The sequence below is a fragment of the Trueperaceae bacterium genome, assembly GCA_036381595.1.
Taxonomy (GTDB): Bacteria; Deinococcota; Deinococci; order Deinococcales; family Trueperaceae; genus DASVCN01.
Map to the genome: position 1 here is coordinate 1 of DASVCN010000006.1, position 54,026 is coordinate 54,026.

A 54,026-nucleotide genomic window follows, 5' to 3' on the forward strand; every position below is an offset into this window, starting at 1 on the left:
AATCATATTCTTCACATAATCCGCATGACCCGGACAATCAACATGCGAATAATGCCGCTCCGGAGTCTGATACTCAACATGCGAAGTATTAATCGTAATACCCCGCGCCTTCTCCTCCGGCGCCTTATCGATCTGATCATACGACTGCGTCTCCACAGACGGATCCGCCGCCGCAGCCGCAAACGTAATAGCAGCCGTCAACGTCGTCTTCCCATGATCAACATGACCAATAGTCCCAACATTCACATGCGGCTTCGTACGCTCGAACGTCGCTTTCGCCATCCTGCCTCATCCTTTCAGGCGCGCGCCTGTCTTGCAGGCGAACGCCGATCGGCGCGCATTCCCGCAACCGATCGTCGCTGCATATAGCGGTTGGATTTGGAGCTCGTGGACGGGATTGAACCGTCGACCTCTCCCTTACCAAGGGAGTGCTCTACCACTGAGCTACACGAGCCTACCCCAACCGTCATCTTCCATCCGAAGCTCCGCCTCCGCGCACGACCGAACCCGTTCGCTGGGCAACAGAACCACGTTTGGAGCGGGAGACGGGATTCGAACCCGCGACATTCAGCTTGGGAAGCTGACGCTCTACCAACTGAGCTACTCCCGCATGTTCGGGCGTCCCGAGAGAACGACCCGAGCCGGAACTTACCCGGCGGAGAACCGCTGGCGGATCTCCTCTTGGTGGGCAGGGCTGGATTCGAACCAGCGTAGGCGTAAGCCAACGGATTTACAGTCCGTCCCCTTTAACCACTCGGGCACCTACCCGTAATCGACCACTCGTCCGACCGTCGTTGGAGCCACCCATCGGAATCGAACCGACAACCTTCCGATTACAAGTCGGATGCTCTACCTGTTGAGCTAGGGTGGCAGGTCGTCATCCCGGGCGGCTGACGGGCGCTCTCGCGTCCGGCTAGATAGCCTAGCATGGGCCCCAGGGGGTGTCAACAAGGACGACGACGGCGGTTTAGCCCGTGCAGGACGTGCTTTCTCCGGTCAGCGGCGATGCCCTTGCTGGCCGCCCTCCCGTGTCCGGATCGGGGCCGAGATCCGCCCGGCTGCCACGCTCTCGGTGGGCGTTCAGAGGTCTTCCACCAGCAACGGGGCCGAGGGGTGTTCGCTGCCGCCGACCGGCTCGAGGGTTATGGCCAGGCTCGACGCCTCGGTCACCGGCTCGGTCAGCATGGTGCGGCCTTCGACCACGGCCAGGGAGAACGGGCCGTCTTCGCGCAGGGCCCAGAGCTGGTAGACGCCTTCCGGCGGGCGTTCGTCGAACGCGACGAAGAGACGGCCATCCGGCAGCCGCACCAGGGTTCCCAATTCCCGGCCATCCTCGTCTATGAGGCGGCTCGACAACGCCCCCGGACGCGCCTGGTACCTCTCGACCAGCCGCTCGACTCGGTCCGGACGCAGCAGCGGGCCGAGCACGAGCCAGGCAGCGACCCCGAGAGCGACTGCGATGCCGAATGCGGCCCAGCGCGAGCTGCGCTTGGCGGCGCCACGCGTGAGCCGATCGTGAGACCGCGGCGGTATTGGCGAAGCGCGCAACCGCTCTACCAGCAGCTCCACCGACCTTTCGTCGGTCCGCGCGGGCGGCAGGGTCATCACCAACCACGACAGGTCGTCCTGGATGCGCCGCACCCGCCTCGCAGCCTCCGAGTCCACCCTCAGGAAGCTCTCCACCTCGCGGGCCTGCTCGGACGACACCGTGCCGAGGGCGTAATCGATGAGCAGCGCCTCGTCGATCGTCACCGGCGCACCTCAACAGCCGCATCGTGCAGCGACGCCAACGCGCGCTTCAGGGCGGTGTGCACCGTTGCCGGCGAACGCCCGCTCCTCTCGACCAACTGACGGTGATCGTGGCCTCCGAAGAAGGCCAGTTCGAGCAGCTGCCGGGCGAGCGGGTCGAGCCGGTCCAGCGCATCGGACAAGTAAAGCGGCTCACCCGCCAGGTCGTCCGGCTGCGGAGATCCACCGCGCAGGTCCAGCGGCCCGTACCCTCCGAGGCGACGGATCGCCATCCGGTGAGCGGTCGTGACGATCCAGGTTCTGGCCCCGGCCTTCATCCGGTCGAACCGTCGCGCGCCCTCCCAGAGCCGGATGAACACCTCCTGGGTGAACTCCTGCGCTTCTCCGTCCAAGCCCATCCGTTCGGCCATCGAGACTATGAAGGGGGCGTAGCGGCGGAAGGTCTCACGAAGCGCCGCCTCGTCACGCTCGGCCATGAGCTCCACCAGATCCTCGTCGCTCGAGATCCTGATGTCGCTGGCAGGCTGCTGTTCGGCACGGCCCATGGTTGCAATCTACCCGCTCGGACCGACGTTCACCGCGGCGCGGGCACGACTCAGGGCTACCGCCGGGTCGAGTGGCTGCGAACGGGCAGGACTGGCTGCCGGTGGTACAATCGAGCCCACTGGAGGTATTCCATGCCGCGAATCGGTCCGCTCGGTATCTGGGAGATTCTGATCATCCTCGTGGTGATCCTGCTCATTTTCGGTCCACGTCGCCTGCCCGAGATGGCGAAGGGCATCGGCCAGTCGGTGAGAGAGTTCCGCAAAGGCATCCGTGACATGAAGGACGACTTCGAAGCCGGGGCCAACGAGAAGCCCGCCAAGGCGCAGGCCAGCGAGAGCAGGGCGGCGACCGTCGGCGACAGCGCGGCCAAGCAGGAGAAGGGCGCCGATGACGACGCCAAGGCCAAGGTAGAAAGCAAGACCGCCGACCAGTCGGCCTGATCCGAGAAACGTCCTGTCCCACGCCCCTGCTGCAACCATGACAGGTCGCGCCCGATGGGCGCCGGGCACCTGTCGCCACGGATGATCGCGTGACGCTGATCGATCACTTCGAAGAGCTGCGCACGCGGCTCTTCATCGCCCTGGGCGCCTGGATCGTCGGCTCCGGCGTCGCCTTCTACTTCCTGGACAGACTACTCGGGTGGATCCAGGAGCCGTTGCCTCCGAACATGTCGCTCACGGCGTTCGGCTTCCTCGAGCCGTTCCTGGTGGCGATGCAGATCGCCTCCTTCTTCGGCCTGGTCCTGGCCGCGCCGATAATCGGAGGCCAGATCTGGGGCTTCGTAGCGCCCGGCCTCTATCCGGAGGAGCGGCGCTGGGCCGTCCCGTTCATACTCCTTACCGCGATCGCGTTCAGCGGCGGAGTCGTATTCGCCCGCTACGTGGTCCTGCCGTTCTCGATCCCCATAATCCTCGGTTTCCTGGGACCCGAAGTCGCCGTCCTCCCGTCGATCGGCGACTACATCTCCAAGGTGCTCCTGATAATGGCGGTCTTCGGACTGATATTCGAGATGCCGGTGGTCGGTTTCCTGCTCGCCAGGCTGGGGATCGTGAGAGCGCGCCAGCTGACCTCCAACCGCAAGTGGGCAGTCGTAGTGGGCCTCCTGGTCGCCGCGATAATCACCCCTACCGCCGATCCGTTCAACTTCGGGCTGGTGGCCATCCCCCTGGTGGTACTCTACGAAGTCACCGTGATAGTCGTCCGGCTGTCGCAGAAGAAGGAATTCGATGAGAGAGAAGATCCAGAACCTACGAGCTAAGATCGACGGCCTCAACCTCCAGATCCTGGAGCTCCTCTCGGAACGAGCGCAGCTGGCCGAGAGCATCGGCGAGATCCAGACGACGCTGGGGCTGAGTCATTACGATCCGGTGCGCGAGCAGCAGATGCTCGACGCCCTCCTCGCAGCCAACCGAGGACCGTTCGACGACGCCACCGTGAAGAGCCTCTTCAAGCAGATCTTCCAGGCGTCCATGCACCTCGAGCAGCAGCAGGAGAAGGGCCGCTACCTCACCTCGCGCTCGAGCGGCGCCGGCGATACGGTGGTGCGCATCGGAGATCTACACGTGGGTTCTGACCACTCCCCGGTGCTCGTCGCAGGCCCGTGCGCCATAGAGTCGAGGGAACAGGTGATGGTTACCGCAGAGCGGGTCGCCTCGCGCGGCGTGACGCTCTTCCGCGGAGGGGCGTTCAAGCCCCGCACCGACCCCTACTCGTTCCAGGGGCTCGGAATCGACGGACTGAAGCTCGGACGAGAGGCGTGCGATCGGTTCGGCCTCAAGTTCGTCTCCGAGATCATGGACGCGCGCGACGTGGACGCCTTCGTCGAGTACGCCGACGTACTCCAGATCGGGGCTCGCAACATGCAGAACTTCACCCTGCTCAGGGCGGTTGGCCGTAGCGGCAAGCCGGCCCTCCTGAAGCGGGGACTCTCGGCCACCATCGAGGAGTGGCTGATGGCCGCCGAGTACCTGCTCAGCGAAGGCAACCGGAACGTGATCCTCTGCGAACGGGGGATCAGGACCTACGAACGCTATACCCGCAACACCCTCGATGTCTCCGCTGTGGCGCTCGCCAAGCTCGAGACGCACCTGCCCGTGCTGGTCGACGTCACCCACTCGGGCGGCCGCCGCGACCTGCTGGTGCCGCTGACCAAGGCTGCGCTCGCCACGGGCGCCGACGGGATCATGATCGAAGTCCACCCGAACCCCGCGGTCGCTCTTTCAGACCAGAAGCAACAGGTCGACTTCGACGCGTTCGACAGCTACCTCGAGGAAACCGGCTACCACAACAAGCTGTCGCAGAAGAGGCACGAGGTCTACGGCTTCTAGGGCGCCAGGGCCTGGCGGCCCGCCCCGCCGCGGGCGGGCGACCCGAATCGGCGGGCTTGGGAGGAAGCTGGATGGATAACCTCCTGAACCTGATCTTCAAGACGACGAGCGTAGAGCCGAGCTACGACAAGGGACTCTGCCTGGCCGCGAACAGGGCCACCCACTGCACCCGTTGCCGTGAGGTGTGCCCTCACGAGGCGATATCGATACGTCGGCAGGTCGAGATCGACGAGGTCGACTGCACCGGCTGCGGTCTCTGCATCCAGGTCTGCCCCACCCAGGCGCTTGAGCCCAAGGTCTCCTACGACTCGGGCGCATCGGTACGCTGCTCCCGCGTGAAGGGCAGTGCCCAGTCGATCCTCTGCCTGGGAAGGCTGCAGGCGTCCGACCTGCTTCGTCTGGTGGGATCCCGGGAAGGCGCGACGTTGGCGCGCGGCGATTGCGCCACCTGCCCCATCGGCAGCGCGGCCATCGCCGATGCAGTCGAGGTGGTGCGCGAGGAGGCCCTGGAACTGGCGAAGCTTCACGACCGTGAGGTGAAGATCGAAGTCATCGAGACCGAGACCTTCGACGACGACAGCCGAGGGCAAACCTTGAGCCGTCGGCAACTTCTCAGAGGCGGCTGGCGCTCACTGCAGGAGCGGGCGGGTGAGGCACTCGCGCCCCTCGACCCGGGGCCTCAACCGGGGGAAGCGGGGCACGGCCAACCGTTGGAACTGCGTCGGCGCTTCCGGATCCTGGCGGCGGCCGATCCGGCGCCGTCCGCGAAGGTGCCGTGGGTCCTGCCACGCGTGAACGACGACTGCATCATGTGCCCGGCCTGCACAAAAGCCTGCCCCACGGGCGCCTTCGATCGGGTCTTCGAGGCCGATGGCGACGGCGTTCTCCTCCTCCAGCCGGAACTGTGCGTCGGGTGCGAGGCGTGCGTGAGCGCCTGCCCGGTTGGGGCCATCGGCATGGACGCCGAGGTAAGCTGGGGCGAACTCTCGGCAGGCCAGCAGGAGGCTTACCGGCGCGACCCCGAGCGGGAGCGACCGGGAACCTTCGCCCGCTGAAGACAGGGAGCACCTTCGCCCGGTGAAGACGATGTCCCGGGAGCGCATGTCACTGCTCTCGCGGATCGCGTTGCGCCGCGCTGCACGAGACGCTCACCTGCCTCGACCCTCGAGCGCTTAGACTGTCGCATGACCGTCGATCAGTGGGTGTACGAGGCCGTCGAGTCGCAAGCGAAGACCGGCGCCACCCTTAGGGAGATCCAGCGCTACATCGACGAGCACCATTACGAGGAGTTGGCCGTAGACACGATCGAAACCTCCCTCGAGAAACTACGTTCCGACGGCAAGCTCGAACTGGACGGAACGCGCTGGCGGTTGGCCAACAGGACCAGCAAAGAGGACGCCCTCAAGAAACTCTTCGGAGACCTCTGAACGACCTGGGCAGCGACTAGGCCGGAATCTGGCTGAAGTAGGCCAGCAGGAAGAGCAGGACGGCGAAGGCCGCGCGCACCAGGTGATGGTGCCACTTCACCCGGCCGATGATGAGCCGCCCGTAGAGCAGCGACGAGACCGAGGCCAGCACCAGACCGATCGCCAACAGAACCATCGTGAAGGGCAGGGCCGAGACCATCGCAGCCGCCGAAACTATGAGGACGCTTGCGGCCAGCATGAAGAGGGCGGCAAGCCAACCCTTGCGCCTGATCACCGCCCACGCTCCCACGGCGTTCACAACTGCGTAGAGCGCGGTCAGGATGAAAGCGGCGATGAGCACGCTGCATCCTACCGTGTCGCCGCGGCCGGGCGAAATCCGGCCGAGCGCGGCTCAGAGCCCAACTAGCAACTCTTCAGGGCCGCTCACCAGTTCGGTCAGGGGACGCACGACGATCTCCCTGGCCGACTGCTTAAGTGCTCGCTCACGTAGCCAGATGTCGGCCCCTGAGGTCTCGTCGATGACCAGGTGGAGCTCCGAGACGGAGCCACGACGCGAGAAGTGGCGCACCGCGCCCAACACCTCACGGTCGGTGGGGATCATGCGAGGGTCGATCCGCTCGCCCTCCTCCCGCAGGAGCAACGGATCGAGCCGATGCTGACCTATGGCCGTGACACCCTCGGGCGCTACCCGCTCCACCAACTGCGAGCGAAGCAGCCACGGCTGACCCACGACTCCGATAGTCTTCCGGCCCGCAACCGTGGTCCAGGAAGGAGGTGGGACCGGTTCGTGACGCAGTGCCGCCCGGTGTCGGTCCCATACCCGCCGTACCCGACCAGGGTCACGGATCAGCTGCTGGAGCGTCTCCACCACGAGCGTTTGCTGCTCGGGAGCTAGCAGTGCCGGTACCCCCAGTACGGGCGGCAACCCGCCGATGGTACCGAGTGCCGCAGGGAAGTCGGAGACCCACGGGTCCTGCCCGCCGCCGCGCCGGGCCTCACTGGCCGGATTGAGCGACGGCGCCACCAGCAGGTCGACTTGCGCGAGCGACAAAGCCTGGGCGACAGCCAATCGGAAAGATGCACCCGATACCGAGCGCACCCTGTCGTCGTCCAGGCTGGCGAGCGCTTTCTCCTCATCCGGGAAGAGGACCTCGACGCCCGCCTCCTCGAAGAGTCTCTGCCAGAAGGGTCCGTAACGCTCCCACAGGAGTTGGGTGACGAAGCCGATGCGCATAGGCGTGACACTCTAGCATGGGCCCGAACGCCCCCACTGTCCGCTTCCATGACCCCGTCGGGCGCGTCCTGCCGGGTCTATCACTCACCCTTCGACTGCCGCCAGGGAAGGTCAGGCGAGGATCTCGCGGGGCCCAACCGGTAACGCCTCTAGCAGTTCCACGGCCAGGATCAGGGCCGCCGACTTGTCCAGGTACTGGTTGCCGTTGCCGCACTTGGGCGAGAGCACGCAGCGAGGGCAGCCGCTCTTACAGGGGCAGTCGCGCAGCAGGTCTCGGGCAGCGCCGAGCCACTCGCTGAAGCGGCCCGCGCCGCCGCGGCTGTAGCCTACGCCACCCGGGTAACCGTCGTAGATGAAGATCGTCGGGGCTCCGGTTGGCGGATAGACCGGGTAGGAGACGCCGCCCACGTCGGCCCGTTCGCAGAGCACGAAGGCGGGCAGCAAACCGATGAGGGTGTGTTCGAGGGCGTGCAGTGCACCCGGTCGGTCCGCAGGTGCGATCCTGCCCAGGAGGTCCGCGGCCTCGAACCAGAGGGCCTGCGTCGTGTACGAGAGGGGCGGTAGATCGAGCAGCCGTTCGTCGAGTACCGCTTCGGTTATATAGCGTTTCTTGACGTAACCGGTCACGGTGGTGGTCACCCGCACCCGCCCCGTCTCGACGAGGCTGCTGGCCGCGTCCGCCTCGAGGATATCGATGTCGGTTTCGGATCGAGCCTGAGTGTAGAACTCCTCTATGTGGGGCAGCAGCACCGCTCGCGACCGCTCGAGATCGAGTGAGGCTACCAGGTAGGTTTCGCCCCGATGAAGGTAGACGGCGCCGGGGTGAAGGTCGCGCAAGGCCGAGGAGAGGTCGCTCTCCCCCAAGGTCTTGCCGAAGCCGTCCACGAGGCGGACCCGCTTGCCGCTTCCGCCTCTTATCTGCACGCGGCGGTGTGGGTAGCGGCCACCGTGGCACCACCTGAGCCCGCAGCGGTAGAGGTGCGGCCGGGTGGCGGGATCGAACCAGGGAGCGAGGAACTCCTCGCCAGCGGCGAACGGCAGTTCGGCGGCGGCGCAGTCGACATGAGGCGGGTGGATCTCGCTGTTGAACGGGTCAGCGACTGCGTCCTCGGGAGCGCCCTCGGTAAGCAGGTCAGGATGATGCAGATAGTACTCGTCGAGAGGATCGTTGCCCGGGATGAGCAGCGTGAGGGCGCGTCCGCCTCCCCGGCCGGCGCGTCCGGAGCGTTGCCACAGCGCCATGTGAGACCCGGGGTACCCCACCAGCACGACCGCGTCCACCCCACCGATGTCGATGCCCAACTCCAACGCGCTGGTGGCCGCCAGCACGCGGATGTCCCCGTTGCGGAACCCCTCTTCGATGAGTCGACGATCCTCGCTCGTGTATCCGGCCCGGTACGTCTGCAGTTGTGGCGCCGAAACCGGATCGAGCTGGGCGGCCGCGTAGCGCCGCAACAGTTCGGCCGACTTCCGCGAGTTGCAGAAGAAGATGCTCTTGAGGCCGGCCCGCACGAACCGGGCGGCCAGCCAGGCCGCCTCGGTGTTGCTGCTGCGGCGGCGGCCATCGCTCCCTTCCAGCAACGGTGGTTGCCAGAAGATGAACTCTCGCGCGGGGGCGGGGCTGTCGTCCTCGGCAACCTCGACGAACGGAGCCCCGGCAAGCCGCCCTGCATGCTCGGCCGGATTGCCAACCGTGGCGCTGGCCCCGATGAACTGCGGTTCCCCGCCGTAATGGCGGGCGACCCGTAGCAGCCTCCGTAGGACGTTGGCAACGTGGGCGCCCATCACCCCCCTGTAGTTGTGCAGCTCGTCGAGCACCACGAAGCGCAGCGAGCCGAGGAACCGCGACCAGCGCTGATGGTGCGGCAGTATGCCGTAGTGCAACATGTCGGGATTGGTGAGGATGATCGCGCCCTCGGAACGAAGCCTCGTTCGCTCCTCTCCGGGGGTATCGCCGTCGTAGCTGCCTACGGGCGCCTTCACCGCCAGTTGCTCGGTCAACGCCCTCAGCTTGTGCAGCTGGTCGGCCGCCAGCGCCTTCGTGGGCGCAAGGTAGAGAACGGTCCCCCCCTCCCGGGCGGCAGCGACGGAAGGAAGCTGGTAGATCAGGCTCTTGCCTGACGCGGTGCCGGTGGCAGCAACCACGTTCCGCCCCTCTCGCAGCAGCTCGAAAGCGCGAGACTGGTGCCGATAAGGGGTGATGCCGAGTTGGGTGAGGTAGGCGCCCACGTCACCGCTGGTCTCGCCGAACACCGCATTCCTGGGCGGATAGAAGCGGAACGAGGAGATCTGCCCCTCGTAGCCTTCGAGCGAGCCGAGCCAGGCGTGGAAGCTCCTCTGATCACCGGGTATCGCGTCCACGATCCAGCCTACCGTTTCACCCCCGACATACCTCATGCGGGGCCGACCGTTTCTAGTCTGGACGGGGATTAACCGTCGCCTCAGGTGCTAGACTCGGCGAGTCCCTGGGCCGGCGCCTCCGTGAGCCCTTGCGAAACACTGCTCATGGTGATGTTCCTGATCCTCCTCTACATACTCGTTCTGGCCTATATAGGCCTCATGCTGCTCGTCGTAGCGGGAATGTTGCGGCGCGACCCACGACCGTACTCCCCGGACCGGCCTTCCGTGAGCGTGGTGATACCCGCTCACAACGAAGAGGAGACGCTCGGCGCGACCCTCGCTTCGCTCTCCCGTCAGTCCTATCCCGGCGACGTGGAGTTCGTGGTCGTCGACGACCGCTCGACCGATTCGACGGCGGCCGTCATCGAGCGGGCAGCGTCGGCCGACAGCCGCTTCAGGATGGTCCGGGTGACCGAACCCAGCCACCGGCTGGCACCGAAGGTCAACGCGGTAAACGAAGGGATCCGGGCCTCGAGCGGAGAACTGATCGTCACCAGCGACGCCGACTGCGAGTACCCCGCCGGTTGGCTCGAGGGGATGGTGAGCCACTTCGAGGACGACGTCGTGATGGTCGTCGGCTACGTCGAGTGCACACGGGCGATGGACCGGAAGAGCCCGATCGGATACTTCGAGACGATCGACTGGTTCTCGCTCATGCTCACTTCGCGTAGCCTCACCCGTTTCGGCTGGAAGTTCGCATCGAGCGCCAACAACCAGGCCTACCGGCGGAGCGCCTTCGAAGCGAGCGGCGGCTTCGGCTCCGGTGGACGAGCACCCAGCGGCGACGAGGACCTGCTCACCCAGCGACTCGGACGGTTGCCGGGTGCTCGCGTCGTCTTCGCGAGCACGCCGGAGGTGCGGGTGTTGACCCGGCCGATGGGCGGGCTCCTGGCCCTGTTGCGGCAGCGGAAGCGGTGGGTCTCGCGCTACCACCACCCGATGCACTACCACCCTGGGTTCATCGCATCCATCGCAATCCTTGGCGCGCAGAGCGCCGCGCTGACGGTTGCGGTCCCGCTGGCCGTCCTCGTGCCCTGGAGCGCTCCCTGGATCGCGGGCCTTTGGGGGGTCAAGCTGGCGGTCGAACTGGTGGGCATGAGGATCGGCACGAGGCAGTTGCAGAGGCCCGACCTGTGGGGGCTGCCGGTCTTCGGCTGGGCTCTCTTGCACCCTTTCTTCATCGCCACGGTCTGCATCTGGTCGTTCCTTCGACCGGGCGAGTGGAAGGCAGGCGCCCCCGGATACAGGCGGCGGTTCTGGCGCCGCTGGCTGCGCGAGAACGGACGGCGGTTACGCGGACTGGTAGTGGGTGGGCGCCGGGCTTCCTGAGGTCCCCGGGGGGCTGGTGATAAACTGCTGTGCTACCGCGTGAGGGGGCTTCTCACGTATTTGGAGGATCTCAGATGAAAGTATTCGTCCTTGGCGGTGACGGCTTCTGCGGCTGGCCCACCAGTCTCCACCTGAGCAAACTGGGATTCGATGTCACCATCATCGACAACCTTTCCCGCCGCAACATCGACAACGAGCTGGAGGTCGGCAGCCTCACCCCCATCCGCCCCATGGGCGAACGCATCAGGGTCTGGAAGGAGCTGACCGGCAGGACGATCGAGTTCGAACGGCTCGACATCGCCGACAACTACCACCGGCTCCTCACCCTCCTGCTCGAGAAGCAGCCCGACGCCGTCGTCCACTTCGCCGAACAGCGCGCCGCCCCCTACAGCATGAAGTCGGCCTGGCACAAGCGCTACACCGTCGACAACAACGTCAACGCCACCCACAACGTCCTCGCCGCCATCGTCGAGAGCGGCCTCGACATCCACCTCGCCCACCTGGGCACCATGGGCGTCTACGGCTACGGCACCGCCGGCATGAAGATCCCCGAAGGCTACCTCCCCGTCGAAGTAACCGGCGAAGACGGCCAGAAGATCCGCCAGGAGATCCTCTACCCCGCCAACCCCGGGTCCGTCTACCACATGACCAAAACCCTCGACCAACTCCTCTTCGCCTACTACGCCAAGAACGACGGGCTCCGCATCACCGACCTCCACCAGGGCATCGTCTGGGGAACCAACACCAGCGACACCAACCGCGACGAAAGACTCATCAACCGCTTCGACTACGACGGCGACTACGGCACCGTCCTCAACCGCTTCCTCATGCAGGCAGCCGTCGACTACCCCCTCACCGTGCACGGCACCGGCGGCCAGACCCGCGCCTTCATCCACATCCAGGACACCGTCCGCTGCATCCAACTCGCCCTCGAGAACCCACCCGCCAAAGGCGAAAGGGTCCGCATCCTCAACCAGATGACCGAAACCCACCGGGTACGCGACCTCGCCCAGATCGTCGCGAGGATCGCCGGCGCAGAGGTCGCCAACGTCCCCAACCCCCGCAAGGAAGACCCCGAGAACGAACTCCACGTTCGCAACGATCTCTTCCTCGACCTCGGCCTGGAGCCCACCACCCTCGAAGAAGGCCTCCTCGAAGAGGTCACCGAGATCGCCCGCAAGTACGCCCACCGCGCCGACAAGAGCAAGATCCCCGCGCGCAGCACCTGGACCAGGAACCAGAAACCCGGCGTGCCGGAGGAAGCCGGAAAGAGGATCGGAACGAGCTAGTCGCCGGAGCGCGGCAAGCCACTACGTTCTCGCTCGATGCGCATCGCGTTCTTCACCGAGACCTTCCTGCCGAAGATCGACGGCGTAGTGACCCGGGTGGTGCGGACCCTGGAGCAACTCCGGGACCTCGGTCACGAAGCGCTAGTGTTCGCACCCCACCACCCGCCTGCCGAGTACGCCGGGCACAAGGTAGTGAGGGTGCCGGGAGTGCCGTTCAAGCCCTGGTACCCGGAACTGGTGCTGGGGATGCCGCGGCCGCGGCTCGGGCGTGAACTCGACGCCTTCGCTCCCGACCTGGTCCACGTGGTGAACCCGGTGATCCTGGGCCTCTGGGGCACCGCGATCGCCAAGCAACGGAACCTCCCGTTGTTGGCCAGCTTCCATACCGACATCACCCAGTACTCGCAGCACCTGAAACTCTGGTTCCTGACGCCCTTCTCCCGTGGCTTCCTCCGCGACGTCCACAACCAGGCGCACCTGAACCTGTGCACCAGCATGCCAATGGTCGAAGCGGCGCGCGGACTTGGGATCCAGCGGGTTCGGCTCTGGCCGAAAGCGGTCGACACCGAGCGGTACCATCCGGACAACCGATCCCGAGCCATGCGAGAGCGGCTGAGCGGGGGTCACCCAGAAGCGCCCCTGATGATCTACGTAGGCAGGTTGTCGTTCGAGAAGCGCCTAGAGTGGCTGCTGGAGCCGATCGAGCGACTCGATGGCGTGCGCCTCGCCTTCGTCGGGTCCGGTCCCGCCGAGGCGTTCCTCCGCAAACGTTTCGAAGGCACCCGGACCGTCTTCACCGGCTACATGAGCGGTGACGAGCTCGCGCAGGCGTACGCCAGCGCCGACGTCTTCGCTTTCCCCTCCGACACGGAGACCCTCGGGTTCGTTGCGATGGAGGCGATGGCCTCGGGCGTGCCCGCTGTGGGCGCAAGAGCGGGAGGCATCCCGGACGTGATCGAGGAAGGCGTCAACGGTCTGCTCTTCGAACCGGGCAACACCGATGAGCTGACCGAGAAGCTGGGGTTGCTGCTGCGGGACGATCAACTCCGGTTGCGTCTGGCGCGCGAGGCCCGGGCGTCGATGGAGGGGTGGAGCTGGCGCGCCGCCACCGAGAAGCTGGTCGAGTTCTACGAGTTGGCCCTCACCATCCACCGGCGCTACGATCCGCCGAGCGTCCACTGAATCCGCGTTTCACCGGGGTACACGGACATCACGACGACTCCGCCTGGGGCTGCTCACGATGACGGCAAACCGAAGCTGAAGTGAAGCTCCCGAGATGCCGCCTCGAGGTTCCAGGTCAGCGAGGAAGTCCGGCCAGAACTGCCCTCGCTCTCGCGCGATCTCTAGAGTGCACCATCAGCGAGGTGTTCAGGTCGCTGCTGGGACCGCCGAAATTCGCGCCGCCACCGGAGGTACGCGTTCGGTAGCGGACGCCGTTCGCCCTGAGCAGAGAGCAGATCGGCCCCAGGCCCACCGAACTGTTGCAGGCCGCGTTGGCGATCACTATCCAGTGCCTCGATTCGAACGCCCAGTAGAGGACGGCTGCTACCGCTGCGATTCCAAAGAGAAGACCTACCCACGGCTCCACGGCGGCCTCACCTCCAGTCACCCTCGACGACCAGGTATAGGTAGGCGTCGCCAAGGTGGCGGAAGACTAGCGCTCCCGGTCCCGTCATGCAACTGCCGAAACTACAGGCTCGAACCGAACCGTGACGACCGAACCCGAGGGCCCGGTCTCCTACTGCCCGCAATAAGCTCCACGCTCAGGGCTTCCCGGCAGCGGCCGATCTGGAGGCGATCTTAGTGTTCGAGAGCGTGCAGTGGGAGAGACCTCAGGGCTTGCTCGCGCCTACCAACGAGGAACGTTCTGATACCCTGCGTGGCGTGCCCACGGCCTTCGATACCCGTGTAGCCGCCTACGGCGTCATCGTGCGCAGCGGGCAGATCCTGCTGGCGCACTGGAACGCCTATGGCACGACCAACTGGACATTACCGGGCGGAGGGCTCGAGTTCGGCGAGGACCCGGCCACCGCTGCCCGCCGGGAGATCCTCGAGGAAACCGGCTATCACGTGTGCCTGGAGCGTCTGCTGGGCGTCGACAACGCTTTCTACCCGGCTGGGAAGCGCATGCGGAGCCGCGGCCATCACTCCTTCCGCGTGATCTACGAGGCACGGATAGACAGCGGCGAGCTTGCCAACGAAGCGAACGGCACCACCGACGAGGCTCGCTGGTTCCCTTTGGACGAGGTGCCCGGGCTCGAACGGGTGAAGTTGGTCGACGTAGCGATCGATATGTGGCGCAGGCAAACCGTGCCGCACGAAGAGGCTGTCTGAACGAGACGCCTGGTCCCTCCCTGAACGCGCCGCGTCCGCACTGACAGCCCGCCTACAGATGATGTTCCCTGCGATCGAGTAATCCGGAGGGCAGGTTATATGGTGCGCGACACGAGTTGCGGCAACGCCGCCGCCCGACCTATCCCCCTGGAAGGAAGCCAAGTGAAACCAGCACGAATTCTTCTGCTAATCTCCTCTGCCCTGTTCCTCGCATTCGCAGCCGCACAACAACCCGACACCGAGACCGTCCCGGGTCAGGTAGCCGGTGAGTGGCACGGGAACATCGAGCTGCCCGGCATGCCTCTGGAAGTGATCGTCACGTTGGAGCAGGCGGGCGAGGAGTGGCGCGGCAGCATCGACATCCCGGCGCAGGGCGCTGAAGATCTGGCGCTGGACGAGATCAACGTGCAGGGCGACGTCGTGTCCTTCCGGATATCCGGGGTTCCCGGCGAACCGACCTTCCAGGCCACGCTGGCGGAAGGCGAGTTGACCGGCATATTCATCCAATCCGGTCAGGAGTTCCCGTTCGTTCTCGAGCGTGCCCGAACCAGCGCGCCCCTCGCCGGTCCCGCGGAAGCGTCCGAATACACCGATCCTCGTGGACGCTTCACCTTTCCGGTGCCCACCGGCTGGACTACAGCACGGAGGGACGGTTTCGTCGAGGTCGCCAGTCCTGAAGAAGGCATCCGCATCTACGTGTACGTCACCGATACCGATGACCTCGAAGCAGCCATCCGGGAAGCCTGGTCGGTCGCAGATCCGAGCTTCGATCTCGAACCGCAGGAGATCCTGCAGCCACCGTCGGAACCCGGTGTGGAGGAGACGGTGCTCGCCAACTACGACGCCGGTGACGACGAACAGATCTACCAGGCGATAGCCCAGCTGCGAGACGGTACGGCCTACGTGATGCTCTTCGACGCGGAGCTCGCGGCCGTCCAGCGTCGCGGGGCCCAGCTCCAGATAGTGGCAAGCGGGTTCGAGATCACCGGCGTCGAACAGGTCGACCTGGGTGGCGCCCAACCCCTCGAAGTCGATGCGATCGCCGACGAACTCGAGGTGTTCATCGAGGAGACGATGGCGGCGTTCGGGATCCCCGGAGCAGCCGTTGCCGTGGTGCAGGGTGGTGAAGTGGTCTACAGCAACGGCTTCGGCACCCGCGAAGCGGGCGGCAGCGAACCGGTGACCCCGGACACCCACATGATGATCGGTTCGGTAGGCAAGACGATGACCTCGATGGCCATCGCCACGATGGTCGACGACGGCATCGTCGACTGGGATACGCCGGTGGTCGAGGTACTGCCGGAGTTCGAGGTCGCCGATGCCCAGCTGACCCAGGAGATAACGATCCGCAATCTGCTCTGCGCCTGCACCGGCGTTCCCCGCCGGGACCTCGAGCTCTTCTTCAACGCCGAGGAGTTGTCGGCCGAGGACATCGTCGAGTCACTCGCGACCTTCGAGTTCTTCACGGCCTTCGGCGAGGCGTTCCAGTACAGCAATCAGCTTGTCGCTACCGCGGGTTACGCCGCCGCCGCGGCTGCCGGCGCCGAGTTCGGCGACCTGCTCGAAGGCTACATCCGCGTCCTCGACGAGCGCGTCCTCACGCCCATCGCCATGGATAGAACGACGCTTTCGTTCGAAGAGGTCACCTCGCGAAGCGAGTTCGCTCTCCCCCACCAGCAGAATCTGGAAACGGGCGTCTACGAGCCGGTGAGCCTCGCGTTCGAGAAGCTGCTCCTGCCGGTCGCACCAGCCGGAGCACACTGGTCGACTGCGGAAGACATGGCCCGCTATCTGATCACCCAGCTCGACACCGGAGTGGCACCCGACGGTGACCGGGTGGTGTCGAGAGAGAACCTGCTGGAGACGTGGGAGCCGCAAGTGCCGCTCTCGGCGACCGAGAGCTACGGCCTGGGCTGGTTCGTGGGCGAGTACAAGGGGCTCGAGCACATCTACCACGGGGGCAACACGCTCGGTTTCACCTCCCAGTTGTCGTTCATCCCGGCTGCCGACACCGGCATCGTGGTGCTCACCAACGCTCAGGCCACCAACGCGTTCAACACCGCGGTTTCGACCCGTCTCTACGAGCTCGTCTACGAGCAACCGTCGGAGGTCGACGCCCAGGTCGAGTTCCTCGTCACGCAGAGCGAAACCGCGCTCGCCGAAGCGCGCGAGCAGGTTCAGGATGCGGTCGAACCGGACGAGGTCTCACCGTTCCTGGGCAGGTACGAGAACGAGGCGCTGGGCGAGATCAGCCTCGAGATGGTGGGAACGCAGCTCTTCCTCGACGCCGGTTCATTCCGCAGCGAGATACGCCCCGCCTTCGATCGTGAGGGCGAGTTCGACACGTACATCACCTACGGGGCCCCGATCGTCGGCCTGCCGATCGCTCTCGAGACCGGTGAAGCGGGCGAACAGACGGTCGTGCTGGGCTCCGGCGCGATCGAGTACACGTTCGAGCGGGTACTGGGGACAGGCGATTCGACTTCGCCCTGATCGAGCAACTGCTCAGAGACGCCGCCGGGTCGAACGAGGATACCCGCTGGCGCCCACTCCTACCAAAGGATGAGGACCGGCTCATCGGCCGGGAATATGCTCGCGTCATGGATGACACCGAGCGCGAGAACGCACAGACGAACGGTCAGGAGTCTACTCAGGACGCCCGGAAGGAAACCTTCCAGGAGGAGTTCAAGGTAACCAGCGACCGGGTAGTGGCCAAGGTGAAGGAACTGATCCGCGAGGGCAACGTTCGCCGGATCATCATCAAGAACGAGAAGGGAAAAGTGCTGCTGGAGTTCCCGCTCCTCATCGGCGTCGCGGGCGCAGTCCTGCTGCACGTGTGGGCCGCGCTCGCGGTGATCGCGGCGCTGGTCTCGAATCTGAGCATCACGGTCGAACGGCAGGTAGATTCCCAGAACGGCGCCGGCTCCGCACCGGTCCCGCCCTCCGAACGAAGCTAGCCGCCCGGATGGCGTGCCGCGGGGACACCGAGTCCGTGCTTCACGCTCAGGGCACCTGACTAACCGGCGAAGGCGCTGAGGTCGGCCCCGATCAGCAGCTGCAGCCCCGTGATGGCCAGGAGTACCGTCACCAACCGGGTGAAGAGTCGCTCGTCGAGGGCGCCCAGCAGGCGCACTCCCAGCCAGGCTCCCAACCAGGCGACGGGCAGCAGGGCCAGCGCCAGCGAGAGTCGCCGCACGGAGAGCAGTCCCAGCCAGCCGTAGGGGATGAGTTTGACCAGATTGAGGATGAAGAAGAACCAGGCGATGGTGCCAACGAACTGGCGCCGGTCCAGCCCCCGTGGGAGCAGGTAGACGGTGAGCGGCGGTCCACCGGCGTGAGCCAGCGTCGAGCCGAACCCTGCGATAGCGCCCAGCAACCCTCCCCACGCTGGCGACGGCGCCGCTACTTCGTGCAGGCGCTCGAGGAGTCGTGGCGCCACGAGCCGCCAGCCCACGAAGGAGAGCGCCAGGATCCCAACCGCGATCTCCAGTGCCCGCTCGTGTTCGGTGAACAGGTCGAAGGCCAGCGCGCCGGCGATCACTCCAACGACCGCGGCGGGCAGAAGCAGCCTGAGGTCTGGAAGGCTGAGGTTGCGGCGATACTGGCCCACGGTGAACACGTCGGTGCCGATGAGGATCGGAAGCATCAGAGCGGCCGCCTCCGGCACCGGCATCGCCAGCGCCACCAGCGGTGTCGCGACGACGCCTACTCCTCCTCCGAAGCCGGCCTTGGCGACGCCCACCAGCAGCGTCGCCAGCACGACCAGGACGAAGGCGTCGGGGGCGAGTCCGAAGAACATTCGCGAGGTATAACACGCCCCGGCTGCTTCCCTCGGGAACGGCTAGTGTCGCAGCAGACCGGCGAGCCGCTCCGCCGCTCGGTGGGCTGCCCGGCTGCGAGCCGCCGGTACTTTGCCGGGCCGGAGGGCATCAGTCACCGCTGAGGGCATCTCCCGACTGCTGGCTGCGCCTTACCCGCTGCAACAGGGCCCGCAGGCCGAAAAGGGTCGCCAGCGCGATCGCGCCGAATACCGCGAAGCCGAGCGGCTGAACGTACGGCGGTACCTCCCCGGCGAAGCCGCTGGCCAGCCTCACGATGGTGCTGGACGACTCTCCCGGCGGGGGTACCGCGAGACGCCCGTAGCCGGCGTAACCCGCCTGGGCCACCCCGTAGCGCAGGTAGACTCCCCACTCACCCCCCTCGGGGATCGTCACCTGGGACCGGTAGCTCCCGTCGGTTTGCGGCCTGATGCCCTTGCGCTCACGGAACTCCCCCCGGTATAGCGAAACGAAGACGTCCCGCCGCCACGAGCCCTCGGGCAGCAGCTCGATCTCGAGGACGCCTCGATCATCGTCGTGCCGCTCGAGCGTCACCTGGGCCGAGCGGGAGTCCTGGGCCCGGTTCTGGGCGAGCGTCGGGAAAGCGATCACGAGCGCCAGAACGACCATCGTGAGAACGCGCATCATCACGCCCCTCTCGGGGCGACCGACTTTCTGGCTCGTACATCCGGCTCCAGTTCCCCACGCAGCGCGCGAGCCACCCAGCCGGCGAGCTGCGCCAGGAGAGCGGAGAGCAGGAGTGCCGGCACCACAGCGAGGGCGACACGATCAGCATCCCACACCATCCCCTCCCCCACCGCGAGCAGAGCCCAGTTCACCGGCATGCAGATCGCTGCCGAGGCCACACCCAGCAGCCACTCCGGCGCCCCTCGCCGTGCCAACAGGTCGACCGCCAGGGCGCTCAGGAGCAGCAGCGGGATCATGGGCCGCGAGTAACCGGCGAGTTCGAGCGAAGCGGTCAGCATCAGCATCCCACTGAGGAGGAAGCGCAGGCAGGTGAAAGCTAGAGCCGTCGAGGTGGCCGCGAAGCGCCCCAGGTCCAGCCTCACGGCAAGGACCAGGGCGAAGGCGGGAAGCGCCGCCAGCAACAGGGGATGGAGAACGACAGGGAACTGGATCACGGAGTACTCGTACTCGGCCGTAAGTAGGATCGACCAGCCGAGAAGAAGCGCGCAGTACGCCCCACAGATGAGGGTGAACAGCCGCCCGCGCCCCGGGTCCCCGCTCAGATCGCGTTCGATCCAGGCGCTCACCAGGCCGCCGAAATTGGCCACGCCCATGGCGAGCAGGCCCACGAGGTGCATCGGCGCCCAGAGCGAGACGTCCGAGCCGAAGAGCCTGTGCCACAGATCGTCCAGAGGCGCGAAAGCGAGTTCCAGTGCTGCCGCCACGACGATCATCAGCACTCCCGGGTGAAGCCGGAAGCGGCCTAGAGGCAGGTGGAAGCGGGTGTCGCGACGGTCGAACCAGAGCCCAAGGAGTGCAACCAGCAACACGGTGAGGATGCTCGAGTAGACGAGGTTGTGGGGCAGGGTGAAGAAGGTATCCCGACCGATGTCGACGTGCCAGGCGATGTCCCAGTAGATGCCGAGCAGACCGAGCACGCCACCTGCGAGCAGGATCGGCAATACCCCGAGCGACCAGAGGTCGCGGACCGGTTCGACCTCCCTCGACTTCCGCGGTGCCACGACGGAAGCATACTGCGGAACCGAACTCCCACGAGGGTCAACTATCCCGTTCATGCGACCCCGGCTCGAACTTCGGAATGAGCGCCGGAACGCCCTCCCCCACCAGTTCGACTGCCGCCCCGTACACGTGTCGAAGCAGTTCGGCATCGAGCACCTGGGCGGGCGGGCCGTGAGCGACCACCTTGCCCCGGGCCAGCATCACCAGCCGGTCGCAACCGCGAGCCGCGAGGTTGAGGTCGTGCAGGACTACGAGCGCCCCCACGCCTGCCTTCGCCTGATCGCGCACGTGTTGCACGATCTCCACCTGGTAACGCAGATCGAGGTGCGTGGTGGGCTCGTCGAGGAGGAGGTAGGTCGGCTCCTGGGCGAGCGCCCGGGCGAGCACGACCCGCTGGCGCTCTCCTCCCGACAGCTCCCATACCCGGCGCTCACGCAGCTCCCACACGCCGGTCCGCCTCATAGACCGCTCGATGATCGCGCGGTCGGCATCGCTCTCCCGCGCCAAGGGCCGAAGGTGGGGCGAGCGTCCCATGGCAACTATCTCGATCGTCCGGAAGGCTTCCGGGAGCTCGCCGCCCTGCTGCGCCACGGCGATCTTCCTGGCCACCTGGTGCCTGCTCAGGCGCCGCAGGGCCTTGCCGTCCAACAGCACTTCCCCTCTCCATGGGCGCTCGACGCCCGAGAGGGCGCGCAGGAGCGTCGACTTGCCGGCGCCGTTGGGACCCACCACCGCCACGACCTCCCCTGGATGGAGTTCGACGGTGACCTCCTCGAGCACCTGCTTCTTCTCGTAACCGAGCGATATCTCCCTGGCCAGCAGGCTCACAGGAGGTTCCTCTGCTTCCTCAGCAGCCAAAGGAAGAAGGGCCCGCCGACGAGTGCGGTCACGACCCCGATCGGTATCTCGGCGGGAGCGATGACGGTTCGCGCCAGGAGATCGGCCAGCACGGTCACGAGCGCGCCCAGCAGCATCGCGAGCGGAGTGAGGGTGCGGTGGTCGGGCCCCAGGGCGAGCCTCACCGCGTGCGGCGCCAGCAGGCCCACGAAGCCGATGATCCCGGAGACGCTGACGGCGGCTGCCGTTGCCAGGGTGGCGACAGCGATGAGCAGCAGCTTGGCCGCTTCCACCGGTACACCCAGTTGCGCCGCCTGTTCGTCACCCAGCTGCAGCAGGTTGAGCGTGCGTCCGGCCAGCAGGGTGCATAGCGCGGCGAGCAGCAGGAAAGGGAAGATGGTGACGATGGCGCTCCAACCCGCTGTGGAGAAGCTGCCCAGCAGCCAGGCGAGGACGCCGGCGGTTCGCTCCGGCGTGAGCAGCATCAGGAACGAGGTGGCGGCGGTGAAGGTGGAGCCCACCACGACGCCGGCGAGGATCAGGGAGAGGACCGGGATGCGGTTCCCGCGCCTCGCCATGAGCAGCACTACCAGCACCGCCAGCAGGGCGAAGGCGAAGCTCAGGCCGGGCACTCCGAAGCGGCCGACCCAGGTCAGCGACACCCCCAGGGTGATCGCGACCGCCGCGCCCAGCGACGCGCCGCTGGCGACTCCCAAGAGGTAGGGGTCGGCCAGCGGGTTCCGGAAGATGCCCTGGTAGGCCACCCCGGCCAGCGCCAGGGCACCGCCGACCAGCGCCGCGAGCAGGACCCGGGGCAACCGGATCTGCCAGACGATCACGTCGGCTGTGCTCGTCACCTCCCCTATCAACCCGTGCCAAACGCCGCGGAGCAGTTCCGCGGGACCAAGCGGAACAGTGCCTATCGCGACGGCAACGAGCATCACGGCGGCCAGCAGCAGCGATCCCAGGGCGAGCGGGGTCCAGCGGACGCCTGCCCGGTTCACCGTTGCTGCCGCCAGGGTCTCTTGCATCAACGCCATCCGACCCTCACAGGACGTCAGGGTGGAAGAACGCCGCCAACAGGCGGACGGCTTCCGCGACCCTGGGGCCGGCCCTGCTCACGGCGTCCACCTGCTCGCTCGTCAACTCCATCACTCGCCCGTCTCGCACGGCATCGATCGAGGACCAACCGGGGCGTGCCGCTAGCGATCCCGAGGTCACGCCGAACGGGGCGTCGGCGAGCACGATCACGTCGGGGTCCTGGGCGACGATGTATTCGGGATCGACCTGAGGGAACTGGGCGAAACCCTCGCCGATGATGTTCTCCCCTCCGGCTAGCGCGATGAGCTCGTCGACGTAGGAGCCGGGGCCCACGCTGTACGGGGTGGCGTCCACCTCGAAGTAGACGCTTGGGGAAGGCAATTCCGACACCCTCCGCTGCACCTCTTCTATCTCGCCCAGCAGCCGGCCCCTCAGAAGGGCAGCCTCGGTCTCCCGGTCGAGAAGCCTGCCGAGGGTCTCGAAGCTCTCGAACGTCTCCTCCAGAGTCTGGGGGGTGCCCGCGTAGACGGTGATGCCGAGCTCCTCTAGCATGCCCGCGATGCCGCTGTACTCGTCGGCGAGCACCAGGTCGGGCTCGAGCGCGACCAGCGCCTCGATGTTGGGCGAGAAGGCGCTTCCGAGCCTGGGCAGAGAGGCCACTGCCTGAGGGTGGTTGCTGAACTGGTCGACGCCTACCAGCAGGTCGCAGGCTCCAAGGGCGCATACCGTCTCGGTGCTGCTGGGGATCATCGACACTATGCGGCGGGGCTCTTCGTCGAGCACCACCTCTCGGCCCAGGTCGTCGACCACGGTGAGCGGGTAAGCGACCGCGGCGGCCAAACCGATGAGAGCAAGCAGGAGAGAGATGCCGATAACGCGGCGGAACGGTTCCATCACAAAAGCCTCCTCGGGCTCTTGCGGGAAAAAGAAGATCCATCCGACCGGTGGGGGCCAGGATGGAAGCCAATGTGCCGCGAGGGCGTTCACGTTGGCTGCCCTTCCTCGTCCTCGCAAGGGGTGCAGTTCCTGGGGGTGGTATTCGGGCTTGCCCGGTTGGGCATACCGTTGCGGGACAGCGCCGGATTCTCACCGGCTTCCCCACACCCTGGACATGGCCAGCTTACGAACGCCAAGCGGGCTTGTCAACGAGCCGGCGCAACCGGACACCGGGCGAGGAGTGGCACCGTGATACGCTTTCGCGGTGCCGGGCCTCACCAGATTGAGCAGCCTACCTTCGCCTGGCTCGACCCCGCACGGTCCAGCCGTCCCACCCCCTCGTTTCGAGCTCGCTACTTTCGACACCTACCGACCCGGGAACGACAGCCAGCGCCGTGCCTTCGACCTCGTGCGGGAGTTCGTGTCGCGGCTCAAGCCTGCTGGCCGCCGCCGCTGGCCGTGGCAGTCCCGGCCGCAGGGCGAGGGCATCTACCTGGACGGCGGCTACGGCGTGGGCAAAACCCACCTGCTGGCGGCCGCCTATCACGCCGCCCACGTCGAGAAGGCGTACCTGACCTTCCAGGAGCTGGTCCACCTGATAGGCGCGCTCGGCCTCGAGGCCGCCAGGGAGCGTTTCGAGGGAGTCGGGCTGGTCTGCGTCGACGAGTTCGAACTGGACGACCCGGGCAACACCCTGATCGTCAAGCGTTTCCTGGAGCAGGTCTTCGCTCGTGGCGGCGCCGTAATCACTACTTCGAACACCCCGGCCGAAGCTCAGGGTGAGGGACGCTTCAACGCCGACGACTTCCGAAGAGAGATCCAGGGGATCGCCCAGAGGTTCACGACCGTCAAGATCTCGGGAAGCGACTACCGCCAGCGGGAAGAGCGGACTCCTCTGCTGGAGCCTGCCAACTTCGAGAGACTGGTGGAGCAGGAACTCGAGGCCAGCCGGGACGCGGTAGCGCCCAGGACCGTACTGGCCGAGTTCGATGAACTGCTTGGGGTCCTGGCAGAACTGCACCCGATCGCCTACCGCGGGCTCCTCGAGCGTTTCGACCTGCTGCTCCTCGCCGACGTTCGTACCATCTCCGGACTCAACGACGCCCTGCGCTTCGTTCACTTCATAGACCAGCTCTACGACCGGCAAGTGGGCTTGAGGGCATCAGGGCGCATCTCGCTCGACGAGCTCTTCCATCCGAGTTACCGACACAGTGCCTACCAGCGTAAGTTCGAAAGGTGCGCCTCGCGCCTGGGCGAGCTGCTGGCCGAGCCGGGCTCGATCGAAGCGGAACTGGACCGGGTCGAAGGATTCGACTAGCCGGTTCCTCCCGCCGAAAGGCCTTCGGGAATTTCTGGGATCGCTCCGTACGATTCGAGCCTTCTGAGGACGTCGCGGGCGATAGCTTCACTGCCGCCCGGCCCGCCTATGCGAGCGCGGCCCTGTCCTGCGAGCCTCTCGGCCGTAGCGGGATCGTCCAGCCAGCCCTGCACGGCTCCCGCGATCTCGGCGTCGCTAGCGCCTACCACCGACAGCGCCGGTCCCAACAACCGCTTCTGGTTCTGAAGGAAGGTGGACGAGTAGTAGGGCGGGACCGGGAAGGCCACGACCGGGCGCCCCACCGCTACAGCCTGTTCGTTGGCGGTCCCCGAGGTTCCGACTACCACCCTGGCCGCCCTCAGGACATCAGCGAAGCGTGCCCGGTATACCAGCACCCTCGTTCCCGCCTTGCGCAGTTCCGAAACCAGTCCCTCCTCGTTCGGAGCTACGGCAACCGCCTCCCAGCCCACCGGCGGTTCGAGGTCGCCGCCGATCCAGGCAACGGCTCCTACCACCCCTTCGCCACGCAGCAACGCGATCCCTTCGATCATCTTCGCGAGTGCCTCGTGTCGGTAGCTGCGGCTGCCGGGCAGCAGACCCACCACTTTGAGCCCCGCGAGGGAGGCCGGCACCCGCCCCTCGAGCCTGTCGGCGATCGGATTGCCGAGGAAGCGAGCGTGCTTGAGCCCGGCGTCGTGCAGGGCGGTTTCGGTAGCGCCGTCGCGGACATAGACCGCCCGGGCCCGCGACATCAGCAGCTGCTCCGGGATGGTGATGCGCTCCATGAACATCCGGTTGGGCGTCGAGAAGGCCAGACCCTGAGCGTGGTAGGCCGACACGAGGGTCTGTACGACGAAGCGGTGGCGGGCCCTGGTGAGACTGCCGAGCAGCTGAGCGTACACGTCGCCGACCGTCACCACGCTCGCACAGCGGTAGAACAGGAGCCTTTGCCACTGGCCGAGCGTGAGGCTCAGGAAACCCGCCTGTAGATCGGCGAGGAAGAGCGGCAGGCTGTGCATGAGAAGACCGCCCGAGGGCAACTCCCTTCGTGGCTCGAGCCGGGGGATCCCGACACGTTCGTACGGCCGTCCAAGCCCCACCACAGGCAACGCGGCCAGTCGCAGGTCGGGACGCAGCCGAACTACGACCTCGCCTACTCTCGCTCCGACCTCATCTTCTCCGTGTCCGTTGGAAATGAAGAGTACGTGGGGGGCTGTCTCGTCGTACACCTGGGCCAGTCTACCGCCGGGCGCTGCGGCCGGAAGAGAGCTACTCCTCCCGAGTTACGGCGAACGGCTGGCGACTTCGGCCGTCACGGCGTCGTGCCCTTACGCCTCGGCTTCGCGCGAACGCTCCCTCTCCTTAGACGCCCAGAGGGCGTAGAGGGGATCCCCTTCCGACGGCACGTGGTTCCTCCTCTGGAGCGGGCCGAACCCCGGCGCGCGGTGGAAGTAGGAGGCCACCAGGCGTACGTGGGCCGAATCGTCGGAGGAGCGCCAGGCGAGAACGGCCTTCGACGGGAACATGCGCACGGAGAAGGTGACGACGAACGGGGCGCCCGGTTTGAGGCAGCGCGCGACCTCCGCGAAGGTGTCTCCCGGCCGGGTCATGTACTGGACGCTGGCCGTGCAGACCACCCCGTCGAACTGCTCGTCGCAGAAGGGAAGCGAAGCCTGGCGGTTGAGGTCGAAGATGACCGGTTCGTCAACCTGCGGGTTGGCTCGCAACTCTTCCAGGTTGAGGCCCAGAGCCACCACCCGGCCGAACTTGTCGGGCAGGTGCGACGTCTCGCCGGCCATCAGGTCGAGCACCTCTCCCCCGGCCGGGAGCAGTTCGTCGTAGAGCCGGCAGGCCCTTCTGGACGCCGCCTGGTCGATGTGGCACGAGGGCCGAGGACGCTCGTAGAAGAGCTCGTCGGGCCCCTCGTCGAGACGACGAAAGAACTCCGGGTAGAGATTCGTCATGCCCCCAAGCATGGGGAGCCCGGAAAAGGGCAGGCAGCAAGCCAAGGCACGTTCTCGACGCTCCAGAACGACCTTCCCTGTCAGCTCACGTCGTCGAGTCGCGGCTTCGCTCCCCAGCCGAGCTTGTGCCTGAGCACATCGAAGTAGCTCAGCCGCCCGGGGCTGACTAGCAGCAGGTCGTGAGGTGCCGCGCGCAGCGAGAAGGTGTCGCCCTTGCCCAGACCCAGGCGCTCCTGACCATCGACCACGAGCGCCAACTCCTCGATCTCGCTCAGCACCTCGAACGACACCTCGGAGTCGCCCTCCAGTACGATCGGTCGATTGGTGAGGGAGTGGGGCGCGATGGGCGTGACGGCGATCGCCCTCAGGCCCTGGCCCAGTATCGGGCCGCCGAGCGAGAGGGAGTAGGCGGTCGAGCCGGTCGGTGAGGAGATGACCAATCCGTCTGCCCGGTACTCGGTAGCGTGATGACCGTTCACCTCCATGCCTATGTCGATGAGCCTGGTCATCACTCCCTGGGATACGATCACGTCGTTCAGCGCGTAGTGCGCTCCGCCTTCGTCGCCATTGAGGGTCAGTTGCAGCATCATCTTGGGGCTTATGCGCCAACCGTCGGGAGGCGAACCTTCGAGGTAGGCGAGCACGTCCTCGAAGCGGTGTTCCGCCAGGAACCCCAGCTTCCCCAGGTTCACCCCCACGACTGGAACCGAACAGCCAATGAGACGCCGAGCGGTCCCGAGCAGCGTCCCGTCCCCTCCGACGGCGATCACCAGACCCGCACCCCGGGCCAGGGGTTGGAGCGGGTCGACACCGTCGAGGTCCGTGACGACCTCCACGCCCGGCTTCTCGGCACTCACGGCCAGTCGCCGGGCCAGCTCCTGCGCTCGGGGCTTGTAGTGGGTGCTGGTGATGACTACCTTCCCCAGCGATGCTGCCGGGACGGCGAACGAGCGTTCGCTGGGGAGAGTCACCCGCTCTTCTCCCCAGGCAGCATGCTCAGCACCTCCGCGACCACTTCTTGCAGGGATAGACCGCCGGTGTCGATCGAGTTCGCGTCGATCGCCATCGCCAACCTTCCGGCATCGAGTTGATCGCGACGCAGCAACGCGGCCGTCACCGCGTCCAGATCCTGGCTCCGTTCGCCGAGTCTCCGCCGCGCCCTCACCGCGGCCGGGGCGGTGAGGTAGAACTTGTGCTCCGCCTCGGGGAAGACCACCGTACCCATGTCGCGGCCCTCCACGACGAAAGGGGGCGGGATCTCGCGGAGCCTCGAGTTGACCCACTCCCGCACTTCGGGGTGGGTGGCCACTGTCGAGACGGTGGCGTCCACCTCGTGGGTGTGCAGGCGCTCGGTCATGTCACGATCATCGATGAAAAGCCGGTTCCCTTCAACATCCGGTTCGAGAGCGACCCGGTGACCGCGGATCTCGCCGAGCACGGCCACCGGCTCGTCGATCTCGCAGCCGGCGTCCAGCGCAAGATATGTGGCCGCCCTGTAGAGCAGTCCGCTGGAGACGAACGGCACGCCGAGCCGCTCGGCCACGAGCCGGGCCACCGACGACTTGCCGGACGCGGCCGGACCGTCTATCGTCACCACGCTACGCACGGCCAGCCTCCCGAGCGCGCCCTCGGAGGGCATCAAGATCTCACGCCCTTACCGGAGAGCGTCAGGAAGTCGTCGAAGAAGCCCGGGTAGGTCTTGGCCACGCAACCTGGGTCGATGATCACCGTTCCCGGCACGCGCAGGCCGGCGACGGCGAACGCCATCGCCATCCGATGGTCGCCGTAGGTCTCGACCGTCGCCGCTTCCGGGCGCTCCGGCGGGTCGACGGTGATTCGGTCTTCACCCTCCTCCACCCTCGCTCCGAACTTGCGCAGTTCGCTGGCCAGGGCCGCGAGCCTGTCGGTCTCCTTGATCCTCAGGTTCCAGACATTGGTGATCTCTACCGGGGAGGCCGCGAAGAGCGAGACCACCGCCAGCGTCTGGGCCTGGTCGGGGATGTCGTTGAGGTCGAACACTCCGCCCGCGAGCCGGCCACCCGCCGGGCCTTCCACCTCCGTCCACTCCTCGTCAACGCTCACCCTGCACCCCATCCGTTCGAGGATGGCGGCCAGTCGCTTATCCCCCTGCCGGGCGTTGCTGCCGATGTTGGTTACCCTGACGCGGCCGCCGGTAACGGCCGCAGCAGCCCAGAAGTAACCGGCCGCCGTGGCGTCCCCCTCTATCCGGTAGTCGCGGGCCTCGTAGACTCCACGGGGAACCGTGAAACGCCGGTAACCGCTGCGTTCGATCTCGATGCCGAAGTCGGCCATGAGGCCGACGGTCAGGTCGATGAACGGTTTCGACTGGAGTTCGCCGGCAACCTCGATCGTCACCTCCTCCCGCGCGTAGGGTGCGACCATGAGGAGGGCAGAGAGGAACTGCGAGGACCGCTCGCCGGAGACGGTGACACGACCACCCGTGAGGCCGCTGGCCTCGACGATGACCGGGGGGCAGAGGTTCTCGCTCGCGGTCGTAGCCTTCGCTCCAAGGGCGTTCAGCGCCTCGGTCAGGTCACCGATCGGCCGCTCCCTCATGCGCGCGTTGCCGTCGAGCCTGTAGCGGCCGCTGCCGAGCGCCGTGAGGGCGGTGAGGAAGCGGATGGAGGTGCCGGAGAGGCGGAGGTCGAGTTCCACCCCGCTGCTCGGTATGCCGCCTCCCTGGCCAGCGATCACTACGGTCTCACCCTGGTCTGCGATCTCGAACCCGAGTTCGCGCAGCCCCTTCTTCATAACGGCCGTGTCCTCTGCGACCAGGGCGCCACGCAGACGGCTGCTTCCCCTGGCCAGCGCAGCAACGACCATCGCGCGGTTGGTGAGGCTCTTGGAGCCGGGAACGGCTATGTCGAGGGAGGGCTTCGTCGCGGGCGGTACTTCCAAGCGGTCCGACTCAGACTGCATACCGCGGCAGGATACCACCGCCCGACACGCTCCCGGCTTCCCGCCGAGCCGGACGGCGGACGGCGCAGGTTGGCAGCGCCTCCACGAACGCGGCAGATACCTGCTACAATCCTCAGGTTACGCGAGCCGTGTGCCGTCCGTCAGGCGGGTTGGCGCCGCGCAGGAGGATCGGTTATGAAGAAGAACATCCACCCCAAGATGGTGCCTTGCAAGGTGTACTGCAACGGTGAAGTCGTGCTCGAGACCTACAGCACCAAGCCGGAGATGAACGTCGACGTCTGGTCGGGCAACCACCCGTTCTTCACCGGCCAGCAGCGGTTCATCGACACAGAAGGTCGGGTCGAGAAGTTCCAGAAGCGCTTCGGCGACTCGTACCGCAAGAGCAAGAAGTAGACCGTAACTGAGTAGCTGGTGCGCGGGCGAAGGGAAGCCCGCGCGCTTCCCTTCGGGGCGCAGCGGCGCTGGTCCGTTGCACCTGCGATGGGTGCTTGGCGTCACCTCCATCGGGTGGGTAGCGGCGGCGTTGCACATCCGTCCGACGCGCGCTGACGGTCGAACCGTCGCACGTCCCCTTGACGCGGGTTCCACTGAGTCGCGATCAGCCTGGGCGCGCGAGCAGGAGGCTCGAGCTGGCCGATGCAAGCAGTTTGCCCTGCTCGTCGGTTAGCCGGGACTCGACGAACGCGGCCCTGCGGCCGATCGACACCACCCTTCCCTCGGCCCTGACCTTGCCCGTTTCTGCCGTCATGGGCCGGTGGTAGGAGACCTTCAGCTCGAGGGTGGTGAAGCTGGAACCGGCCTCGAGCTTCGATAGCGTCACGTAGCCGCAGGCGAAGTCGAGCATGGTGGCAGCGAACCCGCCGTGCACTACGCCGTTGGGATTGTAGTGAGAGGTGTCCGGCACGGCCTCGAGAGCGACCCATCCGTCCTCCGCCGCCACCAGCTCGATCCCGAGGGTGAGGGCCATCCCAGGGCTGATCCCTTCTCGCAGCATCAGTCCGAGCTGTTCCAGGCCGCTCAACCGGGCTACATCGTTCGAGAAGTTCATCGGTCTCCTCCGTTAGCGGCGAGGGTAGGAAGTCGGTTGCCTCCGCGGCCGCGGTTACTCTGGCACGCTGGCATAGACTGTCGTGCCCTGGCCGGGAGAGCTCTCGACCCGGAACTGTCCGCCTCGCGACTCTACCCGCTCGCGCATCTGCCGCAGTCCCAGGCCGCCTGCGCTGGTGACCCGGTCGCTCACCGCCGAGAGATCGAAGCCACGGCCGTCGTCTTCGATCTTGACGAAGCCCTGATGGTCGTCCCTGCCCACCGTCACGATGACTCTGTTGGCCCTGGCGTGCTTGGCCACGTTGTTCATCGCTTCCTGGAAGATGCGGAAGAGGACGCCTTCCGCCTTCGTTGAGAGCACCGGGGACTCCTCCTGCCGCAGTTCGACCTGGATCTCGTTCTGCTGGCCGTAGTCTGCGACGTAGCGGCGCAGCGTCTCCGCGAAGCCGTGACGCTCCAACTCCACGGGCCGCAAGGCGAAGATGGAGCGCCTCACCTCCTTGATGGTCTCGCGGATGGTCGCCTTCGTGGCGGCCACCTCGGCCGCCGCCTTGTGAGGGTCGCGGTCGAGGAGACGCTCGACCAGGTCTAGCTTCAGGGCCGAGAATGCCAGGCTCTGCGCGACCCCATCATGGATCTCCCGGGCGATGCGGGCTCGCTCCTCGACGATGGCGAGCTCCTCCGACTGGAGGTAGGCCCGGGCGTTGCGCACGGCGAGGCTCACCTGGCCGGAAAGCAGTCCCAGGAAGGGCAGCACCGAGGTCGCGAACCTCGCCGGTTGGGAGTGCGCCAGAACGATCACTCCCAGGAGGGAGTCCTCGCTGAGCAGCGGCAGTGCGACAGCCGAGCCACCGATCCTCAGGAATGGGCTCCCGGCGGCAAGGTCGGGGGCCTCGACTCGGCCGACTATCCGCGGTTCGCGGGTAACGGCGACGGTGCCGGTCAGGCCGGAACCTGGCTTCACGGTTCGCACCTGGATCTCCTGGCTGCTTCCGTAAGCGGATCCGAGGTGCAGCATGCCCTCCTCGTCCGTGAGGTACACGCCCCCCGCCTCGGCGGCCACTCGTCCCACCATGTGGACCAGCAACGTGTCGAGGAGTCTCTCCAGGTTGCCTTCGGCCCTTATGCTCCGGTCGACCTCGAAGAGCGTCACCAGGTCCCGGGTGCGTGAGCTGACGGCTTCGGCAGCGGCGGAGAATTCGGAAGCGAGGATCATGAAGCTCTCCCGCTCCCGCCCGGCCGGCGGCTCCCGGTAGTAGGCGTGGACGCTCCCGGCCGGTTGTCCTGCCCACACCAGACGCGAGGAGAGCACCCAGATGCGCTGGCCGTCCACCACGATCCGCTCCTCGTGGTTGCGGCCCTCCATGAGCGCCCGACTGCGCTCGATGGCCTCCTCGCGGAGGGTGGGATCCAGGCCGAAGTAACTGGTGAGCTCGTTGCCGGGCGCACCCATGACGACGATCGTCCCCTGGGCCCCGGAGACCTCGGTGATCCCGCGGGAGGCGGTCTCCAGTGCCGTTTCCAGATCGGAAGCCGCCACGAACTTCTCGGTCACACCCTGGATGTCGCCCAGCAGCTCGTGGCTTGCCTGCAACTCGCCGTAGAGTCGCGACAGCTCCTCCTGCGCCTCCTCGCGCAGGCGAACCTCGCCGGCGATCCAGCTGAGGGTCACGAACGTGACGATGGGCCCGAGTATCGAATAGAAGAGCAACTGGGACCAGAACTGCCAGGCCTCGCCACCCAACGGAACGACCGCCAGCTGGTAGACGAGCACTACGCCGACGATCGTGAGCGGCAACCAGAGCCGCGCGAGCTTCACCTTGTGATAGAGGCTCACGACCAGGGGGCGCCACCGGCCGGCAGACTCGCCCTCCTGACTCGAGGTCCTGCGGAAGTTGAGCACGCTCCTCGACACGCCCCATTCTATGGAGCGAGCCGCTGGGCGCCGGGGGCCCTCGAGACACCCCAACCGTTTGCCTTCGAGACAACCGGGTCTGGCGTGGACGATGGGCCCATGGGGAGGAACTCACCGAGCGGCCGGCCGGGCGCCGATAAGCTGAAATCGGTGCCGCGAACTTCACGGAGAATCGCTCTACCGCTGCTGATCCTCGTCTTGGCCTTCGCGTCGGCTCAGGATGGGCCGTTCGGCAACACCTGGCCCTCGTCCGAAGCGGCCGTCCTATCCAGCGGCTGCAGTTCGGCATCGACGCCACAGCCTCCCTCCTCGCTCCTCCTCGACGGCCGCGAACGCCCGTTCATCACCCGGATCCCGGCGAGCTACCGCCCGGGTGAGCCGCACGACCTGGTAGTGGCCTTCCACGGGCGGACCAACCCCAACAGCCAGGTGCAGGGGTACTACGATCTGGACGAGGGCCTGCCGGACGCCCTGATCGTCTACCCGAGCGCGCTGAGGTTCCAGTCGGGCTTCCGCTGGTCCGATCCCGGCGATCCGGCCGATGCCCTGCGAGACTACGAGCTCTTCGACCGGCTCGTCTCCCACTTCGCCGCCCACTACTGCCTCGATCTGGACCGGATATTCGTCGTCGGCCACTCGCTGGGGGCGTCGTTCGCCAACAGCCTCGCCTGCTTCCGGGGAGAGGTGATCAGGGCCGTAGCCAGCGTTGCCGGAGGCATCGCCGCTACCGACTGCGACGGCGGTACGGCCGCACTCGTCATGCACCACCGAGAGGACGCGCTCGTTCCCATCTCCCTCGGGTTGCGCGTGGTGGCGGCGTTCGTGACCGCCAACGACCTCCCGCCCGACCCGGTTCCCGAGAGCAGGCCCGAGTTGGCCGCGCTCGGTTGCGTTCGCTACGGCCCCGATTCGGCGAACCCCGTTATCTGGTGCGAGCACGACTTCGCCACCACTCGTGGCGGTCGCTACTACCCGCATGACTGGCCGGAGGCGGCGGACGAAGCGATCGCCCGCTTCTTCGGCGACCTGCCCTGAAAGCGCCCGCCGCCCCGGCTTCCGGCCGTGGAGGTTCGCCGCGGTAGACTCGCTGCATGCAGGAACCCCTTGTTTCCGATACCGAACCGCGGCCAGACGCCGGTCAACCCACCGCGGTCGTCGAGGCGGGAGGCGTGCGCTACACGCTCCTCGGCACGGCCCACGTGTCGAAATCGTCGGCCGATGAGGTGCAGCGGTTGATCGAGAGCGGCGAGTTCGATGCGGTAGCGATAGAACTGGACGACGACAGACACGCTGCGATGGTCGACCCGGACCGCTGGAAGAAACTCGACCTCTTCCAGATCTTCAAACAGGGCAAGGCCGGGGCGGTGATGGCGAGCTTGGCTCTCGGCGCGTTCCAGCAACGCCTGGCCGACCAGTTGGGGATCCAGCCTGGTCAGGAGATGCGCGTCGCCATCGAGGCTGCTCAGAAGCAGGGCCTTCGTCTGCTGCTGGTAGACCGCGACATCGGAGTGACGCTCAGGCGCATATACCGCAACATCCCGTGGTGGCGCAGACCGCTTCTCATGGCGGGACTCTTCACCAGCATCCTCTCGAGCGATGAGATCGACGCCGGCGAGATCGAGAAGCTCAAGGAAGGGGACATCCTCGAGGCGACGTTCACCGAGTTCGCCGAGACCTCCCGCGAACTCTACGAACCGCTGATCGCCGAGCGCGACCGTTACATGGCGCTGCGGCTGCGCGAGGAGGCCGACGGGGTGCGGACGCCGGACGAGGAAGCGCTTTCTCCCGCAACCCGAAATGTGCTGGTGGTTCTAGGGGCGGGCCACCTCAAGGGGGTCACGACTCACCTCGAGGCGGCTGGGCCACGGCCTGACGATCTGGAGGCCGAGCGATCCGAGCTGGAGGCTGTGCCGCCTCCCTCGCCGTGGCCCAAGGTGATCTCGTGGTTGCTCATCGCGCTGGTGGTCTTCGGTTTCGTGCTCGGTTTCATGCGCTCGCCCGACCTGGGCCTCGACCTGCTGAGCGAGTGGGCCCTCATCACCGGAGCGCTCGCCGCGGTCGGCGCGATAGCGGCGCTTGCCCACCCGCTTACAGTCGTAGGCTCACTGGTGGCTGCGCCGTTCACCACGCTCCACCCACTCCTGGGCGCCGGGATGGTGGCCGCGGCGATCGAGCTGTGGTTGCGCAAGCCGACGGTGGCTGACTTCGAGACGTTGAGAAGCGATGTGACCACCCTTCGTGGCTGGTGGCGCAACCGGGTTGCCCGCACGTTCGTCGTCTTCCTCTTCGTGACCGTGGGAGCGAGCGCCGGTTTCTACATCGCCGGCGCCCGCAATTTCGGTCGGATCTTCAGGTGGCTGTTCGGCTGAGCCGCTGTCGACAGGTCTGGGCCATCTGCTACTCGGCCGCGGCTACCGGCGCCCCTTCGAGCGCCCACTGGGCGTAGGCCTCGGCGAAGATGAAGGTGGTGTCGCGGGCTCCGCTGGCCAGCAGGTACTCGATGAAGTCGGACACGTCCTCGGCGGTGCTGCTAAGGAACAGCTCCCCGCCGGTCATGCCGCTGAACCGGCCCTGGTCGACTTCCGGGAGCGCCTGCTCGGCCGCGTCGGCGCTGGCCTCCAGCTCCTCCAGCAGGACACGGGTGAGCCGGTCGGGCCGCGTCAGATCCTCGGGCCCGTAGAGCCGGGTGCCACTCTGGAGGCCCTGCATGAGCAGGTTGCGGCCGAGCAACTGACGGATCAGCTGGGGTTCGCCGCTCACCTGGAACATCACGCTGCCGCTGGCCGTGCGGCCCTCACTTGCGTTCACCTCGACCTGCATGGTGTAGGTGCCGGGCTCCAGGTCCTCCGGGAGCCAGACCTCCATCTCGTCCACCACGTAGCCGATGGCGCCCGCCGGCATCTCCAGCGTACGCTCGACTCCGAACGCCTCCTGGCCCTCGTTGTCGACGAGATCGATATCGACCTCGAGGGTGCGTGGCAGTTCGTTGCCCGGGGTGTAGACCTCGAACCGGGGATAGAGCGGGTCGCCAGGGTGGAACGGACCGCGAACGATGTCGGTGGAGCCCAGGCGAACCGTCACCAGCCCGTCGGTGAGCTGGATCGGGGGTGGCGGCGCGCTGAGCACTTCGATCCGCTCACGGGCCGTCGCCAGGAACTCTTCGGACTGCGCCCGCTGGGCGAAGAGCCGGAACTGCTCGGCGGCCTCGGAGCGGCGTCCCTCGGCCTCGTAGAGGAGGCCCAGTACGTAGTGTAGTTCCGGCTCCTCGGGGTACTGCGCGAGGGCGTTCTCGACATCCTCCACGGCGGCGTCGTCTACTTCGGGGTCGGCACGCAGTGCCTGCTGGTAGGCCTCGACCGCCTCCCCCAGCCTGTCGGTCACTGCCCGCACCAAGCCGAGGTTGTACTGGGCGATGTACTGCGAAGGGTCCAGAGCTACGGCCTCGAGCGAAGCGTCCTCGCTCCGCTCGAGCATGCCGAGGAGGTAGTAGGCCCAGCCCAGATTGGTCCAGTAGAGGCTGCTCTCCGGCTCAAGCTCGACGGCCACGGCGAGCGCTTCGGCCGCCGCGAGGGCGTCCTCTTCGTCGAAGGCGATGAAGGAGAGGCGCTCGAACGGGTAGGTGAAGAAAGGCGCAACGCGGGTGAGCCTGCTCAACGCCTCCTTCTCGGTGGCGGTGTCGCCCTGGAGCTGGGCGGCGGCGGCCACGCCCAGTAGAGCCGCGACGTCTTCCGATGCGAGTGCCCTCTCGAGCGGCTCGTTCGCAGCATCGCCGCCAGCAGCGAGGAAAGCGGCTCGGGCAGCCTGGCCGTACACGTACTCCTCCGGCAACTCGGCGAAGTGCTCGCCGGCCGAGGGCAGGTCGTTGACCGAGGTCTCCAGCACGGCGACCCAGAGGGCCGCCGCGGGAAGCTGGCTCGCCTCGTCGAGGAGCCGGAAGTAGCGCAGCGCGAGACGTTCATCCAGCGGCTGACGGTTGACGGCGAGGGTGGCGAGGAGCGCCGGATCCGCGTCGGTCCCCTGCCGCTCGATGGCCCGCATCGCCTCGAGCAGCGACTGCGCCCGTTCTCCGGGCCTTTCCATGTTCTCCAGGACGCGCTGGGCGTCGGACGTGAGGCCGGCGGCGATAAGAGCCAGTGCCTGCGCGAGTTCGCCGTCGGGACCGGAGAGGTCTACCCTCATCGGTTCGACTTCGATCGGTCTCCCCAGGCGTTCGGACGTCTCGTCGGCGATCCGCGCCGCGAGCCGGCCAGGTTCGTCGAGCGGCGCCGTCACGATGAACGACTCCACTCCATCGCCGGTAGCCAGGAACAGTTCGGCCCGGAGTCGCTCCTCCGCCACCATGAGGTCGCCGGTCAAGACTCCCTGGGCGCCGAGGCTGTCCCTGAGCAGAGCGCTTCCGGTCCGGTTGGCGACCCCTGCTCCCTGGAGGTATTCGGTGGGGTTGAGGAACCCGTCGCCCACGGGTAGGGGCGGGACGAGCGACGGCGCTACCGCAGGGCCGAAGACTTCGCTGTCTTCGTAGCCTTCGGCCAGCGCCTGCGCCACACGGTCGGCCACTACCGAGCCGATGAACGAGTCCCTGCTGCTGAACGGGTAGATGACTATCGTTTCCGCATACGCCGCCGCCAGCAGGACCGCTGCGGCTACGATTGCGAGGATTCTTGCGGGCATGGGCTCCTCCTGCGAGGTCAGTTCCGTTCAGGCTAGCACCTGTACCGAGGACCGCCGGTACTCCTGGCCAACTCGTCGAGTTCGTTGTCTCGCTGTTCCGGGTTGGTAACGGGATGCCGGCGGTTACTCGAACAGACCCTCGAACTCCTCGAGGATCTTCTTCGCCCCGGCGGTGGACCGGGCGATGACGAGGATAGTGTTCTGCCCCGCTAGCGAGCCTACGATCTCCTCACGGTCGAGCTTGTCTATGACGTAGGCGATGCCGCTCGCGTGTCCTTCGTCGGTGGTGACGACGATGGTGTTCTCACCCCTGTCCAGGTCACGGACGAAGAGGCGGAAGCGCTGCCGGAGTTCGCCGAGCACATCTTCTTGTGCGGCCAATGGAGTAGAGCGGTAGCGATGTTGGCCGTTGCCGGCCGGCAGGCGGACGAGCCTGAGCTCGTTGACGTCCCGGCTTATCGTCGCCTGCGTCACTTTGATCCCGCGGCGGCCGAGGTGCTCGGCGATCTCCGCCTGCGTCGAGATGAACTCGTTCTCGACGAGCTCCTCGATGAGCCGTTGACGGTACTCTTTGCTCGGCATATTTATTCACGATACACCGGTCCCCTCGTCGAGAGGGATACCGCAATACATCGTGTATTGCCTAATAACGGTCGGCCTCTACCCATGAACCGAGCAGGCGGGCGACCCTGTCGAGGATGATGTCGGCAAGACGACGCTTCGACATCCTGGGCAACGGCTCCGAGGCCCCGTCGGTCGTGACGAGGGTTACTTCGTTCTCGTCGCCCCCGAACCCGCTTCCCTCCCTCGTGGGGTAGTTGAGACAGATGAAGTCGAGATGCTTCCGCCGTGCTTTTTCGGCGGCCCTGGTCACGCCCTCGTCGGTCTCCATGGCGAAACCCACCATCACCTGGTTTCGTTTCCTGCCGCCGAGCGTCTCGAGGATGTCGGGAGTGCGGATCAGCTCGAGAGATCGCCTCTCGCCTACCTTCGGCTGCTTCTGGCCGGCCGGAACGGCCGCTTTCCAATCGGCGACCGCAGCGGTCATGACCAGAGCGTCGCAGGCATCGAAACGGTCCGCCAGGGCAGCGAGCATCTCCTCGGCGGTGACCACCCGAACCAGTTCTGCGCCCGCCGGCGGGCGCACCTCCGTCGGACCGGTCACGAGGGTGACTTCCGCTCCGCGCTGCGCGGCGGCTTCGGCGATCGCGTAGCCCATCCGCCCACTGGAGGGGTTGCTGATGAACCGGACGGGATCGAGGAATTCGCGCGTGGGGCCCGCGGAAACGAGAAGCGATCTGCCGCGCAGATCACTGCGCTCCACGATCGCGCGCACCCGCGCGGTCAGCTCCTCGGGCTCCAGCATCCGACCCGGTCCGGGTTCCTCGCCCTCCGTTGCCATGGCCCCCTCGGAAGGCCCCAGGATCAGATGACCGTCGGCGACGAGACGCTCGACGTTGCGCTGTACGGCCCGATTGCGCCACATCCCGCCGTTCATCGCAGGCGCCCAGGCGACCCTCCTCGCGCCCGCCAACACCAGGGCCGAGATGACATCATCCCCCCGGCCGCCAGCCGCCGAAGCGAGCGCGTCGGCGCTGGCCGGCGCCACCAGCAGCAGATCCGCCCAGGCGGCCCACTCCAGGTGCAGCGCTCGCCCACGAGGCGAGAACCAGGCGCCGCGATCGAATACCTCCCCGCCCGCGGCTAGGGAGAGCGAGAGCGCGGTGACGAACCGGTAGGCGTCGTCGGTGGCGGCGGCCCGGACCTCGAATCCGGCCTCACGGAGGCGCCTGAGCACGAACGGCGTCTTGATCGCGGCGGCCCCGCCGCTGACGGCGACGACCACCCGGGGGCCGGCCGCCTGCCCGCTGTCGCTCGTGTCCTACTCCCTCTGCTCGCCGCCCAGAGCGAACTCCTGCCGCTCAGGACGACGTTCCGGCTCGATGACCCGCGAAAGCTCTTCGATACTGGGGAGTTCGTCGCCCCAACGGATCGGCTTGCCCGTCTCGAGCTCCTTCATCGCGATAGTGACGGTGTTCGTCGTATCGGGCTTCTCTTCCGGGCTGAGCAGGGTCGGGATCCCGCTCTTGAGCTGCGCCGCCCGGCGTGCGGTGATCATGGTGAGGCGGTACCTGGAGTCGGTGAGCGCCATCAGTTCGTCGTAACCTTCCTGAGCCATACGGAACCTCCTCGGTTCGTGATCGTGAGAGCCGCTGCCCGGCAACAGGCCATTATAGGCGTTCGGAGCCGCACGTGACCAGCCGCGCTATGGCGCTTCCCGGCCCTACTCCTCCCTCAGGAAGCGCTCTACGTCGTCGCTGCCCAGGTGCTGCGCCCGCGCCCGTTCTGCCCTGATGATGGCCGCGAAGGTCTCCGCGGCCTCTTCGAGGCGATCGTTGACCACCACGTAATCGAACTCGCGCACTGCCTTTATCTCTTCGCGCGCCCGAGTGAGCCGCTTCTGGATCTTCTCCTCGCTGTCGGTGCCCCGTCCACGGAGCCGGCGCTCGAGCTCGATGAGCGACGGGGGCGCGATGAAGACCATGACCGCCTCTCCCATCCTCTGCTTGACCTGTCGTGCGCCCACGAGTTCGAGTTCGAGCAGGACATCGCGGCCCCGTTCGAGGTTCTCCCGCACCGGTCCCGCCGGCGTGCCGTAGTAATCGCCGACGTACTCGGCGTACTCGAGCAGTTCATCGCGAGCGATCATGCGCTCGAACTCTTCTCTGTCGAAGAAGTAGTAGTGCTGTCCGTGAACCTCGCCCGGCCGTTGAGCCCGGGTGGTTGCCGACACGGAGTAGAAGAGGTTCTCGAGGTTAGGCAGGGTGGCCTTGCGGATGGTGTCCTTGCCGACGCCGGAGGCGCCGGTCATGACGAAGAGGGTTCCCCGTCGCGTCACCAGCCGGCTCCTGCGGCCCGGCAGATCAGGCCTGACGACGGTGGGGCGGGGTGTCGGGGGCGAGCCATTGCTGGAATGTAACACGTCCCCGCCGGCACGCCCGGCGGCGTCAGGGGCTCTAGTCGGCGCTGCTCGGGGCGGTCCGCGATTGCTCGTTCGCTTCCGGCTGCGGGCCCCCGCTCAACCCCTCTCGCTGGCCGCCGGACCAGGCTTCCCGGCGATGACGGCCAGCTCCATGAACGCCTCGACCACCCTCGGATCGAACTGACTGCCCGAGCGCTCGCGCACGTAATCGCGCACCTTCGCCGGGTCCCACGCTCGGCGGTAGGGGCGATCGGAGGTAAGGGCGTCGTAAACGTCGGCCACCGCGAAGATACGGGCCGCCAGGGGGATCTCTTCGCCGCGGAGACCTCTGGGGTAGCCGCTGCCGTCCCATGCTTCGTGGTGGCAGTAGGGGATGTCGGCCGCGGGTCGCAGGAAGGCGATGGGGGCCAGCAGTTCGTAGCCCAGCCGGGCGTGCCTCTGCATGATCCTGCGCTCCTCCTCCGTCAGCTGCGCGGGCTTGGTGAGGATGGCGTCCGGCACGCCGAGCTTCCCGATGTCGTGGAGCAGCGCTCCCCTCCTGATATGCGCCATCTCCTCTTCGCGAACGCCGATGTGCCGCGCCAGGCGGATCGTCAGCTCCGTGACCCGCCGGCTGTGCCCCTCCGTCTCGTGATCGCGTAAGTCGAGCGCCCGCGCCCACCCTTCGATCGTCGCGTCGTACGCCAGCCTAAGGTCGATCGTCGAACGTTCGAGTCCCTGGAACATCATCACGTTGTCAATGGCGATCGCCGTCTGCAGGGCGAGGGCCTGCAGGAACTCGAGCCGGTCTTCGTCCAGCGCCCCGCCAGCAGGAGCGTAGGCCTCGAGTACCCCCTGGAGGCGCCCCTTGGAGATGAGCGGCAGGGCTATGTAGTCGCCGTAGCGGGAGCTGCCGGTAGCGAGCGGCACGGCTTCCCCTATCCGCTCTCCCTGGAGCCTCACCATCTGCCTGTCGAGTCCGCAGCGGCCGAGAGTCCCCTCGCCCAGTCGAGGGTTACGGCGACGGATCTCGCGCTCGGGCAGTCCACGCGAGGCTGCGCAGCTGAACGTCTGCGTAGACTTCTCGAATATCCACACCGCTGTCGCGGCGACGCCCAGGTCGCGCATGACCTTGTCCATCACCACTTCCAGGGTGAGCCGCAGGTCGACGCTGCCGGTTATCGCCATATCTATCTCGTGGAGGCTGGAGAGTCGGTTGAGCCTCTTCTCCAGTTCGAGGTTGAGCTCGCGCTCCCGATCCTCGGCCTGCTTCTGACTGCTCACATCGATGCCGGTGCCCACCACGAAATTCCGGCCGTCGAGCTTCACGCTCGTGGAGGAGAAGACGTACGGGACCTCGCCGCCATCTTCGCCCAGCAGGCTCGTCTCCATGATCGAATGCCCCTCGGCCAGCACCTTCCCGAAGTCCTCCTGAAGAGTCCGGTGCTGCGACTCAGGGAAGAAGTCGAAGGGGGACATCCGCATGATCTCGGTGTCGCTCAAACCGGTGAGCGAGTTCAGGTTCTGATTCCAGCGGATGAGCCGCATGTCCTCGTCGATGAGGTAGAAGAGGCCCGGCAGACTGTTGATGAGGGTGTCCGAGAAGCTCTTCTCGTTCAGCAGCGCCTCCTCCACGGCCTTCCTCTCCGAAACGTCCCGTACGATCGACTGGAAGGTGTCCTGTGAGATGCGACGGGTGTTGATCTCCACCGGCAGCTCGGTGCCGTCCGCCCGGCGGAAGCGGCGCTCGGTGAGAACGGTTGCGCCGGGCTCGAGCTGCAGGAACCTCAAGGGCCGCTCCTCCAACTCCTCACCCGAGATGAAATCGGTGACCTTCGCGAGCGCCCCTTCGCCAGTCGACCCCATCATCCGATAGGCCGTCGAGTTCGCCTGCAGCAAGTTGCCCTCGCGGTCGTACACGACGATCGCGTCGGAGGCCTGCTCGACGAGTTCCCGGTAGCGTCGCTCCGACTCCTCGGCCTCCCGCCTGAGTTCCCGCTCGCGCTCCAGCAAACCGACGTTCTCCAGCGCCACGGCCGCGTAGTTGGCTGCCATCGAGAGCGCCACCACGTGTTGCTCACCGAAGGCGTGAGGCTCGGTACTCTGGACCTCGAATACGCCGATGGTCCTCCCGAGCACCTTCAGCGGCACCGCCGCCGAGGAGAGCGATGGACGGTTGTCGACCTCGTCGCCGCCCACGTCGAAGGTGGCGATTCCCGAGAGCGCCTCCGGGAGTTCGTTCGTCAGCACGACCTGACCACTCCGGATAGCGCGACTCTGCGGGCTGTCGTTGAGCGGCAGGAGCGGAAGCTCCGTGACATCGCGCTGCTCGAACCTCCCTTGAACGAGGTTCATCGAGAAGACACACCGTCGTTGCTCACCTAGATCGTCGTAACTGCAGACGAAGATGCCATCGGCGGGCGTCTGCTGGCAGCAGAAGACGAACAGGGCACGGTAGATACTGGCTTGGTCGCTGGCCAGGCCGACCTGCTCGGCGAGAACGCCCAGCCGGCCCAGGAGCATGTCGTAGTCACGCTGGGCCTGCTCACGCGCTTCGGCCAGTTCGGCTTCCTTGCGGCGTTGCTCAACGCGCATCTGCCGCGCGTTCACCGCCTGAGTGACCGCATCCGAAAGTCGAGCCAGCCGGTCCTTGAGCAGGTAGTCGGCCGCCCCCAGGCGCATCGAGGCGACCACCTCCTCCTCCCGCGCCGTCCCCGTAACGACGATGAGGGGGATGTCCAGCTTCCGTTCCTCGAGGATCTCTAGCGCCCTCAGAGCGCCGAAGCCCGGCAGGGTGAAGTCGGCGAGGATTATCTCGGGTGCTTCATCGATGGCGTTGCGGAACTCGCCTTCGGTGCCCACCACCGTCGCCGTGGGCGTGAACCCGCTGCGGCGAAGGCTCCTGAGCAGGATCTCCGTGTCGTGCTCACTGTCTTCGACTATCAGGACGCGCAATTCGCGACTCTCGTATGTCTGGTGCATCAGAAGGGAACTCCAGGCACACGCTCCTGGCGGATGCCTTGCCAAAAGGTTGGTTTGGCTGGAAGCTCGACCTCCCGGTGCGCGATGCAAGAGCTCAGGCCGCTCTGCAACGGCACAGAGCCGTCGGAGGGGCGCATGCAGACGTACTCGCATCGATTATAGGAGCGGCCCGTTGAAAACCCGTTGAAACGGCGCAGCGGACGAGCCGCACCCTGGTGCGGTGAGTGGTAGCATTGAGTCCCGGAGAAGGTGAGCTGATGGATAGCAAGTACATCTTCGTCACGGGCGGCGTGGTGTCGTCTCTGGGCAAAGGGATCGCCACGTCGAGCATCGGAGCTCTGCTTCGGGCCAGAGGCTACCGCGTCACCGCAGTCAAGATCGATCCGTACATCAACGTGGACGCCGGCACCATGCGGCCTTACGAACATGGTGAGGTGTTCGTGACCAACGACGGCGCCGAGACGGATCTCGACATCGGCACCTACGAGCGCTTCCTCGACATCGACCTCGGTCGCGAGAACAACATCACCACGGGGCAGGTCTACCAGACGGTGATCGAGAAGGAGCGTCGGGGAGCGTATCTGTCGCAGACCGTCCAGGTGATCCCCCATGTGACGGACGAGATCAAGTCGCGGATCGTCCAGGCAGGCGAGAACGCCAACGCCGAACTGGTGCTGGTCGAAGTCGGCGGGACCGTAGGCGACATCGAGTCGCTCCCCTTCCTCGAGGCGATCCGTCAGCTGCGCTTCGAACTTGGACGGGAGAACACCGTCTACCTGCACGTCACCCTCCTGCCCTTCCTAGGGACGTCCGAGGAGTACAAGACCAAACCCACCCAGCACTCGGTCGCCACTCTGCGCGGCGTCGGGATCCAGCCGGACGGGATCATCCTGCGGTCGCAGAGTCCCGTTCCCGAGGAGAACCGCCGCAAGATCGCTCTCTTCACCAACGTCGAAGCACGAGACGTGTTCAACTCGTACGACGCCGACTACGTCTACGCGGTGCCCGAGATCCTGGAGCAGCAGGGCCTGGGACGCTTCCTCGAGCGTCACCTGCAACTCGAGAAGGTGATCCCTGAGCTCCGCGCCTGGAGCGAGGCGGTTCGGGTGCTGCGAGAGCCGAGCAACAGTGTGATCATCGGGATCGTCGGGAAGTACGTGGCGATGCCCGACGCCTACCTGAGCCTTCTCGAGGCGCTGCGCCACGCCGGCATAGCGAACGGCGCGCAGGTGGAGATCCAGTGGGTGAACGCCGAGGACCTCGACGAAGCGGGCATGGAGGAGCTCGGCCGTTTCGACGGCATCCTGGTGCCGGGTGGTTTCGGGGTGCGCGGCATCGAAGGGAAGGTGCGGGCGGCACGCTACGCCCGCGAGAACCAGGTTCCCTACCTGGGCATCTGTCTGGGGATGCAGGTCGCGGTCATCGAATTCGCCCGGAACCGGGCAGGACTCGAAGGAGCCAATTCCACCGAGTTCGACCCGTACACTCCTCATCCCGTGATCGACCTGATGCCGGAACAGCTGGAGGTCGAGGATGTCGGCGGCACCATGCGGCTGGGCTCGTGGCCCATGCGTCTCGCGCCGGGCACACTCCTGGAAGACCTCTACCGGGAGGCGGGCGAGAAGGCCGACACCGTGGACGAGCGACATCGCCACCGCTACGAGGTGAACCCGGCCTACGTCTCGCGACTCCAGGAGGCAGGGATGGTAGTTTCCGGCGTCACACCGGGTATGGCCGGCCGAGGTGAAGGGCTGGTCGAAGCGATCGAGCTGGCTGCGCATCCCTTCTACTGCGGTCTGCAGTCGCACCCTGAGTTCAACTCGCGGCTCCTTCGGCCCAGCCCGCCGTTCCGCGGCTTCATCGAGGCGGCGGTAGCCAGGAGGGCGAAAGAGATCGAGCGGAAGGCGGCGGTTTGACGAATCGCGAAGGGCGCCGAGCCGCTCAGCCGAACCTACCCGGCAGTTCGTCTCGTTCCCGTAACTCGGTGCGCATGTCGGGTTCGGTCTGCGGGCTCCTGAGTTCTGGCGAGCAGCTCGGCCCCTACTCGGTGGCCAGTGCCCGCCGGCCGCGACTGTTGCGAGCGGAACGAAGGGTTGCGACAGGGTGAAGGGGGATCTTGAGCGGCGCCCCCTCGTCATAGGGGTTGCCGGCGGCACGGGATCCGGGAAGACCACCGTAGCCGAAGCGGTGACCGACGCGGCGGGCGAAGGGCAGGTCGTGGTGCTCCCGCAAGACGCCTACTACCGCGCTCAGGGAGACGTTCCCAGGATGGTGCGCGAGAAGATCAACTACGACGAGCCGAGCGCCTTCGATACCGAACTGCTCGTGGAGCACCTCGATCGGTTGGTCGGCTGGAAGGAGATAGCCAGGCCGGTCTACGACTTCACTCGAGACGATCGCTCCGAGGAGACGATCACCCTGCGACCGGCGCCGGTGATCGTCCTCGAAGGTATTCTCGTGCTCCACGAACCGACGTTGCGGGAGCGCATGACCCTCAAGGTCTTCGTCGACGCTCCCCCCGACGAGAGGTTCATCCGTCGGCTGGAACGCGACGTCAAGGAACGGGGCCGAAGCGCGGAGAGCGTGATAGGCCAGTACCGGAGGACGGTCAAGCCGATGCACGATCTCTTCGTCGAGCCCACCAAGAAGCATGCCGATCTGATCATCCCGGAGGGGGGTCGGAACAGGATAGCCCTCGCCGTGCTGGGCGCCTTCGTCAGGGCCTGCCTGGCCGAGCCCGGCCTGCTGGCCGACGGGAGCAGACGATGAGATTCCTCCTCTGGCTGCTCATCCTCCTCTCCCTCATCCCGGCCCTGATCCTCACCGGTCGTCGCATCCAGGCCGAGGGATCGGCACGGCGCGTGACGATGATCATGGACGAGGCCGCCCTGATCGAACAGGCACGCGCACTGGGCTGGGAACCCATGGAACTCGCCCTCCACTACCAGGAGCTGGGGCTGGAAGGCATCTCGGTCTACGAGGAAACGCCCGAGAGTCTCGCCGAGGCCGGCGAGATCATCGCCATGCCTGGCTACGAACTCCAGGCGGCGGTGGTGGCCTCCGGCGGCGAGCCTCCCCGACTGCCGCCTGGGGCGACCGTGATGAGCGAGCTGGAGGCCGGAGCGCTGGACGCGGCACTGGCGAAGACCAGTCTCGAGCCACAGCGGTTCGAGTGGCGGGGCCGCACCTGGTACGCGTTCCCCGGCGACGTCTTCGACATACTGCCTGCCGGAGCCGACGAGGAGCGACTCGACAGCTACGCGGAGGCCGGTTTCGATATCGCCTACCGGCCCCGGAACCACCCGCTGCTCAGCGACATCGACTTCCCCGAGCAGGCTCACTACCTGATCCACAACGGACTCGAGGTCGCCGGCCTCCCCGATCTCCTGAACGAGACTATCGAGGAGTCGCAGGAGTACCTGACGGGTGTGATCGAGGGAACCCAGCAGAGCGGCATGGCCCGTATCGCCGGCCGCGTGCCGAGCGTGAGGCTGCTCTCCTTCAATCAGGAGTACATCAACCTGAGGCTCCGGCCTGGCGAACTCGTGGACAAGTATCTGTTGGCCGCGAACGAACGAGGCATCACTCTGCTCTACCTCAGGCCCTATACGGAACCTCAGCTGGGCAACATGCTCGATAACACCGAGGCTCTGGTGAGCGGACTTCGAACCGCACTCGAGAACGAGGGTTTCGAAGTGGGTCCCCTACGCACCCTTCAGGTCGATTACCGGACGAACGCCTTCCTCAGGGGCTTAAGCAGCCTCGGCGTTCTGGCTGGCCTGTTGCTGCTGGGGCTCGCCTACCCGGCTCCCTGGGGAGCCTTCGTGTCGCTGGCCGTCCTGGCGCTCGGTTTGGTAGCGGGAGGGATCGACTGGGATGCGGTCGCTCTGATCGCAGCTCTGGTCTTCCCGGTCCTCGGATACGCCTACCTTCGCGAGCGCCTCGTCTCGCTGGGGGTGGCCACGCTGATCAGTCTCGCCGGCGCGCTGTTGCTGGTGGCGGTAGGTAGCGACCAGGCCTCGATGAGCGCCATCTCCCCCTTCCGAGGCGTCGCTGCCACGTTGGTCGTGCCGCCGTTGCTCTTCGCGGCTCACTACGCGCTGCGCTTCCAGCGGCCAGCGGAGTGGATCCGCGAGCTGTGGGGCCATCAGGTCAGACTCGGGGACGTGGCGGTCGTGCTGGTAGGGTTCGTCGCACTTGCGCTGGTGTTCCTGCGGCGGGGCAACTTCCCGCTGATCGGCGCGTCGGAGGCCGAACTCGCCTTCCGTTCCTGGCTGGCAGAGTTGTTCGTCAGGCCCCGGTTCAAGGAGCTTCTCGGCCACCCGCTGGCGGTCCTCGGCCTCACCAACCGCGAGTGGCCAGCCTGGATCAAGGGGGCGCTCCTGACTGGCGGCGTGGTCGCTCAAGCGAGCATCCTCAATTCGTTCAGCCACTATCACACCCCGGTACTGATCTCGCTCCAACGAACCCTCATCGCCCTTGGCCTGGGTCTGCTCATCGGTCTCGTACTGCTCCCGTTCGCCAGGTTGGCGGTTCGGCTGGTGCGTTCGTGGCTGACCCCGCCCGTCCCTCGCCACCGCGCGACCCAGTGAAGGTTACGGTCAGTGGCTTCTACGGCTTCGGCAACGTGGGTGACGAGGCCCTCCTAGCCGGCCTCCTGAACGGGCTGCAGGCGAGAGGGTTCGAACCGGTGGTCCTGAGCAGGGATCCCTCGGCCACGACAAAGCTCCACGGGGTGCGAGCGCGTCACCGGTTCGGGGGAGTGGCCGCCGCACTGCTCGAGAGCGGGGCGTTCATATCGGGTGGAGGCGGGTTGTTGCAGGACAGGACGAGCGCTCGCAGCCTCGACTACTACCTGTGGCTGTTGCGCACGGCGAGGGCTCTGGGCAAACGGGTGATCGTCTACGGTCAGTCGGTGGGGCCCCTGAGTCCCGAAGGGCGCCGGAAGGTCGGCAAGGCCCTGGACGGCTTGCCGGTTGCCGTACGCGACAGGAGTTCACGGGAGCTGCTGGCCTCCCTGGGGGTCGCAGCCGAGCTGGTGGCCGACACCGCCCTCCTCCTCGAGGCTCCTCCACCTCCCCCGACACGTGATCGGATCCTGCTGCTTCCACGGTCGGGGCACCCGGAGCTGACCGGGGCGCTCGTGGCTCTGGCGAGGCATCTCGCGGCCGCCGGAAGGCAGATCGAGGCGGTCGCCTTCCATCCCGACGAGGACGAACGGGAGTGCCGGGCTCTCGCCGAGTCGGTTCCCGGGCTGCCGTTCCGGCGGGTCGGGGACCACCGCGAAGCGCTTCGACTCTTCGCCGGCGCCGGCTTGGTCGTATCGGCGCGATTGCACGGGCTCATCCTCGCGGCAGTGAGCCGCACGCCCGCGGTCGGGCTCGTCTACGATCCGAAGGTGGCTGGGTTCCTGGCCGAATCGGGGGGCTCGGGCTTCGAACCGCCGGTGGACGAGCAGGCGCTGATCGAGGCCGCTCGGCGAGCAATGCCGGTAGCGAGCGAACGGCTGAAGGAGCTGCGATCGAGCGCCGGGAACGGACTCGACTGGCTCGCGCGGTCGTTGCGAGGGAACCCGGCTGCCGTAAGATGAGTGGAGTGCGCCTGCCCCCACCGCTTCCGCTCCTGCTGATGCTGCTGTCGCTCCTCACCGGCTGGGCCCTCGCTCAGAATCCCATCGAGCAGATGCGCGACCTGTTGGAGCGGGGTTACTACAACTCCGCCGCGCGCATCGTTGGCCCCAGCCTCGTCGAGAGTCACCCTAACGATCCTGAAGCGTTCTACCTCTACAGCCGCTCGCTCTATCTGACGGAGGAGATAGGAGCGGCCCGCGAGGCGCTCGATCAGGCGATGCTGCTCGCCGAGGACGAGGTCGACCCTGACTACCTCCACCTGGACGGGCTGCTCCTGGCTGCCGAAGGTGACCTGCGAAGGGCGATAGAGGTCCTGCGTGAAGCGTTCGGGATCAGCGGGCAATACGAGCACGCGATGGACTGGGGACGGGTCGCCTGGCAGGCGTACGACCTGGAGGAGGCGCTGGAGGCGTATGCGGCGGCGGCACAGACCGAGGAGGGGATGAAGAACTCATGGCCGCATCTCAATCGGGGACGCCTCCTCACTTTCCTCGGCCGCAACGAGGAAGCTATTGACGCCTACCGCCGGGCTATCGAGGTGTTCGAGGAGAACGACACCGGCGAGGCCCGGCCGTCACCCGCCTACGTGGAGGCGTACTTCAGGCTGGGCGAGATCTACGAAGCCATGGGGGAGGAGCAGGGCTCGAACCGCTTCCTCCAGTTGGCCATCGATCACTATCGCGCGGCCCTTACCGGCGACCCCAACTATGCGCCGGCGATCGAGGCCCTGGACAGCCTCAACCGCCGTTTGCCGTGACGCCGGTTCGAGGGCGACAGGCATCTGAGCGACAGCCCTCGAACCGGCAACTCTCATCTACTGGATGGCGTAGGTAACGGCTACCTGGACCTCCACGCTGAGCTGCCCGGGCGAGATCGGTGCAGCGGAGGCAACCGCCATCGAGCGCTCCAGGTAGGGGATCGGGCCGCCAGTCACGGGGATCTCTTCGATTACCAGCGGTTCGCCCAGCGCCACGCCGGCCGCCGCGGCGAGCTGGGTTGCGCGCATCCTGGCGTCCTCGACCGCCTGAGCGCGGGCCTGGGCCTTCAACTCTTCCGGATCGGAGAAGCCGAAGGTGATACCTCCAACGGCGTTGGCGCCGGCTTCTACCGCGGCGGCGAGAATCTCGCCGGCACGTCGGGCGCCCTCGAGTTCTACAGCGATCATGTGCTGTGCGCGGAACACCGGTTGACCGGTCGTTTCGCCCTCACGCGGCAACTGTTCCTCCCGCCAGATGTTGTAGGCAGTGGTGCGTATGTCCTGCTGGGGGACGTCCAGCCGGGCGAGTGAGGCCAACACCTCCCTCATCCGCCGGTCGATCTCTTCGACCGCCGCGCCGGCGTCTGGATCGACGGCGGTCACCCCGAGCTCGACCGTTGCGACGTCGGGTTGACCGTAGACGACCCCGTGGCCGACCACCCGCACGACCCGTTGGTCGGCCTGGGCCGGCTGCTGTTGGGCGAGAGAGGCGCTTGCCGTCGCGAGGAGGGCGAGGAGGATCACCAGGATCCCCGTGCGAGGACGTGAGTTGGACAGGCTGGGGTTGTGCATGATTCCTCCCATGCGGTCTGCCACCCGGGATGCCGGTTCGGGTCGACGCACCGGCGGCTGCCGCTTGCGGGCATCTTCGCCTCGGGCCGGATGACTAGGATGTGACCTCGCTGAAGCCGCTCTTAATCCGACCGGGCGTCGTCCCGGTTAGGGCCCCGCTGGTCAGTTCACCGTCTTGGTGCGCCGCCTCTGGAAGTCCTGCAGCACATACTGGCCGATCGTGCGTGGCGTCGTGAAGTACGCCTTCCCTCGGGTCATGGCGCTCACCCGTTGCACGAAGGCGATCAGTTCCGGGTCGCGAGCGAGCATGAAGGTGTTTATCTGGATCCCCTGCCGGCGGCAGTTACCTACCTCGCGGAGCGTTTCACCAAGGACCATCGGATCGAGGCCGTAGGCGTTCTTGTAGACGCGCCCGTTTGGAAGAGTGATCGCCGACGGCTTCCCGTCGGTCACCATGACGATCTGCTTCATGTCCTTGTTCTGTTGCCGGAGCAGCTTCTGCGCGAGCCGCAAGCCTTCGGCCGTGTTCGTATGGTAGGGACCGACCTGGGCCTGGGCCAGACGCCCGAGCGGGACCTCCTCGGCCGAGTTGTGGAAGAGGACGAAGCGGATGGTGTCCCCCCGGTACTGGGTCCTGATCAGATGGGCAAGCGCCAGGGCTACCTGCTTGGCCGGAGTGAAACGATCCTCCCCGTAGAGGATCATCGAGTGCGAGCAATCGAGCAGAACTATGGTCGCTGCAGAGGAGTCGTAGTCAGACTGCATGACCTCGAGGTCACCGTAATCGATCGACAGCCGACCACCCTCTATGCCGTGGCTCGCTGCATTGGAGAGCGTCTTGGAAAGGTCGAGGTTGAGAGTGTCTCCGAACTCGTACGGCCGGCTTTCGGCCTCCGCGGTGATTCCGGTCGTCTGGAAGTTGGTCTCGTGGGAGCCCACGCTGCTGCGACCCGCTCCGCCCAGCACGTCCTTGAGCGTGCGGTAGCCGAGGAAGTCTATCGCCTTGTTGGTCAGCTCGAAGCGCGCATCCCCGGGATCCGAGTCGGGGCCGACACCGCCCTGGTTGCCCGGTGATCCGGGTTCCCGCTCGCCGTCGCCTTCGCCGCTCTCTGGCCTGAGATAGCCCTCCCTCTCGAGCCGCTGGGCCAGCTCCTTCACCACCTCGCCGAGTTCGGTATCCATCCACTCCTCGGCATTCATCGCGTTCTCCACCATTTCCTCGGAGACGAGCTCGTTGTTGACCAGGGCCTCGGCGATGGCGTCATAGAGGTCCTGCATCGTCTGCCGGTACTCAGGGTCGGGATCCCAGGGGTTGCGATTGAAGCCAGAGTCTAGCAACCGGTCCTGGATCATCTTCATCAGGTCCGACATCGCCAGATCGTCGAGGGTGGCTTCGTACTTGGAGTACCGGGTGGTGGGCATGGGCTTCCTCCGACCCTAGGGGCGCAGGGTCAGTTCCAGCGCCTCCGGGGCGCCTGCACCTGCGACACGTCGGGCTCGGGCGCGATGTAACCACGCTCTTCACTCCTGGCCACCTGGCGCCGGGCGTAGAGGCCTTCGAGAACGAACTCTGCGGCCGCGGCCAGCTCCTCGGGTCCGTTGCCTTCGGCCACCTCGCGCGAGACGTCGAGCAGCCCGGGTACCGTGCTGAAGACCTCCGGCAACTTCCCGGTCGGGATGGCGTCGGGCACTTTCAGAGCGTTGTCCGCCTCGAAGAACTCGACCACGCTGGTCGTGTCGATGTCGCCGGCGCGGCGACTGAAGACCTGACCTATCGCGCGGCGAACGATGTCGCGGGCGACCGCCTCTCCGCCCTTGAGCTCGCCCTCGTACTCGAGCTCCAGTTTGCCGGTCACAGCCGACAACCCGGCGTAGAGATCGACCGTTCGGACGACCGGGCAGGGTTCGCCGAGCGCCAGCGCCCGCCTCTCTGCGTTCGAAACGACGTTCTCCATGAGGCTGATGGGCAGCCGTTGCGAGACGCCGGAGTGCTTGTCCACCCGCGAATCGTCCCGCGCCTGGAAGGCGACCTCCTCGATTATCTCGGCGATGAAATCGGGTATCCGGACCTCCCGCTCACGGTGCGTCCAGGCCTCCTGACGCGTGATCGCCATACCCTCCTCGATGCTGGCGGGGTAATGGGTACGGATCTCGGAACCGATCCGGTCCTTCAGGGGCGTGATGATCTTGCCGCGAGCCGTGTAATCCTCGGGGTTGGCCGAGAACACCAGCATCACGTCGAGCGGCAACCGCACCGGATAGCCTTTGATCTGGACATCACCCTCCTGCATGATGTTGAAGAGGGCGACCTGCACCTTGCCGGAGAGGTCGGGGAGTTCATTCATGGCGAAAACACCACGGTTGGCCCGCGGCAGCAGCCCGTAGTGGACCGAGAGTTCGTCCCCCAGCCTGGTTCCGAGGCGGGCGGCCTTGATCGGGTCGATGTCGCCGATGATGTCGGCTACGGTTACGTCGGGGGTCGCCAGCTTCTCGATGTAACGCGCCTCCCTGGAGACCCACTCGATAGCCGTGTCGTCGCCTTCTTCGGCTACCTTGCGCCGTGCCTCGGCGCTGACCGGCGCGAAGGGATCGTCGTTCAACTCGCTCCCCGCCACCACCGGCGTCTCCTCGTCCAGCAGTTCGGTGAGCTGGCGCAGGATGCGTGTCTTGGCCTGGCCCCTGAGGCCGAGAAGGATGAAATTGTGCCGGCTTAGGACGGCGTTGACCACCTGCGGCACGACCGTCTCGTCGTAGCCGACTATCCCCGTGAAGATAGGTTCGTGGGCCTGGAGCCGCGCGACCAGATTCTCACGCAGTTCGTCCTTGACACTGCGACCGGCCCTCTCCTCCCAGATCGTGCCGCGCAGTTCCCCCAACGTCCGCGGCTTTCCGCTCCCCTTCGAGGCCGAGCTCACCGCCATATCCGCTCGCTACCGTCGTCGTGCTCGACAGACTCCCCGATCGCCAGTTCTTTCATGGGCGCACTCTAGCACCGGCCTGGCTGAGACCTATGTGTGAGAACCTTTGATTGCCCAGAGGGTCTGGGCAGGGGCCGTTCGAGGCGCGGACAGAAGATGAGCGTGATCCCGAGGCAGCCCAAAAAGTATGACCCTGCGTGGGGGGCACCAACAGGAACGGGCGCCAAAGAGAGGCCCTCTCGCACCGGCAAGGCAATCCAAAAAGTATGACCCTGCGTGGGGGGCACCAACAGGAACGGGCGCCAAAGAGAGGCCCTCTCGCACCGGCAAGGCAGCCCAAAAAGTATGACCCTGCGTGGGGGGCGCAGGGCCAAAGAGAGGAGATGGTGGAGGGAAGATTCCCTCACATGGCCGCCCGAACCAGGTCCGAGCGAACCAGTCAAAGTATACTCATGCTCCCCACACCGAACGTGAAATGTCTGCCATCTCTCATTCCGGTCGTGGGTCAGCGACATCGGGCGCCCGTCCGAACCAGAACCGAAGCGCCGGGAAAGGCCGTATCTTCCGTTCCTGCCGGGCGGTCGGCGCAGTTGGCGCCGTGGTACCATGAGCGCCGCAGACGATGGCAGTGCTCGGTTTGCCACGGCCCCGCGGTTCCGGGTCGAACCGACCCGAACTACCGGTGCCGGGCCGAGGCCATTCGGGACACCTTCTCTGCCTTCTTCGGTGTTGCCGCATGAGCGCGGGAGCGCCGTGTGCCGGGCGCCAGGGGCAGGCGACCGCTGAGGCTGTGATTGCGGTGCCAGCGGCCTATCGGCCGCGCAGCACCTGGTCTTGCCGCCTGTCTGGCGGAGTGGAGGCGATGGCAAGCCGTCGTGCTCCACCCTCTCTGGTCGCACCTCCGTCGTTCGGCAGTGGTCGTGGATAGTCGAGCGTCCGCGCGCAGCGCGACGACGGAGGCGAACTTGAGATGAACGAACAACGGAAACGGGCCTTGGACGGCACCATCCTGCAGATCGAGCGTCAGTTCGGTAAGGGCGCGATCATGCGGTTGGGTAGTGAGGGTGTGAATCTGGACCTGGGGGTGATTTCGACCGGGAGCCTGGGGGTGGACTTGGCTCTCGGTGTCGGGGGTGTGCCGCGGGGTCGGATCATC

The 54,026-nt window shown here is 66.4% G+C and carries 50 protein-coding genes, 4 tRNA genes and 1 riboswitch; of the genes, 21 read left to right on the forward strand and 33 right to left on the reverse strand.

All coding sequences use genetic code 11. The annotated features are described in order from the left end of the window. The 7 genes from VF168_01380 to VF168_01410 form a co-directional block, all read right to left on the reverse strand. Nucleotides 1–282 (reverse strand): GTP-binding protein (locus VF168_01380; protein HEX7002825.1); only part of this gene is annotated, 282 nt, incomplete at its 3' end. 97 nt (nucleotides 283–379) lie between these two features. Continuing rightward, nucleotides 380–454, reverse strand: a tRNA-Thr gene (locus tag VF168_01385). A gap of 80 nt (nucleotides 455–534) precedes the next feature. Then, nucleotides 535–610 (reverse strand) — tRNA-Gly (locus VF168_01390). A 72-nt stretch (nucleotides 611–682) separates the two neighbouring features. Continuing rightward, a tRNA-Tyr gene (locus VF168_01395) sits at nucleotides 683–768 on the reverse strand. A 27-nt stretch (nucleotides 769–795) separates the two neighbouring features. After that, nucleotides 796–871, reverse strand: a tRNA-Thr gene (locus VF168_01400). A gap of 209 nt (nucleotides 872–1,080) precedes the next feature. After that, complete coding sequence (locus tag VF168_01405) at nucleotides 1,081–1,752, reverse strand: anti-sigma factor (protein HEX7002826.1); 672 nt, start codon at nucleotides 1,750–1,752, stop codon at nucleotides 1,081–1,083. Then, on the reverse strand, nucleotides 1,749–2,294 hold the full coding sequence (locus tag VF168_01410; protein HEX7002827.1) for a sigma factor: 546 nt from the start codon (nucleotides 2,292–2,294) through the stop codon (nucleotides 1,749–1,751). Before VF168_01410 ends, VF168_01405 begins: the two co-directional genes overlap by 4 nt. Nucleotides 2,295–2,426: 132 nt before the next feature. Between VF168_01410 and VF168_01415 the strand changes: the two genes are divergently transcribed. The 5 genes from VF168_01415 (at nucleotide 2,427) to VF168_01435 (ending at nucleotide 6,049) form a co-directional block, all read left to right on the forward strand. Beyond that, nucleotides 2,427–2,735 carry a twin-arginine translocase TatA/TatE family subunit gene (locus VF168_01415; protein ID HEX7002828.1) on the forward strand — a complete coding sequence of 103 codons (309 nt, stop codon included), beginning with the start codon at nucleotides 2,427–2,429 and terminating at the stop codon, nucleotides 2,733–2,735. Nucleotides 2,736–2,824: 89 nt separating this feature from the next. Continuing rightward, nucleotides 2,825–3,553: a twin-arginine translocase subunit TatC gene (gene tatC / locus VF168_01420; protein ID HEX7002829.1), complete on the forward strand. Its 729-nt coding sequence runs from the start codon at nucleotides 2,825–2,827 to the stop codon at nucleotides 3,551–3,553. Beyond that, nucleotides 3,522–4,622, forward strand: a complete 1,101-nt coding sequence (locus VF168_01425) for a bifunctional 3-deoxy-7-phosphoheptulonate synthase/chorismate mutase (protein ID HEX7002830.1) — start codon at nucleotides 3,522–3,524, stop codon at nucleotides 4,620–4,622. The genes tatC and VF168_01425 overlap by 32 nt, the downstream gene beginning before the upstream one ends. Before the next feature lie 71 nt (nucleotides 4,623–4,693). Beyond that, nucleotides 4,694–5,677: a 4Fe-4S binding protein gene (locus tag VF168_01430; GenBank protein HEX7002831.1), complete on the forward strand. Its 984-nt coding sequence runs from the start codon at nucleotides 4,694–4,696 to the stop codon at nucleotides 5,675–5,677. A gap of 129 nt (nucleotides 5,678–5,806) precedes the next feature. After that, nucleotides 5,807–6,049, forward strand: coding sequence for a hypothetical protein (locus VF168_01435; protein ID HEX7002832.1), 243 nt, complete (start codon nucleotides 5,807–5,809; stop codon nucleotides 6,047–6,049). Nucleotides 6,050–6,065: 16 nt separating this feature from the next. Here VF168_01435 and VF168_01440 read toward each other — a convergent pair whose 3' ends face one another. The 3 genes from VF168_01440 to VF168_01450 form a co-directional block, all read right to left on the reverse strand. Next, complete coding sequence (locus VF168_01440; GenBank protein ID HEX7002833.1) at nucleotides 6,066–6,389, reverse strand: hypothetical protein; 324 nt, start codon at nucleotides 6,387–6,389, stop codon at nucleotides 6,066–6,068. Between the two features lie 51 nt (nucleotides 6,390–6,440). Next, nucleotides 6,441–7,283: a hypothetical protein gene (locus VF168_01445; GenBank protein HEX7002834.1), complete on the reverse strand. Its 843-nt coding sequence runs from the start codon at nucleotides 7,281–7,283 to the stop codon at nucleotides 6,441–6,443. Between the two features lie 111 nt (nucleotides 7,284–7,394). Beyond that, nucleotides 7,395–9,644: a DEAD/DEAH box helicase gene (locus VF168_01450; protein ID HEX7002835.1), complete on the reverse strand. Its 2,250-nt coding sequence runs from the start codon at nucleotides 9,642–9,644 to the stop codon at nucleotides 7,395–7,397. A 150-nt stretch (nucleotides 9,645–9,794) separates the two neighbouring features. On the opposite strand from VF168_01450, the gene VF168_01455 reads away from it, so the two are divergent. From VF168_01455 to VF168_01465, 3 genes are all read left to right on the forward strand, one after another. Beyond that, a complete protein-coding gene (locus VF168_01455; GenBank protein ID HEX7002836.1) occupies nucleotides 9,795–11,012 on the forward strand; it encodes a glycosyltransferase in 1,218 nt (405 codons plus the stop codon). 74 nt (nucleotides 11,013–11,086) lie between these two features. Next, nucleotides 11,087–12,301: an NAD-dependent epimerase/dehydratase family protein gene (locus tag VF168_01460; GenBank protein ID HEX7002837.1), complete on the forward strand. Its 1,215-nt coding sequence runs from the start codon at nucleotides 11,087–11,089 to the stop codon at nucleotides 12,299–12,301. A gap of 36 nt (nucleotides 12,302–12,337) precedes the next feature. Next, a complete protein-coding gene (locus VF168_01465) occupies nucleotides 12,338–13,483 on the forward strand; it encodes a glycosyltransferase (GenBank protein ID HEX7002838.1) in 1,146 nt (381 codons plus the stop codon). A 115-nt stretch (nucleotides 13,484–13,598) separates the two neighbouring features. Here VF168_01465 and VF168_01470 read toward each other — a convergent pair whose 3' ends face one another. Further along, entirely contained in the window at nucleotides 13,599–13,889 is a 291-nt protein-coding gene (locus VF168_01470) for a hypothetical protein (GenBank protein ID HEX7002839.1), read from the reverse strand. 215 nt (nucleotides 13,890–14,104) lie between these two features. Here VF168_01470 and VF168_01475 point away from each other — a divergent pair, with 215 nt between their 5' ends. The 3 genes from VF168_01475 to VF168_01485 all read left to right on the forward strand — a co-directional run bounded on the left by VF168_01475 (nucleotide 14,105) and on the right by VF168_01485 (nucleotide 17,592). Next, nucleotides 14,105–14,635, forward strand: a complete 531-nt coding sequence (locus VF168_01475) for an NUDIX hydrolase (protein HEX7002840.1) — start codon at nucleotides 14,105–14,107, stop codon at nucleotides 14,633–14,635. A 162-nt stretch (nucleotides 14,636–14,797) separates the two neighbouring features. After that, complete coding sequence (locus VF168_01480; protein ID HEX7002841.1) at nucleotides 14,798–17,128, forward strand: serine hydrolase domain-containing protein; 2,331 nt, start codon at nucleotides 14,798–14,800, stop codon at nucleotides 17,126–17,128. A gap of 107 nt (nucleotides 17,129–17,235) precedes the next feature. Continuing rightward, nucleotides 17,236–17,592 (forward strand): DUF4342 domain-containing protein, encoded by a 357-nt coding sequence (locus VF168_01485; protein HEX7002842.1) that lies wholly within the window; start codon nucleotides 17,236–17,238, stop codon nucleotides 17,590–17,592. 59 nt (nucleotides 17,593–17,651) lie between these two features. Here VF168_01485 and VF168_01490 read toward each other — a convergent pair whose 3' ends face one another. The 6 genes from VF168_01490 to VF168_01515 form a co-directional block, all read right to left on the reverse strand. Further along, nucleotides 17,652–18,434 (reverse strand): sulfite exporter TauE/SafE family protein, encoded by a 783-nt coding sequence (locus VF168_01490; protein ID HEX7002843.1) that lies wholly within the window; start codon nucleotides 18,432–18,434, stop codon nucleotides 17,652–17,654. Between the two features lie 130 nt (nucleotides 18,435–18,564). Further along, nucleotides 18,565–19,101, reverse strand: coding sequence for a hypothetical protein (locus VF168_01495; protein HEX7002844.1), 537 nt, complete (start codon nucleotides 19,099–19,101; stop codon nucleotides 18,565–18,567). Next, nucleotides 19,101–20,162 carry a hypothetical protein gene (locus VF168_01500; GenBank protein ID HEX7002845.1) on the reverse strand — a complete coding sequence of 354 codons (1,062 nt, stop codon included), beginning with the start codon at nucleotides 20,160–20,162 and terminating at the stop codon, nucleotides 19,101–19,103. The genes VF168_01495 and VF168_01500 overlap by 1 nt, the downstream gene beginning before the upstream one ends. Nucleotides 20,163–20,199: 37 nt before the next feature. Further along, entirely contained in the window at nucleotides 20,200–20,988 is a 789-nt protein-coding gene (locus tag VF168_01505) for an ABC transporter ATP-binding protein (protein HEX7002846.1), read from the reverse strand. Next, nucleotides 20,985–22,037: an iron ABC transporter permease gene (locus VF168_01510; GenBank protein HEX7002847.1), complete on the reverse strand. Its 1,053-nt coding sequence runs from the start codon at nucleotides 22,035–22,037 to the stop codon at nucleotides 20,985–20,987. Before VF168_01510 ends, VF168_01505 begins: the two co-directional genes overlap by 4 nt. 7 nt (nucleotides 22,038–22,044) lie before the next feature. Beyond that, a complete protein-coding gene (locus VF168_01515; GenBank protein ID HEX7002848.1) occupies nucleotides 22,045–22,932 on the reverse strand; it encodes an ABC transporter substrate-binding protein in 888 nt (295 codons plus the stop codon). A gap of 140 nt (nucleotides 22,933–23,072) precedes the next feature. Continuing rightward, a riboswitch (cobalamin riboswitch) is annotated at nucleotides 23,073–23,137 on the reverse strand. Between the two features lie 102 nt (nucleotides 23,138–23,239). Between VF168_01515 and zapE the strand changes: the two genes are divergently transcribed. Further along, the gene (gene zapE, locus VF168_01520) at nucleotides 23,240–24,292 is read left to right on the forward strand and encodes a cell division protein ZapE (GenBank protein HEX7002849.1); all 1,053 of its coding nucleotides are present in this window, start codon (nucleotides 23,240–23,242) and stop codon (nucleotides 24,290–24,292) included. On the opposite strand, the gene VF168_01525 is transcribed toward zapE, so the two are convergent. From VF168_01525 to aroA, 5 genes are all read right to left on the reverse strand, one after another. Further along, nucleotides 24,289–25,521, reverse strand: coding sequence for a lipid-A-disaccharide synthase-related protein (locus VF168_01525; GenBank protein ID HEX7002850.1), 1,233 nt, complete (start codon nucleotides 25,519–25,521; stop codon nucleotides 24,289–24,291). The genes zapE and VF168_01525 overlap by 4 nt on opposite strands. Nucleotides 25,522–25,620: 99 nt before the next feature. Continuing rightward, nucleotides 25,621–26,256, reverse strand: a complete 636-nt coding sequence (locus tag VF168_01530) for a methyltransferase domain-containing protein (GenBank protein ID HEX7002851.1) — start codon at nucleotides 26,254–26,256, stop codon at nucleotides 25,621–25,623. A gap of 80 nt (nucleotides 26,257–26,336) precedes the next feature. Next, nucleotides 26,337–27,227 (reverse strand): NAD(+)/NADH kinase, encoded by an 891-nt coding sequence (locus tag VF168_01535; protein ID HEX7002852.1) that lies wholly within the window; start codon nucleotides 27,225–27,227, stop codon nucleotides 26,337–26,339. Further along, a complete protein-coding gene (gene cmk / locus VF168_01540) occupies nucleotides 27,224–27,895 on the reverse strand; it encodes a (d)CMP kinase (GenBank protein HEX7002853.1) in 672 nt (223 codons plus the stop codon). The genes VF168_01535 and cmk overlap by 4 nt, the downstream gene beginning before the upstream one ends. Then, on the reverse strand, nucleotides 27,895–29,196 hold the full coding sequence (aroA, locus tag VF168_01545; protein HEX7002854.1) for a 3-phosphoshikimate 1-carboxyvinyltransferase: 1,302 nt from the start codon (nucleotides 29,194–29,196) through the stop codon (nucleotides 27,895–27,897). The genes cmk and aroA overlap by 1 nt, the downstream gene beginning before the upstream one ends. Before the next feature lie 174 nt (nucleotides 29,197–29,370). On the opposite strand from aroA, the gene rpmE reads away from it, so the two are divergent. Further along, nucleotides 29,371–29,589, forward strand: coding sequence for a 50S ribosomal protein L31 (rpmE, locus tag VF168_01550; GenBank protein ID HEX7002855.1), 219 nt, complete (start codon nucleotides 29,371–29,373; stop codon nucleotides 29,587–29,589). A 205-nt stretch (nucleotides 29,590–29,794) separates the two neighbouring features. Here the strand turns inward: rpmE and VF168_01555 are convergent, their stop codons facing one another. After that, complete coding sequence (locus VF168_01555) at nucleotides 29,795–30,244, reverse strand: PaaI family thioesterase (protein ID HEX7002856.1); 450 nt, start codon at nucleotides 30,242–30,244, stop codon at nucleotides 29,795–29,797. 54 nt (nucleotides 30,245–30,298) lie between these two features. Next, nucleotides 30,299–32,158, reverse strand: coding sequence for a GAF domain-containing sensor histidine kinase (locus VF168_01560; protein HEX7002857.1), 1,860 nt, complete (start codon nucleotides 32,156–32,158; stop codon nucleotides 30,299–30,301). Between the two features lie 150 nt (nucleotides 32,159–32,308). On the opposite strand from VF168_01560, the gene VF168_01565 reads away from it, so the two are divergent. Together VF168_01565 and VF168_01570 are read left to right on the forward strand one after the other, a co-directional pair. Further along, entirely contained in the window at nucleotides 32,309–33,193 is an 885-nt protein-coding gene (locus VF168_01565) for a hypothetical protein (GenBank protein HEX7002858.1), read from the forward strand. A 56-nt stretch (nucleotides 33,194–33,249) separates the two neighbouring features. Beyond that, a complete protein-coding gene (locus VF168_01570) occupies nucleotides 33,250–34,527 on the forward strand; it encodes a TraB/GumN family protein (GenBank protein HEX7002859.1) in 1,278 nt (425 codons plus the stop codon). Between the two features lie 28 nt (nucleotides 34,528–34,555). Here VF168_01570 and VF168_01575 read toward each other — a convergent pair whose 3' ends face one another. The 6 genes from VF168_01575 to VF168_01600 form a co-directional block, all read right to left on the reverse strand. Then, nucleotides 34,556–36,829 (reverse strand): hypothetical protein, encoded by a 2,274-nt coding sequence (locus tag VF168_01575; protein ID HEX7002860.1) that lies wholly within the window; start codon nucleotides 36,827–36,829, stop codon nucleotides 34,556–34,558. Between the two features lie 123 nt (nucleotides 36,830–36,952). Further along, nucleotides 36,953–37,411 carry an arginine repressor gene (gene argR, locus VF168_01580; GenBank protein HEX7002861.1) on the reverse strand — a complete coding sequence of 153 codons (459 nt, stop codon included), beginning with the start codon at nucleotides 37,409–37,411 and terminating at the stop codon, nucleotides 36,953–36,955. A gap of 61 nt (nucleotides 37,412–37,472) precedes the next feature. Beyond that, nucleotides 37,473–38,675: a bifunctional phosphopantothenoylcysteine decarboxylase/phosphopantothenate--cysteine ligase CoaBC gene (coaBC, locus tag VF168_01585; GenBank protein HEX7002862.1), complete on the reverse strand. Its 1,203-nt coding sequence runs from the start codon at nucleotides 38,673–38,675 to the stop codon at nucleotides 37,473–37,475. Nucleotides 38,676–38,711: 36 nt separating this feature from the next. Beyond that, nucleotides 38,712–39,008, reverse strand: a complete 297-nt coding sequence (gene rpoZ / locus VF168_01590; protein ID HEX7002863.1) for a DNA-directed RNA polymerase subunit omega — start codon at nucleotides 39,006–39,008, stop codon at nucleotides 38,712–38,714. Between the two features lie 105 nt (nucleotides 39,009–39,113). After that, nucleotides 39,114–39,728, reverse strand: a complete 615-nt coding sequence (gene gmk / locus VF168_01595) for a guanylate kinase (GenBank protein HEX7002864.1) — start codon at nucleotides 39,726–39,728, stop codon at nucleotides 39,114–39,116. Between the two features lie 180 nt (nucleotides 39,729–39,908). Then, nucleotides 39,909–42,773 carry an HD domain-containing phosphohydrolase gene (locus VF168_01600; protein HEX7002865.1) on the reverse strand — a complete coding sequence of 955 codons (2,865 nt, stop codon included), beginning with the start codon at nucleotides 42,771–42,773 and terminating at the stop codon, nucleotides 39,909–39,911. Nucleotides 42,774–43,030: 257 nt separating this feature from the next. Between VF168_01600 and VF168_01605 the strand changes: the two genes are divergently transcribed. From VF168_01605 to VF168_01625, 5 genes are all read left to right on the forward strand, one after another. Further along, the gene (locus tag VF168_01605) at nucleotides 43,031–44,689 is read left to right on the forward strand and encodes a CTP synthase (protein HEX7002866.1); all 1,659 of its coding nucleotides are present in this window, start codon (nucleotides 43,031–43,033) and stop codon (nucleotides 44,687–44,689) included. A gap of 187 nt (nucleotides 44,690–44,876) precedes the next feature. After that, nucleotides 44,877–45,542, forward strand: a complete 666-nt coding sequence (gene udk / locus VF168_01610; protein HEX7002867.1) for a uridine kinase — start codon at nucleotides 44,877–44,879, stop codon at nucleotides 45,540–45,542. After that, on the forward strand, nucleotides 45,539–47,365 hold the full coding sequence (locus VF168_01615) for a DUF5693 family protein (protein HEX7002868.1): 1,827 nt from the start codon (nucleotides 45,539–45,541) through the stop codon (nucleotides 47,363–47,365). The genes udk and VF168_01615 overlap by 4 nt, the downstream gene beginning before the upstream one ends. Continuing rightward, nucleotides 47,323–48,363 carry a polysaccharide pyruvyl transferase CsaB gene (csaB, locus tag VF168_01620; GenBank protein HEX7002869.1) on the forward strand — a complete coding sequence of 347 codons (1,041 nt, stop codon included), beginning with the start codon at nucleotides 47,323–47,325 and terminating at the stop codon, nucleotides 48,361–48,363. Before VF168_01615 ends, csaB begins: the two co-directional genes overlap by 43 nt. 5 nt (nucleotides 48,364–48,368) lie before the next feature. Further along, nucleotides 48,369–49,160, forward strand: coding sequence for a tetratricopeptide repeat protein (locus VF168_01625; protein ID HEX7002870.1), 792 nt, complete (start codon nucleotides 48,369–48,371; stop codon nucleotides 49,158–49,160). 57 nt (nucleotides 49,161–49,217) lie between these two features. Here the strand turns inward: VF168_01625 and VF168_01630 are convergent, their stop codons facing one another. The 3 genes from VF168_01630 to VF168_01640 form a co-directional block, all read right to left on the reverse strand. Next, nucleotides 49,218–49,952 (reverse strand): SIMPL domain-containing protein, encoded by a 735-nt coding sequence (locus VF168_01630; protein HEX7002871.1) that lies wholly within the window; start codon nucleotides 49,950–49,952, stop codon nucleotides 49,218–49,220. 162 nt (nucleotides 49,953–50,114) lie between these two features. After that, nucleotides 50,115–51,374, reverse strand: a complete 1,260-nt coding sequence (locus VF168_01635; GenBank protein ID HEX7002872.1) for a VWA domain-containing protein — start codon at nucleotides 51,372–51,374, stop codon at nucleotides 50,115–50,117. A 29-nt stretch (nucleotides 51,375–51,403) separates the two neighbouring features. Continuing rightward, nucleotides 51,404–52,873, reverse strand: coding sequence for a sigma 54-interacting transcriptional regulator (locus VF168_01640; protein HEX7002873.1), 1,470 nt, complete (start codon nucleotides 52,871–52,873; stop codon nucleotides 51,404–51,406). 967 nt (nucleotides 52,874–53,840) lie between these two features. Between VF168_01640 and VF168_01645 the strand changes: the two genes are divergently transcribed. Continuing rightward, a partial coding sequence (locus VF168_01645) for a DNA recombination/repair protein RecA (protein HEX7002874.1) occupies nucleotides 53,841–54,026 on the forward strand: 186 nt, incomplete at its 3' end.

Bases quoted from the DNA above. Each gene is read 5' to 3' on its own strand.
- VF168_01510 (HEX7002847.1), bottom strand. From the start codon at position 22,037: ATGGCGTTGATGCAAGAGACCCTGGCGGCAGCAACGGTGAACCGGGCA.
- VF168_01410 (HEX7002827.1), bottom strand. From the start codon at position 2,294: ATGGGCCGTGCCGAACAGCAGCCTGCCAGCGACATCAGGATCTCGAGC.
- VF168_01615 (HEX7002868.1), top strand. From the start codon at position 45,539: ATGAGATTCCTCCTCTGGCTGCTCATCCTCCTCTCCCTCATCCCGGCC.
- VF168_01435 (HEX7002832.1), top strand. From the start codon at position 5,807: ATGACCGTCGATCAGTGGGTGTACGAGGCCGTCGAGTCGCAAGCGAAG.
- rpoZ (HEX7002863.1), bottom strand. From the start codon at position 39,008: ATGGCTCAGGAAGGTTACGACGAACTGATGGCGCTCACCGACTCCAGG.
- rpmE (HEX7002855.1), top strand. From the start codon at position 29,371: ATGAAGAAGAACATCCACCCCAAGATGGTGCCTTGCAAGGTGTACTGC.
- VF168_01445 (HEX7002834.1), bottom strand. From the start codon at position 7,283: ATGCGCATCGGCTTCGTCACCCAACTCCTGTGGGAGCGTTACGGACCC.
- VF168_01415 (HEX7002828.1), top strand. From the start codon at position 2,427: ATGCCGCGAATCGGTCCGCTCGGTATCTGGGAGATTCTGATCATCCTC.
- cmk (HEX7002853.1), bottom strand. From the start codon at position 27,895: ATGCCCTCCGAGGGCGCGCTCGGGAGGCTGGCCGTGCGTAGCGTGGTG.
- VF168_01460 (HEX7002837.1), top strand. From the start codon at position 11,087: ATGAAAGTATTCGTCCTTGGCGGTGACGGCTTCTGCGGCTGGCCCACC.
- VF168_01515 (HEX7002848.1), bottom strand. From the start codon at position 22,932: ATGGAACCGTTCCGCCGCGTTATCGGCATCTCTCTCCTGCTTGCTCTC.
- VF168_01430 (HEX7002831.1), top strand. From the start codon at position 4,694: ATGGATAACCTCCTGAACCTGATCTTCAAGACGACGAGCGTAGAGCCG.
- VF168_01455 (HEX7002836.1), top strand. From the start codon at position 9,795: ATGTTCCTGATCCTCCTCTACATACTCGTTCTGGCCTATATAGGCCTC.
- VF168_01490 (HEX7002843.1), bottom strand. From the start codon at position 18,434: ATGTTCTTCGGACTCGCCCCCGACGCCTTCGTCCTGGTCGTGCTGGCG.
- VF168_01530 (HEX7002851.1), bottom strand. From the start codon at position 26,256: ATGACGAATCTCTACCCGGAGTTCTTTCGTCGTCTCGACGAGGGGCCC.
- VF168_01600 (HEX7002865.1), bottom strand. From the start codon at position 42,773: ATGCACCAGACATACGAGAGTCGCGAATTGCGCGTCCTGATAGTCGAA.
- aroA (HEX7002854.1), bottom strand. From the start codon at position 29,196: ATGCAGTCTGAGTCGGACCGCTTGGAAGTACCGCCCGCGACGAAGCCC.
- VF168_01575 (HEX7002860.1), bottom strand. From the start codon at position 36,829: ATGCCCGCAAGAATCCTCGCAATCGTAGCCGCAGCGGTCCTGCTGGCG.
- VF168_01635 (HEX7002872.1), bottom strand. From the start codon at position 51,374: ATGCCCACCACCCGGTACTCCAAGTACGAAGCCACCCTCGACGATCTG.
- VF168_01495 (HEX7002844.1), bottom strand. From the start codon at position 19,101: ATGATGCGCGTTCTCACGATGGTCGTTCTGGCGCTCGTGATCGCTTTC.
- VF168_01630 (HEX7002871.1), bottom strand. From the start codon at position 49,952: ATGCACAACCCCAGCCTGTCCAACTCACGTCCTCGCACGGGGATCCTG.
- VF168_01555 (HEX7002856.1), bottom strand. From the start codon at position 30,244: ATGAACTTCTCGAACGATGTAGCCCGGTTGAGCGGCCTGGAACAGCTC.
- VF168_01465 (HEX7002838.1), top strand. From the start codon at position 12,338: ATGCGCATCGCGTTCTTCACCGAGACCTTCCTGCCGAAGATCGACGGC.
- VF168_01605 (HEX7002866.1), top strand. From the start codon at position 43,031: ATGGATAGCAAGTACATCTTCGTCACGGGCGGCGTGGTGTCGTCTCTG.
- VF168_01640 (HEX7002873.1), bottom strand. From the start codon at position 52,873: ATGGCGGTGAGCTCGGCCTCGAAGGGGAGCGGAAAGCCGCGGACGTTG.
- VF168_01425 (HEX7002830.1), top strand. From the start codon at position 3,522: ATGAGAGAGAAGATCCAGAACCTACGAGCTAAGATCGACGGCCTCAAC.
- argR (HEX7002861.1), bottom strand. From the start codon at position 37,411: ATGCCGAGCAAAGAGTACCGTCAACGGCTCATCGAGGAGCTCGTCGAG.
- VF168_01570 (HEX7002859.1), top strand. From the start codon at position 33,250: ATGCAGGAACCCCTTGTTTCCGATACCGAACCGCGGCCAGACGCCGGT.
- VF168_01485 (HEX7002842.1), top strand. From the start codon at position 17,236: ATGGATGACACCGAGCGCGAGAACGCACAGACGAACGGTCAGGAGTCT.